58 protein-coding genes and 1 pseudogene (1 of these 59 running past the window's edge) are annotated in these 55,772 nt (G+C 61.2%); 43 read left to right on the top strand and 16 right to left on the bottom strand.

Annotated elements, in window-relative coordinates:
• A protein-coding gene (locus PO883_RS17220; protein ID WP_289310864.1) for a YdiU family protein crosses the window boundary here: on the bottom strand, positions 1-1,328 show its 5' portion. It extends 196 nt beyond the left edge of the window; 1,328 of the gene's 1,524 nt are visible here — the first part of the coding sequence; its start codon is at positions 1,326-1,328; its stop codon lies off the left edge, out of view.
• Between the two features lie 395 nt (positions 1,329-1,723).
• On the opposite strand from PO883_RS17220, the gene PO883_RS17215 reads away from it, so the two are divergent.
• From PO883_RS17215 to PO883_RS17170, 10 genes are all read left to right on the top strand, one after another.
• Entirely contained in the window at positions 1,724-2,680 is a 957-nt protein-coding gene (locus tag PO883_RS17215; protein ID WP_289310863.1) for an MYG1 family protein, read from the top strand.
• A gap of 289 nt (positions 2,681-2,969) precedes the next feature.
• The gene (locus PO883_RS17210) at positions 2,970-4,622 is read left to right on the top strand and encodes a 3-(methylthio)propionyl-CoA ligase (RefSeq protein WP_289310862.1); all 1,653 of its coding nucleotides are present in this window, start codon (positions 2,970-2,972) and stop codon (positions 4,620-4,622) included.
• 165 nt (positions 4,623-4,787) lie between these two features.
• Positions 4,788-6,026, top strand: a complete 1,239-nt coding sequence (locus tag PO883_RS17205) for a branched-chain amino acid ABC transporter substrate-binding protein (protein ID WP_289310861.1) — start codon at positions 4,788-4,790, stop codon at positions 6,024-6,026.
• A 231-nt stretch (positions 6,027-6,257) separates the two neighbouring features.
• Positions 6,258-7,202 carry a branched-chain amino acid ABC transporter permease gene (locus tag PO883_RS17200; RefSeq protein WP_167087124.1) on the top strand — a complete coding sequence of 315 codons (945 nt, stop codon included), beginning with the start codon at positions 6,258-6,260 and terminating at the stop codon, positions 7,200-7,202.
• Positions 7,199-8,476 carry a branched-chain amino acid ABC transporter permease gene (locus PO883_RS17195; RefSeq protein WP_289310860.1) on the top strand — a complete coding sequence of 426 codons (1,278 nt, stop codon included), beginning with the start codon at positions 7,199-7,201 and terminating at the stop codon, positions 8,474-8,476. The genes PO883_RS17200 and PO883_RS17195 overlap by 4 nt, the downstream gene beginning before the upstream one ends.
• A complete protein-coding gene (locus PO883_RS17190; RefSeq protein WP_167087122.1) occupies positions 8,473-9,237 on the top strand; it encodes an ABC transporter ATP-binding protein in 765 nt (254 codons plus the stop codon). The genes PO883_RS17195 and PO883_RS17190 overlap by 4 nt, the downstream gene beginning before the upstream one ends.
• Positions 9,234-9,938 (top strand): ABC transporter ATP-binding protein, encoded by a 705-nt coding sequence (locus tag PO883_RS17185; protein ID WP_289310859.1) that lies wholly within the window; start codon positions 9,234-9,236, stop codon positions 9,936-9,938. Before PO883_RS17190 ends, PO883_RS17185 begins: the two co-directional genes overlap by 4 nt.
• Before the next feature lie 81 nt (positions 9,939-10,019).
• Complete coding sequence (locus PO883_RS17180) at positions 10,020-12,107, top strand: 3-hydroxyacyl-CoA dehydrogenase NAD-binding domain-containing protein (RefSeq protein ID WP_289310858.1); 2,088 nt, start codon at positions 10,020-10,022, stop codon at positions 12,105-12,107.
• 107 nt (positions 12,108-12,214) lie between these two features.
• Complete coding sequence (locus tag PO883_RS17175; protein WP_289310857.1) at positions 12,215-12,787, top strand: XRE family transcriptional regulator; 573 nt, start codon at positions 12,215-12,217, stop codon at positions 12,785-12,787.
• A gap of 2 nt (positions 12,788-12,789) precedes the next feature.
• Positions 12,790-13,329 carry a GNAT family N-acetyltransferase gene (locus tag PO883_RS17170; protein ID WP_289310856.1) on the top strand — a complete coding sequence of 180 codons (540 nt, stop codon included), beginning with the start codon at positions 12,790-12,792 and terminating at the stop codon, positions 13,327-13,329.
• On the opposite strand, the gene PO883_RS17165 is transcribed toward PO883_RS17170, so the two are convergent.
• Positions 13,308-13,763 carry a GNAT family N-acetyltransferase gene (locus PO883_RS17165; protein ID WP_289310855.1) on the bottom strand — a complete coding sequence of 152 codons (456 nt, stop codon included), beginning with the start codon at positions 13,761-13,763 and terminating at the stop codon, positions 13,308-13,310. The two genes, PO883_RS17170 and PO883_RS17165, sit on opposite strands and share 22 nt — an antisense overlap.
• Before the next feature lie 88 nt (positions 13,764-13,851).
• Here PO883_RS17165 and PO883_RS17160 point away from each other — a divergent pair, with 88 nt between their 5' ends.
• The 5 genes from PO883_RS17160 to PO883_RS17140 all read left to right on the top strand — a co-directional run bounded on the left by PO883_RS17160 (position 13,852) and on the right by PO883_RS17140 (position 17,476).
• Entirely contained in the window at positions 13,852-14,535 is a 684-nt protein-coding gene (locus tag PO883_RS17160) for a hypothetical protein (RefSeq protein ID WP_289310854.1), read from the top strand.
• A 115-nt stretch (positions 14,536-14,650) separates the two neighbouring features.
• Positions 14,651-15,055 carry a MerR family transcriptional regulator gene (locus PO883_RS17155; RefSeq protein ID WP_289310853.1) on the top strand — a complete coding sequence of 135 codons (405 nt, stop codon included), beginning with the start codon at positions 14,651-14,653 and terminating at the stop codon, positions 15,053-15,055.
• A gap of 5 nt (positions 15,056-15,060) precedes the next feature.
• Positions 15,061-15,351 carry a hypothetical protein gene (locus PO883_RS17150; protein WP_289310852.1) on the top strand — a complete coding sequence of 97 codons (291 nt, stop codon included), beginning with the start codon at positions 15,061-15,063 and terminating at the stop codon, positions 15,349-15,351.
• 99 nt (positions 15,352-15,450) lie between these two features.
• Positions 15,451-16,821, top strand: a complete 1,371-nt coding sequence (locus PO883_RS17145) for a serine hydrolase (protein WP_289310851.1) — start codon at positions 15,451-15,453, stop codon at positions 16,819-16,821.
• A gap of 112 nt (positions 16,822-16,933) precedes the next feature.
• Positions 16,934-17,476, top strand: a complete 543-nt coding sequence (locus tag PO883_RS17140; protein WP_289310850.1) for a TetR/AcrR family transcriptional regulator — start codon at positions 16,934-16,936, stop codon at positions 17,474-17,476.
• A 9-nt stretch (positions 17,477-17,485) separates the two neighbouring features.
• Here the strand turns inward: PO883_RS17140 and PO883_RS17135 are convergent, their stop codons facing one another.
• Entirely contained in the window at positions 17,486-18,019 is a 534-nt protein-coding gene (locus PO883_RS17135) for a DUF6463 family protein (protein ID WP_289310849.1), read from the bottom strand.
• On the opposite strand from PO883_RS17135, the gene PO883_RS17130 reads away from it, so the two are divergent.
• From PO883_RS17130 to PO883_RS17115, 4 genes are read left to right on the top strand one after another with little or no spacing between them, the layout of a single operon-like run.
• Complete coding sequence (locus PO883_RS17130; protein ID WP_289310848.1) at positions 18,018-18,662, top strand: transcriptional regulator; 645 nt, start codon at positions 18,018-18,020, stop codon at positions 18,660-18,662. The two genes, PO883_RS17135 and PO883_RS17130, sit on opposite strands and share 2 nt — an antisense overlap.
• Positions 18,659-19,630: a threo-3-hydroxy-L-aspartate ammonia-lyase gene (locus PO883_RS17125; RefSeq protein ID WP_289310847.1), complete on the top strand. Its 972-nt coding sequence runs from the start codon at positions 18,659-18,661 to the stop codon at positions 19,628-19,630. The genes PO883_RS17130 and PO883_RS17125 overlap by 4 nt, the downstream gene beginning before the upstream one ends.
• A gap of 2 nt (positions 19,631-19,632) precedes the next feature.
• Complete coding sequence (locus tag PO883_RS17120; RefSeq protein ID WP_289310846.1) at positions 19,633-20,166, top strand: gamma carbonic anhydrase family protein; 534 nt, start codon at positions 19,633-19,635, stop codon at positions 20,164-20,166.
• Positions 20,167-20,182: 16 nt separating this feature from the next.
• Positions 20,183-20,638 carry a hypothetical protein gene (locus tag PO883_RS17115; RefSeq protein WP_289310845.1) on the top strand — a complete coding sequence of 152 codons (456 nt, stop codon included), beginning with the start codon at positions 20,183-20,185 and terminating at the stop codon, positions 20,636-20,638.
• 70 nt (positions 20,639-20,708) lie between these two features.
• On the opposite strand, the gene PO883_RS17110 is transcribed toward PO883_RS17115, so the two are convergent.
• Entirely contained in the window at positions 20,709-22,412 is a 1,704-nt protein-coding gene (locus PO883_RS17110; protein WP_289310844.1) for an MFS transporter, read from the bottom strand.
• A 526-nt stretch (positions 22,413-22,938) separates the two neighbouring features.
• Here PO883_RS17110 and PO883_RS35125 point away from each other — a divergent pair.
• The 5 genes and pseudogenes from PO883_RS35125 (at position 22,939) to PO883_RS17090 (ending at position 27,393) form a co-directional block, all read left to right on the top strand.
• The gene (locus tag PO883_RS35125) at positions 22,939-23,172 is read left to right on the top strand and encodes a DUF1016 N-terminal domain-containing protein (protein ID WP_373890079.1); all 234 of its coding nucleotides are present in this window, start codon (positions 22,939-22,941) and stop codon (positions 23,170-23,172) included.
• A 91-nt stretch (positions 23,173-23,263) separates the two neighbouring features.
• Entirely contained in the window at positions 23,264-24,796 is a 1,533-nt protein-coding gene (locus PO883_RS17105; RefSeq protein ID WP_289310843.1) for a DUF4157 domain-containing protein, read from the top strand.
• Between the two features lie 178 nt (positions 24,797-24,974).
• Positions 24,975-25,428: pseudogene (locus PO883_RS17100) on the top strand (PDDEXK nuclease domain-containing protein); the annotation flags it as partial.
• Positions 25,429-26,036: 608 nt separating this feature from the next.
• A complete protein-coding gene (locus PO883_RS17095; RefSeq protein WP_289310842.1) occupies positions 26,037-26,216 on the top strand; it encodes a hypothetical protein in 180 nt (59 codons plus the stop codon).
• A complete protein-coding gene (locus PO883_RS17090) occupies positions 26,209-27,393 on the top strand; it encodes a serine hydrolase (RefSeq protein WP_289310841.1) in 1,185 nt (394 codons plus the stop codon). Before PO883_RS17095 ends, PO883_RS17090 begins: the two co-directional genes overlap by 8 nt.
• Before the next feature lie 292 nt (positions 27,394-27,685).
• Here PO883_RS17090 and PO883_RS17085 read toward each other — a convergent pair whose 3' ends face one another.
• Positions 27,686-28,363 (bottom strand): DNA alkylation repair protein, encoded by a 678-nt coding sequence (locus PO883_RS17085; RefSeq protein WP_289310840.1) that lies wholly within the window; start codon positions 28,361-28,363, stop codon positions 27,686-27,688.
• 135 nt (positions 28,364-28,498) lie between these two features.
• Here PO883_RS17085 and PO883_RS17080 point away from each other — a divergent pair, with 135 nt between their 5' ends.
• From PO883_RS17080 to PO883_RS17055, 6 genes are all read left to right on the top strand, one after another.
• The gene (locus PO883_RS17080; protein WP_289310839.1) at positions 28,499-29,677 is read left to right on the top strand and encodes an acetyl-CoA C-acyltransferase; all 1,179 of its coding nucleotides are present in this window, start codon (positions 28,499-28,501) and stop codon (positions 29,675-29,677) included.
• Between the two features lie 62 nt (positions 29,678-29,739).
• On the top strand, positions 29,740-31,596 hold the full coding sequence (locus tag PO883_RS17075; protein ID WP_289310838.1) for an acyl-CoA dehydrogenase: 1,857 nt from the start codon (positions 29,740-29,742) through the stop codon (positions 31,594-31,596).
• Between the two features lie 14 nt (positions 31,597-31,610).
• A complete protein-coding gene (locus tag PO883_RS17070; protein WP_167087102.1) occupies positions 31,611-31,913 on the top strand; it encodes a Dabb family protein in 303 nt (100 codons plus the stop codon).
• Positions 31,914-31,942: 29 nt separating this feature from the next.
• Positions 31,943-32,725 carry an SDR family oxidoreductase gene (locus PO883_RS17065; protein WP_289310837.1) on the top strand — a complete coding sequence of 261 codons (783 nt, stop codon included), beginning with the start codon at positions 31,943-31,945 and terminating at the stop codon, positions 32,723-32,725.
• Positions 32,722-33,723, top strand: coding sequence for an NADP-dependent oxidoreductase (locus tag PO883_RS17060; RefSeq protein WP_289310836.1), 1,002 nt, complete (start codon positions 32,722-32,724; stop codon positions 33,721-33,723). Before PO883_RS17065 ends, PO883_RS17060 begins: the two co-directional genes overlap by 4 nt.
• Position 33,724: 1 nt before the next feature.
• On the top strand, positions 33,725-34,627 hold the full coding sequence (locus PO883_RS17055; protein WP_289310835.1) for an SDR family oxidoreductase: 903 nt from the start codon (positions 33,725-33,727) through the stop codon (positions 34,625-34,627).
• Between the two features lie 265 nt (positions 34,628-34,892).
• On the opposite strand, the gene PO883_RS17050 is transcribed toward PO883_RS17055, so the two are convergent.
• From PO883_RS17050 to PO883_RS17040, 3 genes are all read right to left on the bottom strand, one after another.
• The gene (locus tag PO883_RS17050; protein ID WP_289310834.1) at positions 34,893-35,597 is read right to left on the bottom strand and encodes a hypothetical protein; all 705 of its coding nucleotides are present in this window, start codon (positions 35,595-35,597) and stop codon (positions 34,893-34,895) included.
• Between the two features lie 120 nt (positions 35,598-35,717).
• Complete coding sequence (locus PO883_RS17045) at positions 35,718-35,978, bottom strand: hypothetical protein (protein WP_289310833.1); 261 nt, start codon at positions 35,976-35,978, stop codon at positions 35,718-35,720.
• A 115-nt stretch (positions 35,979-36,093) separates the two neighbouring features.
• A complete protein-coding gene (locus PO883_RS17040; RefSeq protein WP_289310832.1) occupies positions 36,094-36,501 on the bottom strand; it encodes an acyl-homoserine-lactone synthase in 408 nt (135 codons plus the stop codon).
• A 146-nt stretch (positions 36,502-36,647) separates the two neighbouring features.
• On the opposite strand from PO883_RS17040, the gene PO883_RS17035 reads away from it, so the two are divergent.
• Entirely contained in the window at positions 36,648-37,331 is a 684-nt protein-coding gene (locus tag PO883_RS17035) for an autoinducer binding domain-containing protein (RefSeq protein WP_289310831.1), read from the top strand.
• 180 nt (positions 37,332-37,511) lie between these two features.
• Here PO883_RS17035 and PO883_RS17030 read toward each other — a convergent pair whose 3' ends face one another.
• From PO883_RS17030 to PO883_RS17015, 4 genes are all read right to left on the bottom strand, one after another.
• Entirely contained in the window at positions 37,512-39,623 is a 2,112-nt protein-coding gene (locus tag PO883_RS17030; protein ID WP_289310830.1) for a peptidase domain-containing ABC transporter, read from the bottom strand.
• 1 nt (position 39,624) lies between these two features.
• On the bottom strand, positions 39,625-40,143 hold the full coding sequence (locus PO883_RS17025; protein WP_289310829.1) for a hypothetical protein: 519 nt from the start codon (positions 40,141-40,143) through the stop codon (positions 39,625-39,627).
• A gap of 52 nt (positions 40,144-40,195) precedes the next feature.
• Entirely contained in the window at positions 40,196-40,819 is a 624-nt protein-coding gene (locus tag PO883_RS17020; RefSeq protein WP_289310828.1) for a hypothetical protein, read from the bottom strand.
• Between the two features lie 91 nt (positions 40,820-40,910).
• Complete coding sequence (locus PO883_RS17015) at positions 40,911-42,224, bottom strand: HlyD family efflux transporter periplasmic adaptor subunit (RefSeq protein WP_167088160.1); 1,314 nt, start codon at positions 42,222-42,224, stop codon at positions 40,911-40,913.
• A gap of 225 nt (positions 42,225-42,449) precedes the next feature.
• Here PO883_RS17015 and PO883_RS17010 point away from each other — a divergent pair, with 225 nt between their 5' ends.
• Entirely contained in the window at positions 42,450-42,896 is a 447-nt protein-coding gene (locus PO883_RS17010; protein WP_289310827.1) for a hypothetical protein, read from the top strand.
• A 200-nt stretch (positions 42,897-43,096) separates the two neighbouring features.
• Here the strand turns inward: PO883_RS17010 and PO883_RS17005 are convergent, their stop codons facing one another.
• Entirely contained in the window at positions 43,097-44,230 is a 1,134-nt protein-coding gene (locus PO883_RS17005) for a sensor histidine kinase KdpD (protein ID WP_289310826.1), read from the bottom strand.
• Positions 44,231-44,928: 698 nt separating this feature from the next.
• Here PO883_RS17005 and PO883_RS17000 point away from each other — a divergent pair.
• Entirely contained in the window at positions 44,929-45,441 is a 513-nt protein-coding gene (locus tag PO883_RS17000; RefSeq protein WP_289310825.1) for a DinB family protein, read from the top strand.
• A 411-nt stretch (positions 45,442-45,852) separates the two neighbouring features.
• Positions 45,853-46,668 carry an ABC transporter substrate-binding protein gene (locus PO883_RS16995; protein WP_289310824.1) on the top strand — a complete coding sequence of 272 codons (816 nt, stop codon included), beginning with the start codon at positions 45,853-45,855 and terminating at the stop codon, positions 46,666-46,668.
• A gap of 275 nt (positions 46,669-46,943) precedes the next feature.
• Here the strand turns inward: PO883_RS16995 and PO883_RS16990 are convergent, their stop codons facing one another.
• Genes PO883_RS16990 through PO883_RS16980 form a run of 3 tightly spaced genes read right to left on the bottom strand, consistent with a single transcriptional unit; the run spans position 46,944 to position 49,018 of the window.
• Complete coding sequence (locus tag PO883_RS16990) at positions 46,944-47,681, bottom strand: NRDE family protein (protein WP_289310823.1); 738 nt, start codon at positions 47,679-47,681, stop codon at positions 46,944-46,946.
• Positions 47,672-47,962 carry a DUF4936 family protein gene (locus tag PO883_RS16985; RefSeq protein ID WP_289310822.1) on the bottom strand — a complete coding sequence of 97 codons (291 nt, stop codon included), beginning with the start codon at positions 47,960-47,962 and terminating at the stop codon, positions 47,672-47,674. The genes PO883_RS16990 and PO883_RS16985 overlap by 10 nt, the downstream gene beginning before the upstream one ends.
• 6 nt (positions 47,963-47,968) lie before the next feature.
• Complete coding sequence (locus PO883_RS16980) at positions 47,969-49,018, bottom strand: folate-binding protein YgfZ (protein WP_289310821.1); 1,050 nt, start codon at positions 49,016-49,018, stop codon at positions 47,969-47,971.
• A gap of 106 nt (positions 49,019-49,124) precedes the next feature.
• Between PO883_RS16980 and mltG the strand changes: the two genes are divergently transcribed.
• The 9 genes from mltG to PO883_RS16935 all read left to right on the top strand — a co-directional run bounded on the left by mltG (position 49,125) and on the right by PO883_RS16935 (position 55,771).
• Positions 49,125-50,105 (top strand): endolytic transglycosylase MltG, encoded by a 981-nt coding sequence (gene mltG / locus PO883_RS16975; RefSeq protein WP_289310820.1) that lies wholly within the window; start codon positions 49,125-49,127, stop codon positions 50,103-50,105.
• Between the two features lie 14 nt (positions 50,106-50,119).
• Positions 50,120-50,758, top strand: a complete 639-nt coding sequence (gene tmk, locus PO883_RS16970; protein ID WP_289310819.1) for a dTMP kinase — start codon at positions 50,120-50,122, stop codon at positions 50,756-50,758.
• 15 nt (positions 50,759-50,773) lie between these two features.
• Entirely contained in the window at positions 50,774-51,811 is a 1,038-nt protein-coding gene (locus PO883_RS16965; protein ID WP_289310818.1) for a DNA polymerase III subunit delta', read from the top strand.
• Between the two features lie 10 nt (positions 51,812-51,821).
• Positions 51,822-52,199: a PilZ domain-containing protein gene (locus PO883_RS16960; RefSeq protein WP_054262511.1), complete on the top strand. Its 378-nt coding sequence runs from the start codon at positions 51,822-51,824 to the stop codon at positions 52,197-52,199.
• A gap of 39 nt (positions 52,200-52,238) precedes the next feature.
• Positions 52,239-52,757 (top strand): GNAT family N-acetyltransferase, encoded by a 519-nt coding sequence (locus PO883_RS16955; RefSeq protein WP_289310817.1) that lies wholly within the window; start codon positions 52,239-52,241, stop codon positions 52,755-52,757.
• 16 nt (positions 52,758-52,773) lie between these two features.
• Positions 52,774-53,556, top strand: a complete 783-nt coding sequence (locus tag PO883_RS16950; protein WP_289310816.1) for a TatD family hydrolase — start codon at positions 52,774-52,776, stop codon at positions 53,554-53,556.
• Positions 53,557-53,651: 95 nt separating this feature from the next.
• Positions 53,652-54,311 (top strand): ankyrin repeat domain-containing protein, encoded by a 660-nt coding sequence (locus tag PO883_RS16945; RefSeq protein WP_289310815.1) that lies wholly within the window; start codon positions 53,652-53,654, stop codon positions 54,309-54,311.
• A 171-nt stretch (positions 54,312-54,482) separates the two neighbouring features.
• The gene (locus PO883_RS16940) at positions 54,483-55,406 is read left to right on the top strand and encodes a methyltransferase domain-containing protein (protein ID WP_289310814.1); all 924 of its coding nucleotides are present in this window, start codon (positions 54,483-54,485) and stop codon (positions 55,404-55,406) included.
• A 116-nt stretch (positions 55,407-55,522) separates the two neighbouring features.
• Complete coding sequence (locus PO883_RS16935; RefSeq protein WP_054262506.1) at positions 55,523-55,771, top strand: hypothetical protein; 249 nt, start codon at positions 55,523-55,525, stop codon at positions 55,769-55,771.
• Position 55,772 lies beyond the last annotated feature (1 nt).

The following is a 55,772-nucleotide window of genomic DNA, read 5'->3' as shown; positions in this document are numbered from 1 at the left end:
CGGTCCATTGCAAGCTTGCGCTGCGCGTCGACGCTCGCTTCGGCCCGCAGGCGGACGCGGTAGCGGGCCGCCCAGGTGTCGAAGTCCTCGCGCACATGAAACATGTCGCGCAGCGCGCTGTCCTGGGCCGGAGCGTCGACTTGCAGCGTGCCCAGCTTGCGGAAAAACTGGGTGAAGTCGGCGTGGCTGCCGCTCATCAGCGTAAACATGGCGTCGAACAACTGCGGGTCGTCCTCCTGCGCCGTGGCCAGGCCCAGCTTGGCGCGCAGCAATTCGTTGATCCTGGCGGCGAACACCGGCTGATACAGCGCCAGCGCCTCCTGCGCTTGCTCGACGCTGCCGATCAGCGGCAGCAGGGCCTGGGCCAGGGCGTAGCAGTTCCAGTGGCCCACCTCGGGCTGGTTGGTGTAGGAATAGCGCCCCTGCTGGTCGGTGTGGTTGCAGATGTGCTCCGGATCGAAGGCTTCCATGAAGCCGAACGGGCCGTAGTCGAGGGTCAGGCCCAGGATCGACATATTGTCGCTGTTCATGACGCCGTGCATGAAGCCGACCGCTTGCCAGTGCGCAATCATCTGCGCGGTGCGGCGCGTGACTTCTTGCAGCAGGGCCTGGTAAGGATTCGGTGCGCCGCTCAGTTCAGGGTAAAAGGTGGCGATGACATAATCGGCCAGGATGCGCAATTCGTCCGGCTTGTCGCGCGAGGACCAGTGCTCGAACGAGCCGAAGCGTACGAAGCTGGGCGCCATGCGCGTGACGACCGCGGCGCTTTCCACCGTTTCGCGCAGGATGCCCTGGTCGGAGCCGGTCACGACGAGGGCGCGCGTGGTCGGGATGCCGAGCGCGGCCATGGCTTCCGAGCACAGGAATTCGCGGATCGACGAGCGCAGCACGGCGCGTCCGTCGCCCATGCGCGAGTAGGGGGTTTTGCCGGCGCCCTTGAGTTGCAGCTCCATCGGGCCCTGGGGGCCTGCGAGCTGGCCGAGCAGGATGGCGCGGCCGTCGCCGAGCTGGCCGGCCCAGACACCGAACTGGTGTCCGGAATACACGGCGGCCAGCGGCTTGGCACGCGGCGGCACGTGGTTGCCGGTGAATGTAGCGACGAAGTCATCCTGCGCCAGCACGGCCGGGTCGAGTCCGGCGAGGGCGGCCGCGCGCGCGCTGGCGGCCACGAAATAGGGCGCTGGCAGCGGCGTGGGCATGAGCCGGGTGTGGAACGCGGGAGGCAATTTGGCAAAGGAATTGTCTAGTGGCAAGTCATCGACGTTAATAGCTGATCCAGTCGCAGTAGTGGGTGAAAAATAATAGCGGAATTCTACCGTACCGGCCATGTTTTTGGCCGGGCCCGCGCGCGTAGTGCCGTCGCCGTCGTCCCCGTACCCACCCGGTCGGTTCTGCCAATGGCAGAAACGGCGGGCGGGTGCCAGCGGCGACAGCACGGTGATGGCCGACAAGGGCGACCGGCGTGTGACGAGGGGGGCCTTCTGTATGGTGAGGGCGCCGCCGTTGCTGTACTCGAAGGCGACCAGTACATCGCCGTTCGCGTGGGTGGCAGGCTGGCCGGGCCGGAAAACGAATCGCGGTCGGCGCCAAAGTTAATGATCAGGTCAGCGGCGTCGGAACGCTTGTGTTTGACTTGGAGGGCGGTTGGCGATGCGATGAGTGGAACCCGGTATCATTCCGCCAGGGAGCAATAACGCACCGCGAACAAGAGATTGGATTTTTTATGGTCATAGTAACTCACAGCGGCAAGTTTCACGCCGACGACGCATGGGCCGTTGCAGTGCTGAAGATCCTGTTTCCGCAGGCGGAGGTGGTACGCACGCGCGATGCGGCACGGGTCGAGGCGGCTGACTTTGCCGTCGATGTCGGCGCTATGTGGGACCCCGCCACGGGACGCTTCGACCATCACCAGAAGGGTTTCAGCGGCGCGCGCCAGACGGGCGTGCCCTACGCAAGCGCGGGACTGGTGTGGAAGGAATACGGGGCACGCTGCGTGAGCACGCTGGCGGCGGCGCATACGGGCCATCGCTTGTCGGATGAGCAGGCGGCCGAGATGGCATATGCAATCGACGCCGATGTCGTGCAGTACCTGGACCTGTCCGACGTGGGTGCGGCCAAGAATGCGCCGGGTGGCTATGGCCTGTCGGCGGTGGTGTCCGGGTTTAATCCGAACTGGCTCGACGAACAAAGGCTGGGCTACGGCGGCGCCGATGATGCCTACAGGCTCAGTCAATTTACCCGCGCCATGGACCTGCTCACCGACGTCATGACCAATGCCGTGAAATACCGCGTCGGCGTGTTGCTCGCGCTGGAGCAGGTGAGGCAGGCGCAAGTGCTGGAGGAGGGCAGGGTACTGTTCCTGCAAAATGGCGCAGTGCCATGGGGGCAAGTGGTGCGCAAGGAAATGCCGGAACTGCTGTTTGTCATCAGTCACAATATTGCCGAGCAGCGCTACATGATCCACGCAATTCCGGTTAGCCCCGACAGCTTCAAGGCGCGCGCGGATTTGCCGGAGGCATGGGCCGGCTTGGGTGACGCGCAGCTGGCCGCGCTGACCGGGGTTGAGGATGCCGGCTTCTGCCACAATGGCCGGTTCATTGCGTCGGCCAAGTCGTATGAGGGTATACGCCGCATGGCGTCCCTGGCGCTTGAAGCGCTCAAGCAGCAGCGCGCCGTCTAGTTATTGCGCCCGGAGGTGGAGCGCTATCGCGACGTTGAAACACCGGGAGGGGATTGTGCCGGCTTGACCAATCGAAAGATACAACGCCGCTCTGGAACCGCTTACGGGTGGGTGGCGGAACGACGGGTGGATGGGGGCTCTGAAAACGTCACGCTAACGCCCACGCCATCTGGACCAACCGGTCTGGATGCGCTGCACCATCGAAAAAGATTGACTGTTTTAGCACGGTCGTACGAAACTAAGTCAACGGCTGCCATGGCGCAACCGCAATGTAATGACAGGAGTATTGATGACGCCTTACCCGATGAGCCCACTGCTGGGGCAAATGATGGACCAGCCTTTGCTTATCTCCAGCATGATCGAATTCGCGGCAAGGCACTACGGCAGCACCGAAATCGTTTCACGCCGCGTCGAGGGCGATCTTCACCGCTACACCTACCGCGACTGCCACCAGCGCGCGCGCCAGATGGCCAATGCGCTGACCGGCCTGGGCGTCAAGCTCGGCGACCGGGTCGCCACCCTGGCCTGGAACGGCTATCGCCACATGGAACTGTATTATGCGGTCTCCGGATCGGGCGCCGTGCTGCATACGATCAACCCGCGTCTGCACCCGGAACAGATCGCCTACATCACCAACCACGCCGAAGACCAGTATGTCTTCTTCGACCTGACCTTCCTGCCGCTGATCGAAGCCGTGGCTGCCCACTGCACGACCGTCAAGGCCTTCATCCTGATGGCCGGGCGCGAGCGCATGCCGGCCGACACCAGGATCCCGCAGCTGCTGTGCTATGAGGACTTGATCTCCAGCAGCTCGGACGATTACCAGTGGCCGCTGTTCGACGAGAACTCGGCGGCGTCGCTGTGCTATACGTCTGGCACCACGGGCAACCCCAAGGGCGCCCTGTACTCGCATCGTTCGACCGTGCTGCACGCGTATGGTTCGGCGATGCCGAATGCGCTCAACGTCTCCTCGGCCGACACGGTGCTGCCGGTCGTGCCGATGTTCCACGTCAACGCCTGGGGCTTGCCGTATTCGGTGCTGCTGTCGGGCGCCAAGATGGTGTATCCCGGTGCGGCGCTGGACGGCAAGTCGCTGTACGAGCTGTTCGAGGCGGAAAAAGTCACGTTCTCGGCCGGCGTGCCGACTGTCTGGCTGGGCCTGATCAACCATGCGCTCCAGAACCAGCTGCAGTTCAGCACCTTCCGGCGCACGGTGATCGGCGGCTCGGCTTGCCCACCCGCCATGATGGACACGCTGATCGACAAGTTCAATGTCGAGGTCATCCATGCCTGGGGCATGACTGAAATGTCGCCGCTGGGCACCGCGGGCGGCTTGCAGACCAAGCACCTGGCATTGCCGAAAGATGCGCAGCGCAAGATCTTGCAAAAGCAGGGCCATGCGATTTACGGCGTTGACATGAAAATCGTCGACGATGCAGGCGCCGAATTGCCGTGGGATGGCAGTACTTACGGCCATTTGCTGGTCAAAGGCCCGTGGATCATCAGCAGCTACTTCAAGAACGAGGGTGGCGACGTGCTGCAGGATGGCTGGTTCCCGACCGGCGACGTGGCCACCATCGATGCCGACGGCTACATGCAGATTACCGACCGCAGCAAGGATGTGATCAAGTCCGGCGGGGAGTGGATCGGTACCATCGACCTGGAGAACATTGCCATGTCGCATCCTGCGGTGTTGCAGGCGGCGTGCATCGGCATCGCGCATCCGAAATGGGATGAACGTCCGCTGTTATTGGTGGTCAAACGTCCAGGCATGGAAGTGACGCGCGAGGAGATGCTGGCGTTTTTTGAAGGCAAGATCGCCAAGTTCTGGATGCCGGATGATGTGGTGTTCGTCGATGCGCTGCCGATGGGCGCGACCGGCAAGATTCAAAAGAACAAGCTGCGCGACCAGTTCAAGGCGCATCAGTTGCCGGTGGTGTGATGCGCTGCAAGTGGCCGCATCGCTAGCCGACGGTCTCACAGGCTGTGGCTCTCATATCTGGCTAACATTTAACAAGAATTCAACAAGAGGTTTTCCGCACCAGATGGGCAGCACTCGCTGCAAGGGCATCAGACCCGCATAGACAATAGAGAAGGATGGAGACGCATGATCAAGACTATTCGCCCGTTGACACTGGCTGTATCGTTTGCATTGCTGTCGGCTTCGGCCCAGGCCGATACCGTGAAGATTGCCTTCATCGACCCTCTGTCCGGGCCTTTCGCGCCGGTGGGGCAAAACCAGCTGAAAAGCTTCCAGTTGATCGCCGACCTGGCCTCCCAGCAAAAGTGGGCGGGCGAGCACAAGCTCGAAGTGGTCGGCTTCGACAACAAGGCCAGCCCGCAAGAGTCGCTCACCCAGCTCAAAGCCGTGATCGACCAGGGCTACCGCTACATCACCCAGGGCAGCGGCTCCGGCGTGGGCCTGGCCCTGCTGGACGCGATCAACAAGCACAACGAGCGCAATCCCGGCAAGGAAGTCGTGTTCCTGAACTATGCGGCCATCGATCCCGACATGACCAACAGCAAGTGCAGCTTCTGGCACTTCCGCTTCGACGCCAATTCCGACATGAAAATGGAAGCGCTGACGTCCTACATGGCGCCCAACAAGGAGATCAAGAGCGTCTACATCATCGGCCAGAACTATGCGTTCGGCCAGGCCGTCAGCCGCGCCGCCAAGGAGTACCTGAAACGCAAGCGCCCGGACGTCAAGATCGCCGGCGACGACCTGCACCCGATCGCCCAGGTCAAGGATTTTTCGCCCTACATCGCCAAGATCAAGGCTTCCGGCGCCGATACCGTCATCACCGGCAACTGGGGCGCCGACCTGGCCCTCCTGATCCGCGCCGCCAAGGATGCCGACCTCAAGGCCAATTTCTACACGTACTACGGCATTACCACGGGGGTGCCGACCGCCATGGGCGCGGCCGGCGCCGAGCGCGTCAAGATCGTCGGCAACTGGATGGCCAACAACGACAAATTCCTTGGCAAGGACATCGTCGAAGCATTCAAGAAAAAATACAACGAAGATTACTACGCCGCCCAGACCCACAGCAGCATCGGCATGCTGGCCCAGGCCATCAAGACGGCCAAGACCACCGACCCGGTCAAGGTGGCGTTTGCGATGGAAGGCGCCAAGTTCAACAGCATCAACGGCGAAGTCATCATGAACAAGGCCGATCACCAGTTGCAGCAGCCGCTGTTCATCGGCACCTGGACCAAGACCAACGGCAAGGATGTCAAGTACGACCAGGAAAACACCGGCTACGGCTGGAAAATAGACAAGAAGATCGATGCTTACCTGGCGAACCAGCCGACTTCCTGCCAGATGAAGCGGCCCGGGGCGTAACGCCACGGCTGCGGGGCGCGCCGCCCGGCCACAAGCCGGCCGGCCCGTTCTTGGGCGACCCTTACCCGGGTGGCCCGGATCAGGGTGAACCTTACCCGGGTGAACCTTGCCCGGGAGGCCCTGGCCCGGCAAGACTGTAGGGTGGGCGTGTCCGCTGCGGCGCGCATGTCCACCGCCTTCGCGTTTCCGACCACGGTGGGTTCAGCACGCCCACGCAACCTGCAGACACCTATGGAATTCACACTGTTCACCCTGCTGAACGGGATCAGTTACGGACTGCTGCTGTTCATGCTCTCGTCCGGACTGACCCTCATCTTCAGCATGATGGGCGTGCTCAACTTTGCGCACGCCAGTTTCTACATGCTCGGTGCCTATATTGCCTACACCATCAGCAGTGTGCTGGGATTCTGGCCGGCGCTGGTGCTCGCGCCGGTCGCGGTCGGCCTGATCGGCGCGCTGGTCGAGCGCTACGGCCTGCGCCCGCTGCATAAATACGGCCACATTCCCGAGCTGCTGTTCACCTTCGGCCTGTCTTACCTCGTGGTCGAGCTGGTCCAGCTGGTGTGGGGCCGGGCGGCGGTGCCGTATCCGATTCCCAAGGAGCTCGACGGACCGCTGTTCACCCTGTTCTCGACCAGCTTCCCGATCTATCGCGGCTTCATGATGCTGGTCGCGCTGTCGATGCTGGCCGGTATTTACCTGGTGCTCACGCGCACCCGGGTGGGGCTGGTGATCCAGGCGGCGCTGAGCCATCCGGATGCGGTGGAAGCGCTCGGCCACAACGTGCCGCGCATCTTCATGTGGGTGTTCGGCGGCGGCTGCGCGCTGGCCGGGCTGGCGGGCGTCATCGGCGGCAATGCCTTCGTGACCGAGCCGGGCATGGCGGCCACGGTCGGCAGCATCATCTTCGTGGTGGTGGTCGTCGGCGGCATGGGCTCGCTGGCGGGCGCCTTTGTTGCCTCGATCCTGATCGGGGTGCTGCAAACCTTTGCCGTCGCGCTCGATTATTCGCTGATGACGCTGCTGAATGGCATCGGCGCCAACATCACCATGGACACACCCGGCTACGAGGTGCTGAAACTGACCATTTCGCAAAGCGCGGCCATCTTGCCATTCCTGCTGCTGGTCCTGATCCTGATTTTCCGGCCCAAGGGCTTGATGGGGACGCGCGAATGAGGCTCACCTACACCCCCATGAATCTCGGCCGCTACCTGGTCTGGGGCGGCTTTGCGCTGGTGCTGGTGCTGGCCCCGCTGGTCTTTACCAAGGGCGCGGCGCTGTCGATCCTGTCCCAGATCGGCACGGTGATGATGTTCGGCCTGTCCTACAACATGTTGCTGGGGCAAGGCGGCATGCTGTCCTTCGGCCACGCCGTCTATTCCGGACTGGGCGCTTTCTTTGCGATCCACGCGATGAACAGTAGCGGCATCGGCGCGCTTGTGCCGACCTCGCTGATTCCCCTGGTGGGTGGCGTCGCCGGGATGGGTTTCGGCGTGCTGTTCGGCTACGTGACCACCAAGAAATCCGGCACCACCTTCGCCATGATCACCCTCGGCCTGGTCGAGCTGGTGTTTGCCAGCTCACTGATGTTCCCGGGCTTTTTCGGCGGCGAGGGCGGCATCACCACCAACCGCGTGCGCGGCGCGGCCGTCATGGGCATCACCTACGGGCCGCAGGTGCAGGTGTACTACCTGATCGCCGTCTGGCTGTTCGCCAGCACGGTGGCCATGTTCGCCTTCACGCAAACGCCGCTCGGACGCATGGCCAATGCCGTGCGCGACAACCCCGAACGGGTCGAATTCATCGGCTACGACACGCAATGGGTGCGCTACCTGACCCTGATCCTGTCGGCCTTCTTCGCCGGCATTTCGGGCGGGCTGTCGGCGATCAACTTCGAGATCGTCAGCGCCGAGAATGTCAGCGCCATCCGCTCGGGCAGTATCTTGCTGTTCGTGTTCATCGGCGGGATCGGCTTTTTCTTCGGTCCCTTGCTCGGCACCATTGTCGGCATCTTCTTTTCCGTGATGCTGTCGGACTTCACGCCGGCATGGCAGCTGTATCTGGGCCTGTTCTTCATTTTGCTGGTGCGCTACGCCCCGGCCGGGCTGGCCAGCCTGATATCGATGCTGCTGCGGGTAGCGGGCGCGGGCAAGTTCGCGCGCATCTGGAAGCCGCTGCTGGCGGTGGGCGCGTGCGTGCTGGTCGCCCTCGTTGGCATGGTGATGGGCATCGAAATGCTCTACCACCTGACCCTGGACGCCGCCAACGGCAGCGTCATGACCCGTTTCGGGCAGGCGATCGACACCAGATCGGCCGCACCGTGGCTGGTGGCCGGCGCGCTGCTGGTGGCGGGCATTGTGGGCTACCGGCGCTTCCAGCCGGGATATGTCGCCGTCTGGAGTGACGTGAATGCGGAAATCGTGGCACAACAGCGTGGAGGTATCGCATGACGACGGCCGCACTTGAACTGAAAGACGTGCGCAAGAGTTTCGGCCGCTCCGAAATTATCCGTGGCGCCAGCCTGACCGTGCAAAAAGGCGAGCGCTGCGCGGTGATCGGCCCGAATGGTGCCGGGAAATCGACCTTGTTCAACCTGGTATCGGGCCGGTTCGATATCACCTCGGGCGCTATTTGCCTTAATGGGAACAGCATCAGCGGCTTGCGCCCGTTCGAGATCAACCGGCTCGGCTTATCGCGCAGCTTCCAGATCAGTAATCTGTTCGACAAACTGTCGGTGTATGAAAACCTGCGCTGCGCGGTATTGTGGTCGCTCGGGTATCAATACTCGTTCTGGCAGCGCTTGAACGGCCTGCGCGACGCCCATGAACGCGCGGAAGAGGTGTTGGAGCAGATCGGCATGCAGCGCCAGCGCAAGGTATTGGCCGGCGTGCTGACCTATGCCGAACAGCGCGCGCTGGAAATCGGCATCACCATTGCCGGCGGCGCCGACGTGATCTTGCTCGACGAGCCGACCGCCGGCATGAGCCGTTCGGAGTCGGATGCGGCGGTGGAATTGATCCGCAAGGTGACGGTGGGCAAGTCGCTGGTGATGGTGGAGCACGACATGAGCGTGGTGTTCGGGCTGGCCGACAAGATCGCGGTGCTGGTGTATGGCGAGGTGATCGCCTGCGATACGCCGGCCAATATCCGCTCGAATGCGGCGGTGCAGGCGGCCTATCTGGGCCACGGCGGCAGCGAGGAAGCCGCATGAGCGCCATTCTGGAGATCAGGAACCTGCATGCGTTTTACGGCAAGGGACATATTTTGCACGGCGTCGACCTGCAGATCGGCAAAGGCGAGATTGTCAGCCTGCTGGGCCGCAATGGGGTGGGGCGCTCGACCCTGGTCAAGACGGTGATGGGGCAGGTCAATGCCACCGGGTCGGTGCTGTTCAACGGCGCGGAGGTGCTGGGATTGAAGGCATTCCAGATCGCGCACAAGGGGCTGGCGTACGTGCCGGAAAACCGGGATATTTTTCCGACCCTGACGGTGGAACAGAACCTGATCCTGGGGCAGAAAAAGACGGGCGTGGCTGGACGCTGGTCGCTCGAGGATATGTACAACATGTTTCCGCGCCTGCTGGAACGGCGCACGGTGGCGGCCGGTTTTTTGTCGGGCGGGGAGCAGCAGATGCTGACCTTGTGCCGCAGCCTGATGGGCGATCCGGATTTGATCATGATCGACGAGCCGACCGAGGGTTTGGCGCCGAAGATCGTGGCGCTGGTGGCCCAGTATTTATTGGCGCTCAAGGAGAAGGGGATTTCGGTGCTGCTGGTGGAGCAGAAACTGGCCATTGCGCTGGAGATTTCGCAGCGGGTGTATGTGATGGGGCACGGGGCGATTGTGTTCGAGGGGACGCCGCAGGAGTTGCGGGCGGATGCGGGGGTACGCAAGGAGTGGTTGGAGGTATAGGTGAGCTCACAAAAAATAATACGACCGTTCTATTATGATGTATAGTCGAAGACTGCTGAACCCACTAACAAAGGAAGAGACATGAGCGCCGAATACCTGGTCAATGGCAGCGTTGCCGTCATCACACTGAACAATCCACCAGTCAACGGACTGGGTCTTGAGACGCGTACCGCCGCGGTCGCCGGCATTCGCCGCGCGCTGGCCGACGACGCGGTCAAGGCGATCGTCATCACCGGCGCCGGCAAGGCGTTTTCCGGTGGCGCCGACATCAAGGAATTCAATTCGCCCAAGGCCCTCACCGAACCGTCCTTGCACTCGCTGATTCAGGTCGCCGAAAGCTCGACCAAGCCCGTGGTCGCCGCCATTCACACGGTCTGCATGGGCGGCGGCCTCGAACTGGCGCTGGGCTGCAACTACCGCGTCGCCATGCCCGGCGCGCAAATCGCGCTGCCGGAAGTCAAGCTTGGCCTGCTGCCAGGCGCCGGCGGCACCCAGCGCCTGCCGCGCGTGGTCGGCCTGGAAATGGCCTTGAACATGATCGTCTCCGGCACCCCGGTGCCATCGGAAAAATTCGCCGGCACCGCGCTGTTCGACGAAGTCTTCGCTTCCGACGCCAAGCTGATCGACGCGGCCGTGGCCTTCGCCAACAAGGTCGCCGACGTGCGTCCGCTGCCGCGTGTGCGCGACCGCAAGGTGAACTACCCGAACCACGAAGCCTTCCTGCAATTTTCGCGCAACACCGTCAAGGCCATGTCCGGCGCTTTCCCTGCGCCGCTGGAATGCGTCGACACCGTGGCCGCGTCGGTCACCAAAAGGTTTGAAGACGGCATCAAGTTCGAGCGCGAGCGCTTCCTGCACCTGATCCAGACCCCGGAATCGACATCGCTGCGCCACGCTTTCTTCGCCGAACGCCTCGCCAGCAAGATTCCGGACGTGCCAGCCGACACGCCAACGCGCGAGATCAAGCAGGCCGCCATCATCGGCGCCGGCACCATGGGCGGTGGCATCGCCATGAACTTCGTCAACGCCGGCATTCCCGTCATCCTGCTCGAAACCAGGCAGGAAGCGCTCGACAAGGGCATCGCCACGATCCGCAAGAACTACGAAAACACCATGAAAAAGGGCAAGCTCACGCCCGAGAAGTTCGAACAGCGCGTTGGCCTCATCAGCGGCACGCTCAATTACGCCGACATCGCCCAGGCCGACATCGTGGTCGAAGCCGTGTTCGAAGACATGGGCGTGAAGGAATCGGTCTTCAAGCAGCTCGACGCGGTGATGAAGCCGGGCGCGATCCTGGCCTCGAACACCTCGACCCTGGACGTGAACAAGATCGCCGGCTTCACCAGCCGCCCGCAGGATGTGGTCGGTACCCACTTCTTCAGCCCGGCCAACGTGATGAAGCTGCTGGAAATCGTGCGCGGCGCCAAGACCGGCAAGGACGTGCTGGCCACCACCCTGGCGCTGTCGAAAAAGCTGCGCAAGACTGGCGTGGTATCGGGCGTCTGCGACGGCTTCATCGGCAACCGCATGATCGAGCAGTACAGCCGCCAGGCCGGTTTCCTGCTGGAAGAAGGCTGCTTGCCGGAACAGGTCGATAAAGCCGTCGAGAAATTCGGCTTTGCGATGGGTCCGTTCCGCATGGGCGACCTGGCCGGCAACGATATCGGCTGGTACATCCGCAAGCGCCGCTATGTGGAATCGCCGGAGATTACCTACTCGAAAACCGCCGACCTGCTGTGCGAAATGGGCCGCTACGGCCAGAAAACCAGCGCCGGCTGGTACGACTACAAGGCCGGCGACCGCAAGGCCTATGCCTCGAAGGATGTCAACGACATGATCGTCAAGCACTCGGCCGATATCGGCGTCGAGCGCCGCAAGATCAGCGACGAGGAAATCGTCGAACGCCTGGTGTATTCGCTGGTCAACGAAGGCGCGCGCATCCTGGAAGAGGGCATTGCGATGCGCGCTTCCGATATCGACATGGTGTACCTGACCGGCTACGGCTTCCCCGTGTTCCGCGGCGGTCCGATGTTCTATGCCGATACGGTCGGCCTGGCCAATGTGCTGATGGCAATGGAGAAATACGCCAAGGGCCGCCATGGCGACGCGTGGGCGCCGGCCCCGCTGATGGTGCGCCTGGCCGCCGAAGGCAAGGGCTTCAATAGCTAAGACAGCGGTATCGCACCTGCAAAAGGCAGCCCCGGCAATCCGGACGCTGCCTTTTTTATTGCCTGTAAAAGCTTGCCTTGCCCTGCGCTGTCCATTATATTGGATGAATGGATACAATAATAGACGATACAGGCGCTGCCATCGCCCGCCGGCTGCGCCTTGAACGCGACGCGCGCGGCTGGTCGCTGGCGGACCTGGCGACCCGTTCCGGGGTGGCCAAGGCCACCATCAGCAAGATCGAGCGCGAAGAAACCAGTCCCACGGCGGTCATCCTGGTGCGGCTGGCGGGCGCCTTCGACCTGACGCTTGCCGGCCTGCTGCTGCGCGCGGAAGGCCATGACGACGCCAGCCGCGTGATGCGCGCGGCGCAGCAGCCCGTGTGGCGCGATCCGGACAGCGGCTACCTGCGCCGGCAAGTGTATGCGCGCCCTGATCATCCCGTGGAGATCGTGCAGGTCGACATGCCGCCCGGCCAACGGGTGGTGCTGCCGGCCTCGTCGTACGCGCATATCCGCCAGGCGCTGTGGGTGACGGCGGGGCCGTTGACAGTGCTGGAGGGCGGCGAGCAACACCGCCTGGAGGCCGGCGACTGCCTTGGTTTCGGTCCGCCGTCCGAGGTGACGATTGCCAATGAGGGAACGGACAGCTGCCGTTACCTGGTTGTACTTTCAAGGAGCTGAGCATGCCCGACATCCACATTCGTCCGCTAGTCGCCACCCCGGCCCTGATCGACACGCTCGCGCGGCTACTGGCCGAGGTGGTCGCCCAGGGCGGCTCGGTCGGTTTCATGCATCCGCTGGCCGGCTCGGCGGCGCGGACCTTCTGGGAACGCGCGCTGCAAGCGGCGGTGGATGGCCAGCGCATCGTGTTCGGCGCCTTCGAGGACGATCAGCTGGTGGCCACGGTCAGCCTGCTGCTGGACTGCCCGCCCAACCAGCCGCACCGGGCGGAAATCGCCAAGATGATGACCTTGCCGCGCTGCCGGGGACGCGGGATCGCGGCGGCCCTGCTGCAGGCTGCCGAGGCCGCCGCCGTGGCACGCGGCAAGACCCTGCTGGTGCTCGATACCGCCAGCGATGGCGGCGCAGCCGGGTTATACGGGAAACACGGCTTCACCCTGGCCGGCGAGATTCCCGACTACGCGCTCAAGCCTCACGGGGGCCTGACGGGAACGCTGTTGTACTGGAAGCGGATCGGGGTTCAGGAATTGCGGGTAGGGTAAATGTAAAAGAAGTCGTCGTCGCGTTCCCAGCCTTCCGTCTCATACAGCGCTTGCGCGCTGGTATTCGTGTTCGCGGTTGACAGCGCGAGACGGATCGCCCCGGCCGACTTTGCAAACTCAATGGAAGCGGCAAGCAGCCCGGCGCCGACGCCCTTGCGCCGGCCCGCTTCATTGACAAACAAATCGTTCAGGATATAGATTCGTCCGAGGGAAACACTCGAAAAGCTCGGATACAACTGCACAAAACCGATCGGATCGGCCCCTTCATGCGCGATGAACACGACCGACTCGGCGTGTTGAATCCGGTCTGACAGAAATTTTTTCGCAGCCGGCACATCGCTTTCGCGTCCGTAGAACTGGCGGTAGCCATCAAATAAAACCGACAACGCGTCAAGATCGGCAAGTCCTGCCTGACGAATATCCATCGTGCTCATGCGCTTCTCAATCCAGGTAAGTGTGATGCAGGCTGCCCTGCGTAAATGACAAATGTATCATCAAACAGACAAGCCCGTGCCGTGGGGCTTGACCTTGACACCAGCGTCAGGCTTTAGGCTGTGCCATGAGTCGGGCAAGTCCTGCCTGAACCAACACAAGGTCGATCTGATGAACAGAGTCAAAATCCACACCGGCCGCATCGCTGCACGATGGCCGGCCTCGCTGTTGCTGCTGTCTTTGCTGAGCGTCGTGCCGGCGGCGTCACGGGCAGCGGAGCAAACACGGGCCGAGCAGCCCGCCTGCGGCACGCAGCAGGCCGACCCTGCCGCGGCCAATCCGGAAACCCTGGTCAGGGCGCTCTACGCTATCGTGTCCGCACCGGCCCATGGCACGCACGACTGGGCGCGCCTGGAGCGTCTTCACGCACCCGGCGCCATGATTACCCCGACCCAGCATCGCGCTGCGGTTGCATTCGCGGCGGCGCCGCAAGCATTGTCAACATTCGTCGAGCTCAACCAGCGCCTGTTTGCCGACCGTGGCTTTCATGAACGCGAGATTTTCCAGCGCGTCGAACGATTCGGCCACATCGCCCACGTCTGGAGCGGTTATGAAACGCGCGAGCATCCAGGCGGCCCGGTGCAGCGTCGCGGTATCAACAGTTTCCAGCTGTTGCACGATGGACAGCGCTGGTGCGTGCTGTCGGCAACGTGGGATAGCGAAACCGCCGACCACCCGATGACGGCGGGCGATGCCGTGGATGGGTTCAAATAGCCGGTCCGGATGGGCTACACTTCGGCAACTCGGACCGGCCTGTTCGTTGCAGGCGGAACCACGGTCACGTGGCGCCCGGCATGGCCGGTCTCGCATATTCAGTGGAGCAATCGTGATGTTAATTGGTGAGCTGGCGAAGAAAACCCTGTGCAGCGTGCGCGTGATCCGCCACTACGAGCAATGTGGGCTGTTATTGTCCAAACGGAGCGGGAATGGCTATCGCCTGTTCGATGAGGCGGCGGTGGAACACGTCATGCGCATTCGGGTGCTGCTTCGCAACGGCTTCACTGTCGATGAAATTCGCCCGGTCACGTCGATGCTCGATGCGCGTCCGAGGGCGCTTGTCTGCGGCGACGTGATTCGTCTTTACGAAAGCAAGGTCGACGAGATCGATCAGCGTATTGCTGAACTCACCGAGGTGCGCGACCGGGCAAAGCGGCGTTTGCACGTCATCATCGAGCAGCGCAATCAGGGCGGGCCGGACGGACCGGCACCGGCGCCAGCCAAAAAACAGGGGTAAGCAAGATGGATGAAGCGATCAAACAGGACATCGTGAGCCTGGGCCGCAAGGCGCATGATCTGACCGAAGCGGCCTACCGGACGCACCCGTCGACGCGCGGTGACGCGGCCTGGGCCGACAAGCAGAGGATCTTGCTGGCGGATATGGCCCTCCACCTGCTGCAAACGGCGCTCGCAGACGGCGCGCTTTCAGCCGACGCGCTCAAGCAAAATCTGTATGCGATCCTGACTGTGTCCGACCAATTCATCCCCGGCTGCGGTTTGAAAGCGAGTGCCGATCAATTTGATGGCCGCTGACATGCGCCATCCATTGCCACCCTGGCGCCGGATACCGCTTCCGCCACGGGCGAGCGCTGCTAGAATGTCCCTACGAAAATATTTCCAAAAGGATAATCCATGCGCAGCACGCTAGTGTTCCTGGTCGCCGCCCTGTTCAGCAGCGCTTCCGTCCATGCCGATCCGCTCGACGACGCTATCGCCGCCGAAATGAAACGCAGCCATGTGCCCGGCATCGGCATCGCGGTTGTGCGGAACGGCAAAATCATCAAGGAAATGGGCTACGGCGAAGCCGATGTCGAGAACGGCGTGCGGGTGACGCCGCGCACCGTCTTCCAGTCCGGATCGGTCGGCAAGACCTTCACCGCCGCCCTGGTGATGCTGCTCGCGGAAGACGGCAAACTGTCGCTGGACGACCCGGTCTCGCGCCATCTGGCCGGCACGCCCCCCGCATGGGAAGCGATCACGATCCGCCACTTGCTGACGCACACCTCCGGCCTGGGCGATCCCTACGCCAGGCTGGACCTGCGCAAGGATTACACGGATGAGGAACTGATCGCCCTGGAAGCGACCATCCCGACCCTGTCCGCGCCCGGCGAAAAGTGGTCATACAGCAATATGGGCTATCACTTGCTGGGGTTTATCTGCAACAAGGCCGGCGGCAAGTTTTATGGCGACCAGCTGCGCGAGCGGATTTTTGCGCCGCTGGGCATGAGCACCCGCATCATGAGCGAGAGCGATATCGTTGCGCACCGCGCGCGTGGCTACGAGCGGGTCGACGGCGCATTGAAGAACCAGGAATGGGTAGCGCCGCGCCTGAACACTACGGCCGATGGCAGCCTGTACCTGACCGCACGCGACCTGGCGCTGTGGGACCTGGCACTGTATGGCGACAAGATCCTGAACGCCCGCATCCGCGAGGCCAGCTGGACGCCGGTGCGATTGAATGATGGCAAGACCGCGCCGTACGGCTATGGCTGGCAACTCGATTCACGCAACGGCCATCGCCTCATCGGCCACGGCGGCTCGTGGCAGGGGTTCAAGGCGCAACTGAGCCGGTATGTGGATGACAAGCTCACCGTCGTCGTGCTGGCCAATTCGGCCGCCGCACGGCCGGGCAAGTTTGCCGATATCGTCGCCGCCCATTACGTGCCGGCGCTGGCGCCCAAGCCGGCCAAATCGATTCCCGACACCGAGCCGGCGCTCAGCGCCCGTGTCGGCGAGGTCCTCGAACAATTACGCCTGGGCCGCCTTCCCGCGGGACTCAATGCCAAGGCTGCGGCACTGATGACGCCGGAACGGCTGAAGATGTTCGGCTCCGAGGGCCGAGAATGGGGGCCCATGCGCTCGCTCGAACTGCTGTCGCGCGAAATCGATGGCGAAGCGCGGCGCTACCGCTACCGCGTTCATTTCGCGAATCTGGCGACCTTGGTCAGCATCGGCTTCGACAAGGCGGACCGGATCGACATCCTTTCCGTGCGCCTGGAGTGAGCGGGGAGGGCGCGCTCTCCGGGAACTGATCGCCGCCCTTCGCCATACCGAAAAGTACGGGCGGCGCCACACCAACCATTGGACTTGCCAATGCCATTCGGTATGATGGCGCATGGACGATAAAAAGAACCGACAGAGCTGGCTTAGCGCCGGCTTGCAGGCACTGGCCGAGGATGGACCCGAAGGTTTGCGCATCATGCCGATCGCGCAAAAGATGGGCGTCACCAAGGGCAGTTTTTACTGGCATTTCAAGAATCTGGAAGATTATCAATCGGCGGTGATGGAAGAGTGGGAGCAGGTTCACACGCAGCGCGTGATGGAGATTGTCGACCAGGAGAATATCGATGTCGGCAGCAAGCTGGCGAAGCTGTTCACCGGCGGGCCGCCGCACCTGTTCACCCTGGGCCGGGCAATTCGCGCGTGGTCCATGAGCAATGAACAGGTCAGGGAAGTGCAGCAGCGTGTCGATCGCAAGCGGGTCGATTACGTCGCGAAGCTGTTGACCGATATCGGCTGGCCGCCGGAGCAAGCGCCGGTGATCGCGCGCTGGAATTACTGCGCCTTCATCGGCCATGCCGCCATCGGCGCGCCGGAGATGAGCGAGGCCGAGATCCGCACGGTGGTGCAGTTGCTCAAGCCGCCGGGCAAAAACTAGGGCGTCGCGCTAGACCAGCCATCCCCGGCCGACGGCCACGAGCACGATCGACACGGCAAGCAGCCCCCACAGCGGCGATTGGGGAAAGGCGACGATCCCCGCCGCCCCGATCGCGCAGCCGTACAGCCCGATCAGCCCGAGAGTCGCGAGGTCGTTGGCTGCGGCTGCGCGCAGTGCCAGGTGGCCGCACAGGGTGAGCGGCGCTCCGAAGGCGATGAACCAGAACGCCAGCCGGCGCCCGTCATCGGTGCCGAAGCGGTTGGCCAGGCCTTCATGCCAGGCTGCGCTCAGCGTGGGATGGAAGCGTGCCAGGCCGAACAGGATGTGCAGCAGGCCCAGGGCCAGCAGGGCGCTGGCGGCAGCGTGTTTCCAGGTAATGCCCATCGGTGTATCCTTTAGCGTCAAGCGCGCGGCGGGATGCCACGCGTCACCATACTCCATGGTATGGTCGAGATGATGACAGTTGAGGCCCAGTTCGTCAATACCCTGAGGTATGGTGTAGTGGATTGACATATTGTCGATCAATGACATAATGTCAGTCATGACCATCACCGAAAATGCATTGCTCCTGCGCGAGGCAAAGAAAATCGTCGAAGCCCTGGGCCGCACCCTGGCGCCCATGGTGGAGGTGGTGCTGCACGACCTCACCCGGCCGGCGTCGTCCATCGTGGCGATCTCGAACAACCTGTCCGGCCGCGAGGTGGGCGATCCCACCACCGTCATCGGCCTGGCGCGGATCACGGACCCCGCTTTTCCCGACATCCTGCAAAATTATCCCAACCAGTTTCCGGACGGGCGTCCGGCGAAAAGCACCTCGATCGGCCTGCGCAACAGCGACGGCGACTACGTTGCCGCGCTGTGCCTGAATGTGGACGTGTCGGTGCTGACCAGTATCGCCGCCAGCCTGTCGCAGCTGGCGCAAACCCAGCCGGCGCAGACGCCGATGCGCGAATCGCTGGCCTCGCCCCGCCTGGACGAGCTGCGCGCCACCCTGGAGCGCTTTGCCGCGCAACTGAACAAGACCCCGCACGCCCTGAGCCCGGCCCAGCGGCGCGAAGCCGTGCACCAGCTCGCCCAAGCCGGCCTGATGGACCTGAAAAACGCCCAGGCCGTCGTGGCGTCCATGCTCGGCGTGGCCCGGCCTACCGTCTACTCCTATCTTCCACAGAAAGATCCATCGCCATGATCCAGCTTCCCATTTCTTTCGACGACGTTGCGCGGGCGCACGAGCGCATCGCCGGGGCGGTCCATCGCACGCCGGTGCTCACCTCCACGACCGCCAACGCCCTGAGCGGTGCGCAGATCTTCTTCAAATGCGAAAACCTGCAGCGCACCGGCGCCTTCAAGATGCGCGGCGCCTACAACGCGCTGGCCCAGTTCACGCCGGAACAGCGCGCCTGCGGCGTGGTCACGTTTTCGTCCGGCAACCACGCGCAGGCCATCGCGCTGGCGGCGAAGTCGCTCGGTATCAAGGCGGTGATCGTCATGCCGCATGATGCGCCTGCCATCAAGGTGGCGGCCACGCGCGGCTACGGCGCCGAGGTGGTGATGTACGACCGTTATACCGAAGACCGCGAGGCGATCGGCAACGCGCTGGCGCTGGAGCGCGGCCTGACCCTGATTCCGCCCTACGACCATCCGCATGTGATGGCGGGGCAGGGCACCGCGGCCAAGGAACTGATCGAGGATGCCGGCCCGCTCGACGTGCTGCTGGTGCCGCTGGGCGGCGGCGGCCTGCTGTCCGGCTGCGCGACGGCGGCCAAGGCGATGAATCCGCTCTGCCGCGTGCTTGGCGTGGAACCGGAAGCGGGCGACGATGGCAAGCGCAGTTTCCGCAGCGGCGAGATCGTCCACATTGCCACGCCCGATACCATCGCCGATGGCGCCCAGACCCAGCACCTGGGCAAGCACACGTTTGCCGTGATCCGCGAGCGCGCCGATGATATTTTGACGGTGTCCGACGCCGAACTGGTCGAGGCGATGAAGTTTTTCGCCGGGCACATGAAGATCACGGTGGAGCCGTCCGGTTGCCTGGGCGCGGCCGTCGCGCTCAATCCGCGCATGGACTTCAAGGGCAAGCGGGTCGGCGTGATTGTCTCGGGCGGCAATATCGACCTGCAGCGCATGGCACTGCTGATCCAGAAGGGAGCCTGAGCATGCCTTTGTCTTCCTATCTCGATGCCCATCCACGCCTGGGCGAGGAAACCTATATCCACGCCTCGGCGCAGGTGATCGGCGATGTGACCCTGGGCGATCATTCCTCGGTCTGGTGCAATACGGTGGTGCGCGGCGATGTGAATCACATCGTGGTCGGGCGCTGTTCGAATATCCAGGATTTCGTGATGTGCCATGTCTCGCACAAGCATCCCAACAAGCCGCTCGGTTCGCCGCTGGTCATTGGCGACTACGTCACCATCGGGCATAACACCATTTTGCACGGCTGCACCATCGGCGACGAATGCCTGATCGGCATGGGCGCCATCGTGATGGACGATGTGGTCATTTCGCCCAGGGTGATGGTCGGCGCCGGCAGCCTGGTCCCGCCCGGCAAAGTGCTGGAAAGCGGCTATCTGTATGTTGGCCGCCCGGTAAGAAAGGTGCGCGCCCTGACGGAGGCCGAACTGGCCTTCCTTAAATACTCGGCGGAGCATTATGTCCGCGTCAAAAACAATTATTTGGGCAGCGTGTGAAAGGGGCGGTGACACGATGTGCCTGGCTGGCGGCTGCAATGCCCGCCGCGCCCGCCCGCCGATGATCGCGCTCGACGAATTGCTGGCACGTGTCAATGCGGCGTTCGGCCTGCATGTTTCATCGTTCACGGCCCTGATCGAACATCAGGTAGCGGCAAGCCGTTGGCGGCGCCTGGATACGCCGGAACATATCGACGATATGGGGATCATCGGCCTGGTCGATGCAAGCGCCTTCTTGCCGGAAGCGCTGGCCGTCGTCACCGACGAATCGTACGATAAAACCGTGGGCGCTTTCGCGGTGCACCGCGACGACCTGCGCGCCTTCGCCGGGGCCTATCGTGAGCGCAATGGGGTGGCGATGTTCAATGGCGATACCCTGATTGTCGGTATCGAATCGAAGCTCATCTGGATGTTTCATCACGAAGGCGTGTGGACCCTGTTCGATGGGCGCCGCGCCGCAATGGCTGACTGACGCGGCAACCGCAAGCCGGCAAAAAAAATGCCGCTCGGGAGAGCGGCATTTTGACGACAGCACCAGCGACTCAGTCGGCGGCGTAGATGTCGTTATCCTTGGTTTCCTTGACGAACAAGCCGCCAATGACAACCGTGACCAGCGCCACGATGATCGGATACCACAGGCCGTAGTAAATATCGCCCTTGTACGCCACCAGCGCGAAGGCGGTGGTTGGCAGCAAGCCGCCGAACCAGCCGTTACCGATGTGGTAAGGCAGCGACATCGAGGTGTAGCGGATGCGGGTCGGGAACATTTCAACCAGCATGGCCGCGATCGGACCGTACACGGCCGTCACATACAGCACCAGGATGAACAGCAGCAGCACGACCATCGGCTTGTTGATCTGCTCGCTGTCAGCCTTGGCCGGATAGCCGGCCGCTTTGATCGCTGCGCCAATTTCCGTTTTCAGCGCCGCTTCCTTGGCTTTGCTGTCGGCATTGAAGTTCAGGCCGTCCGGGGTCATCGTTGCCGTGAACGAGGTGTATTCCTTGTCGCCGATGCGCACCTTGGCGACCGTGCCGGGTGGCGCATCGTCCTTGGTGTAGCTGACCGATGACGCGGTCAGCATGCCGGTGGCGATATCGCATGACGATGGGAATTTCTTGGTGCCGGTCAGGTTGAACTGGAAGTGGCAGGATTCAGGATCGGCCACGACCACGACTGGCGAACTGAGCAGCGCTGCTTCCAGGGCGGGATTGGCGAAGTGGGTGATGCCCTTGAAGATAGGGAAGTAGGTACAAGCGGCAATCGCGCAGCCCAGCAGGATGATCCATTTGCGCCCGATCTTGTCCGACAGCGTACCGAACACGATGAAGAACGGGGTGGCCAGCAGCAGCGAAATGGCGATCAGGATGTTGGCGGTGGCACCGTCGACCTTGAGCGTCTGGGTCAGGAAGAACAGGGCGTAGAACTGGCCGGTGTACCAGACGACGGCCTGGCCCATGGTCAGGCCGACCAGCGCCAGGAAGACGATCTTGGCGTTCTGCGGCTTGAGGAAGGCTTCCGACAGCGGCGCCTTGGAGGTTTTACCCTCGGCTTTCATCTTGGCAAACGCTGGCGATTCGTTCATCGACAGACGGATCCAGACCGATACGGCCAGCAGCAGCACGGACACCAGGAACGGGATACGCCAGCCCCAGGCGGCAAACTCGGTTTCGCCCATGGCGGTACGGGTACCGAGGATCACCAGCAGCGACAGGAACAGGCCCATCGTGGCGGTGGTCTGGATCCAGGAGGTGAAGAAGCCGCGCTTGCCGTGCGGCGCGTGCTCGGCGACATACGTTGCCGCACCGCCGTACTCGCCGCCCAGTGCCAGGCCCTGCAGGATGCGCAGCGACACCAGGATGATCGGGGCGGCAATACCGATACTGGCGTAACTCGGTAGCAGGCCGACCACGAAGGTCGAGGCGCCCATGATCAGGATGGTGACCAGGAAGGTGTACTTGCGGCCGATCATGTCGCCCAGGCGGCCGAACACCAGCGCGCCGAACGGACGCACGATGAAGCCGGCGGCAAACGCGAGCAGGGCAAAAATGAAGGTGGTGGTGGGGTCGCCAATGAAAAACTGCTTGGCGATGATGGGAGCGAGCGAGCCGTACAGGTAAAAGTCATACCATTCGAATACCGTGCCGAGGGAGGAGGCGAAAATGACTTTGCGTTCTTCTTTGGTGATCCCCGAGTCTGCGGTGATCCCCTTGCGCCCGTCGCCAGTGATGCCGGGTGTAATTGCCATATATGTCTCCGTGTTTAATATTATTGCGTCATCGGAATAGCCGTGTAGATCCAGCTGGATCTGAGTGTGGACTGCGAAACTTACGCGATGCTTGCTTGAAACTTACACGAAACTTACTTTTTCGATATCGAAAAATCAGGTCCTTTGTGTAAATACAATCATGTGTTGCCAAATGGATTTGACGGATATGCAAATAGGGCGAAAAGGCGACTGCGGAGGATGTAAAAAAGTGCAGTCCAAAGGAATGTTAGCGTCGGTGTAGTGTCGAATTGATGTGCTCTATTGTTCATAACGCAAGGTCACCAGACGACGTTCGTACAGATGGGCTCCAAGGCGGTCACTGGGTGGCCAACACGGGTCGACGTCGTGTCAGCCACATTGAGGACAAGCATTGGGTCGTCAAGATTCCCCAGCAATAGGCGAATTGGCACGACCGTCAACGCTGCCCTGACAAAACTCTACTGGCGTGTGGGGCGACGTATCCGCATTGAAATGCTATTAGTAGCGCGCGGACTATGCAAAATAGATCGTTGCGGTACTGGCTAAACAATTGGAAGCAGAGTACGGGCGTGGCGTTGGGGTCAAAAATCTGTACCGCGTGTTGCGCTTCTCCGTGCTGTTCGACAGTGAAGAAGTTTTCTACGCGCTGAGTAGACAATTGAGTTGGACGCATTTTCGTTGCCTGATGTACATTGACGATCTTTTTAAACGGACAAGGGGAGCGTCACGAAGAGGACTTGTCGCTTGCTGTATTCGCTAGCGAAAGAAGACGGTTTGGTCGAGTAAAGGCAAAATCAGGTTATGATTAAGGAGTCATATCGATAACGCCACTCATCGACGAAGGCCACCATATGCAAGCACCACTGCAATCAAGAGATGACTCTGATGCCGTCCAAACGAAAACTGCCAGCACGGCCACGCAGGAGCGGATGTTTGTGGACGACCGGCCAGCGGCGGTGGCGCAACGCAAACTCGCTGACATGATGAATAACAGCCCGCACGTGCTGCAGCAACGGGCGTTGGGGGCCGCCATTCAAAACAGCCCGCAGTTGGCGGCGCAGCGTCATAAAATCAATGCGCTCTTTAGTGGAACAGTTCAACGGCACGAACACGACTCAATACCCGCACAATTATCGCCTGTACAACGCGATGAAAAGTCCAACAATGGCGGTCTGCCCTACAAATTGATGTCAGGGATAGAGTCGCTCTCAGACATGAGCATGGATCATGTGAAGGTGCACTACAATTCGGACAAACCTGCACAAATGCAGGCGCATGCTTATGCCCAAGGCAGTGAGATTCATGTGGGGCCTGGGCAGGAAAGGCATTTGCCGCATGAGGCTTGGCATATTGTGCAGCAAGCTCAGGGGCGGGTCTTGCCAACTTTGCAGATGAAGGCGGGCGCGGTCAACGATGATCCTTCACTGGAGAAAGATGCCGGCATGATGGGCGAAAAAGCTGCGCAGTTCGAGAGCGACCATGGTGCACGGCCCCTATTGGCGGAGGAACGCGTAGCAGGCGGAGTCACCCAGCGTTTCGTCGGTTCCCCACAGACGGCGAATGACAGTCCCCACGTCTCGCGAAATAGATTCCTTGCAGAAATGATGTGCAACATCCCGAGGGTAGCGCAGGCAAAAACAAGTTCTGATCAGTTTCAGCGGGCTGGTATTGTCCAGCGCCGCATCCTCCTTAATAGTGAACCGCTCGCTTCTTTGAGCGACTTGGGATATTTGCCGAATACGCCGGAGCACCAGATTCTAAGTACTTGGAATGCAGCCGAAGTGGACCATGATTTTGCAGGAGACGACATATTAGACGCTGCGCAAACGTTGGCCAAGGCCATCCGTCGTGCGGGCGAGGTTGATGGCGACGAGGAAGGAAAGTACAAGGCAGAAAATCTGCGGTTTTTTACCAAAGAACCGGGGGAGGAGGGGGGCGACCGATTGCCTACATTGTATTTTAAGGAGAGCCATGGAGGATGGAGCGGTCGTATTAGACAACAACATGGCAGCGGTCCTTTAATCAAGTCGCAACTATACAAAATGGACTATTTCTTCGATACGTCCGAATTAATGCACATTTTCAAGAATGCGATGAGTAAATTGCGCCATGATCTCACAAAGGATGTGGCTGCACTTGGCGAGACCGAAGAGGATAAATTGAAGCGTGAAGACCTGGAGGAGACTTGTAGAGATAATGTATACAAGCTGAAAGCCGGAGTTAAAACAGATCCATACCAGGGTGCTGCGCATTGCGAGATAACTTATCTAAGTGGATTAATAGTTAACACGCACGCATCTGCCGGCCTGACCCATGTCGACCTGGGTGAGTACGACGACGAGAAGATTGGGGACATATACAGTGCCGTGATCGGGAGGGAGTAAAGAATTTGTGAAGCGGTTATTTGGCAGGATGGATCGCTAAAAGTTCGCCAGAGTAGTGCTGATCAATTCACCAGTTCCGGCCCGCCGTCGATGGTCTCGGACAGAGCGTTATCGGACGTTTCACTTTGCCGACACAGGATTTAGTGCGGCTTTTGCCAAGCATTCACTTGCTATGGGGAAAGATCTTGAAGCCGCCATACTGCGCGAGCTGGAATATTTTTTGCTGGAACTGGGAGTTGGGTTCAGCTTCGTCGAGCGGAAACAGCGGGTGCACATTGATCACAATGACTTCTACATCGACTTACACTTCTATAACCGCCGCCTGCTCGCTATTTAAATGAAACTGGGAGAATTCAAGGCCGCGAACAAGGGGTAAATGGAGCGCTACCCGCGCTGGCTTGCGAAGTACGAACAGAAACCAGGCCAAGCGGCGCCGCTGGGAACCATTCTTCCCACCAGCAAAAAATCACGAGCAGATCGCGTTGCTGGAACGTGGGCAAAGTGGCATTCACGTGGCCGGGTACCTTGCCGGTTTGCCTTCGCGGCAATCGCTGCGGGAAAAATTGAATGTGGCGGTTTCCTTGTCACGCACGCGACCTGGGAATCGTATGGATCCTGTTGAATCCGCCTAAGCCGGCACAGTCCTTTCAAAAGACATCATTGTAAGCGCCGGATCAACTACGCCGGCGGGCAGATCGACCATGCGGCCTGTGACGACCTGCAAAGCCACGTCGCGAAGCTATGCCGGGATTCTGGGATCAAGGGCTGCACCAGCCATTCTGGATGGCGCACGATGGCGTCCCGGTTCGTGGCGCAGGATCGCGACCTTGACACCATCCAGTTGATGCATGGGCCATGCCGATCTGGCATGCGCCGATCCATGCCTTGAAATCTCGAAAGAAAGGCTTCGGCGTGCTTTTGCAGATGCTATGATTAGTTTGATATCGCACTCGCTAATGGAAAAGCATGGACAACAGATTAGAACTGAGAAAGTGTCCGACCAGTTGTAGAAGGACGCAGCGGTGCTGCGCCTCACTCTCGGCAAGGTGCCGTACTACGTCAGTCGACGCTTTTCCATCCGCGAGCGCGACGACGGCGTGGTTGCAGCCGACCAGTTGCGCGCCGCCAGCGAGCAGCTGATCAGCGTGCAGCGCGACGCCGTGGCGCGCCTGCGCCTGTTGCGCAAGAACCGCACGGCCATCAAGTTTATGTACGACGCTTCCATGCAAGCGCCCGTGTCATGTTTCGCGACATGGCCGGTGCAGCTCCACTCACCATCCCCGTCACCGACGGACACGCATTCAAGGACCAGACTATGGGTATCTACAAGGTTGCCATCTACCGTTTTGCCGATTGGCCACGCGACGGCGTCGTGCTGACGCCCGTGAAAGCGGTCGCGCTCGGAGCCATCCATGAATAAGCGCGCCCTGTTCATCGCGGCGCTGGCCACGAGCCTGTTGGCCGCCTGCGGCGGCGGCGGCGGCGGGGGCGGTACTGCGCCGCCAGCCGGCGATGTCGTGCTGGCGCCGGTGACCACGCTGGCGGCGGGTGTCACCCAAACGGCGCAGCCCGAGGTGGACCAGTACATGCAGGGGCAACTGGTCGAGCAGCGCATTCCCGGCATGACGCTGGTGGTGGTCCGGGACGGCACCGTTGTCTACAGCAAGGGCTATGGCTACGCCGACCGGGAGGCGGCGCGCGCGGTGAAACCGGACGACCGCTTCGAAATCGGCTCGATCAGCAAGTCGTTCGCCGCCACCGCCATCATGCTGCTGGTAGAGGAGGGCAAGATATCGCTCGACGACAAGCTCGACAAATTCATCGGGGCGGTGCCGCCGCAATGGGGCGGCATCACCATTCGGCATCTGCTGAACCACACTTCCGGCCTGCCCGAATACCCGGACGATCAGACCTTTGCCGACATTTTTGCCAACAAGATCCTGGGAGAAGACGACATGCTGGCCAGGTTCAGGGCGTACTCCCTGAGCTGGGAGCCGGGCACCAAGTACCGGTACTGCAATGTCGGCTACGATATTCTTGGTATTGTCGTGCGCAGGGTCAGCGGCAAGGGCTATTTCGATTTCCTGAAAGAGCGGGTGTTCACGCCGCTGGGCATGCACAGCGCGCGTCTGGTCGCGCCGAAACCGGCGCGCGCGGACAGCGCCATCGGGTACGAGTTCAAAGACGGCAAACATATCCCGTTTGTCACTACCGACGCGATGTCGGTCTACCTGGGCATGGCAGCGAGCGGGATCGAGCTCAGTGCCATGGACATGACGAAGTGGGATGCTGCGCTGTACACCGACAAGATCCTCAAGCAATCGACCCTGGCCCTGATGTGGACCAATAACGCCCTGGTGCAGGCGGCCAATGCCGACAGTCCCGACATCTACTACGGCTTGGGCTGGCAGCTGCGGACCCAGAACGGGAAGCGCTGGGTGTACCACTCCGGCGGCATGCCCGGATACGTCACCGACTTCATGCGCTACCCGGATCAGAAGCTGACCATCATCGTGTTTACCAACCTGAGTGACCAGCATGCGAATGCCCGCAAGATCGTGCGCGCGGTCGCGCCCATGTTCGGCCAAACGCTTTAGTAGTCGCATGTGACGGTGGGCATTTACGCCCGGAGCATCAGGGCGTCAAAAGTAAACGATGGTTCTTGACATCGTTGCTAAATCTTACGTGAAGGGTAAGTTGCCCACGGCATGTCGGGATAATTTTTGGCTTGCTACGACAGCAAGGGCGTGCAGACCGAGTTCGAGGTGTGAGATGCCAGCTTTTCCATGTCCGGCTCCGTGCCGTTGAACCCGGAGGGGATTGTGCCGGCTTGAGAAATCGACAGAGACAACGCCGCTCAGGAGCCGCTTACACAAAATTTTCACGCGTTCATTTTTCTGTACAGAGATGTTTGCCCGCTTCGCGCTGGGTAAGCGCGGACAAGGTGTCGCCTTGCGCCAGCAGGAATGCGCGCACCGCGTCCGGCTCATGGCGCGCGTAGTCGCGCAAGCCCCAGCCGATGGCTTTGCGGATGAAAAAATCGGCTTCGTGCGCGAGCCTGCCGGCATACCCGAACAGCCGCACCTGATCCGTGTCGGCGCGCCAGCCCAGTTGATGCAGCATGGCCACGCGGCGCGTCCACAGATCCGCGTGGCGTACGGCCTCGTCCATGCGCAGCTGGCGCAGCGCCCGGTCCGCCCGCACGACAGTGCCGATCACGACCGCCAGCGCGTCAACCGTATCCCACCACGAGGCCTGGCGCGCCAGCCCGAGCAGCCCATCGATATGCCCGCCATCGAATTGCTTCACATGGGCGGCGAGCAGGTCGATGGCGGCGTACTGGCATTCGCGCTCGGGCTCGCGCCACAGTTCGCCGGCCGCGTCCAGCAGCACGCCGGCAGGCGCATCCTTGAGACTACGGACCAGCGGCTTGAGTGCGGCGCGCCGGGCCGGCGTGGGGATGCCGTAAAACGCGAACTGGTCGCGCATGTAGGCGCTCATGCGCGCCGCCTGGTCCGGATCGGCCAGCGGCGCCAAGGTCTTTTTCACTTGTTCGGCAAGGTTCATGGTCAGGTTTTTCAGGGCCTCGGGACAGGGTGCGCCTGGTGCGAATAATTTTGCGAACGACCGTACTAAAATGTGCTATTCTCGTAGCGATCAACACAGCGCTTTGCGCATATTAATCCAACTCAGGAGACACAAATGATAGATGCCGTCATCGTATCGACCGCCCGCACCGGCCTGGCCAAATCGTGGAAAGGTGCGTTCAACATGACGCACGGCGCCACCCTCGGCGGCCACGTGCTGCAGGCGGCCATTGCGCGGGCTCAGATCGAGCCGGGCGAGGTCGAGGATGTCATCATCGGCTGTGCCAATCCGGAAGGCGCCACGGGCGCCAACATCGCGCGCCAGATCGCCTTGCGCGGCGGCTGCCCGGTGTCCACGGGCGGCATGACGGTCAACCGTTTCTGCTCCTCGGGCCTGCAAACCATTGCGCTCGCGGCGCAGCGCATCATTGCCGGCGAGGGCGATATCTACGCCGCCGGCGGGGTCGAGTCGATTTCTTGCGTGCAGCAGGAAATGAACCAGCACATGCTGGCCGATCCATGGCTCAAGGAACACAAGCCGGAAATCTACTGGCCCATGCTGCAAACGGCCGAAACCGTCGCCAAGCGCTACAACATCGGGCGCGACCGCCAGGATGAATATGGCGTGCAGAGCCAGCAGCGCGCCGCCAATGCCCAGGCCGCCGGCCTGTTCAACGCTGAAATCGTACCGATGACCACTACCATGGGCGTGGCCGACAAGGCTTCGGGCATGCTGCTCACGCGCGAAGTGACCATCAGCGCCGATGAAGGCATCCGCGCCGACACCACCCTCGAAGCGGTGTCGAAGATCCGCAGCGCGGTGCCGGGCGGCGTGATTTCCGCCGGTAACGCCAGCCAGTTTTCGGACGGGGCATCGGTCGCCATCCTGATGAACAGCAAGCTGGCCGAGGCGCGCGGCTTGCAGCCGCTTGGCATCTTCCGTGGCTTTGCCGTGGCTGGCTGCGAGCCGGATGAAATGGGCATCGGCCCCGTGTTCGCGATTCCCAAACTGCTGCACAAGGCCGGCCTGTCGATTGCCGACATCGGCCTGTGGGAACTGAACGAAGCGTTCGCGGTCCAAGTATTGTATTGTGCCGACCGCCTCGGCATCCCGATGGACCGCGTCAACGTGAATGGCGGCGCCATTGCTGTCGGCCATCCATACGGCGTCTCTGGCGCCCGCCTGGTCGGTCACGCGCTGATCGAAGGCAAGCGCCGTGGCGTCAAGTACGTGGTCGCGACCATGTGCATCGGTGGCGGCCAGGGTGCTGCCGGCCTGTTCGAAGTCGTCTGATCCACGCCGGGGCGCGCCGCTCCGGCGCGGCCCCGCTTCCTTCGTCTACCCCGGGGCCCAAGATGCAATCCAAAATACTGTCGCGCCGCGACCTCGACTTCCTGCTGTACGAATGGCTGGACGTGGAGGCGCTGACCGCGCGCCCGCGCTTTGCCGACCACAGCCGCGAAACCTTCAACGCGGCACTCGATACCGCCGAACAGATCGCCACCGAGCTGTTCGCGCCCCATAACAAAAAGAACGATCAGCACGAGCCGCATTTTGACGGGCAAACTGTCACGATCATTCCCGAAGTAAAAACCGCGCTCGACGCCTTTTCCGCCGCCGGCCTGATGGCGGCCGGGCAAGACTACGAGTTCGACGGCATGCAATTGCCGTGCGTGCTGGAAAAAGCCGTCAGCGCCTACTTTACGGCGGCCAACGTGGCCACCTCGGCCTACATTTTCCTGACCATCGGCAATGCCAACACCTTGCTGAAAACCGCCACGCCGCAGCAGATCGCGCGCTTCGTACGGCCTTTGTACGCCGGTAAATTCTTCGGCACCATGTGCCTGTCGGAACCGCAAGCCGGTTCCAGCCTGTCCGACATCAGCACCCGCGCCGAGCCGGACCCGGTCGATGGCCCCGACGGCGAGCGCCAGTATCGCCTGGCCGGCAACAAGATGTGGATTTCCGCCGGCGAACACGACCTGGCCGGCAATATCGTGCACCTGGTGCTGGCCAAGATTCCCGGTCCGGACGGACGCCTGATTCCGGGCGTGAAGGGCATCTCCCTGTTCATCGTTCCCAAGTTCCTGGTGGGCGACGATGGCGAGCCGGGCGAACGCAACGACGTCGTGCTGGCCGGCCTGAACCACAAAATGGGCAACCGCGGCACCACCAACTGCCTGCTCAACTTCGGCGAAGGGCGCTTCAAGCCGCTCGGCAAGGCCGGCGCGGTGGGCTATCTGGTCGGCCAGCCGCACCAGGGCCTGGCGAACATGTTCCACATGATGAACGAAGCGCGCATCGGCGTCGGCCTGGGAGCGGCCGTGCTGGGCGTGACCGGCTATCTGCACGCGCTCGATTACGCGCGCAGCCGTCCGCAAGGGCGCCATCCGGCCGAAAAAGATCCGGTCAAGCCGCAGGTGGCCATCATCGAGCACACCGATGTGCGGCGCATGCTGCTCGCGCAAAAAGCCTATGCCGAAGGCGCGATGGCACTGGTGCTGTATTCGGCGCGCCTGGTCGACGAACAGCGCACCGCGCCCGACCTTGACGCGCGGACCCACGCCGGGCGCCTGCTCGACTTCCTCACGCCGATCACCAAGTCGTGGCCCTCGCAGTGGTGCGTGGAAGCGAACAGCCTGGCGATCCAGGTGCACGGCGGCTACGGCTACACGCGCGAGTACAACGTCGAACAGTTTTACCGCGACAACCGCCTCAACGCCATCCACGAGGGCACGCACGGCATCCACGGCCTCGACCTGCTGGGGCGCAAGGCGTCGATCCAGGAAGGCGCGCTGTTCAAGGCCATCGGCGGCGAGATTGCCGCGACGATTGCCAGGGTGCGCGCGGCCGATGTGTCGGTCGACCTGCATGCGAATGCCGACCTGCTCGAAGAAGAGTGGCAGCGCATCGCCAAGGTCACCCAGGCGCTGTACGCCGTGGGCGACATGAACAAGACCCTGGCCAACGCCAGCCTGTACCTGGAAGCGGTGGGGCATACGGTAATCGCCTGGATCTGGCTGGAACAGGCGCTGGTGGCCACCCATGCGCTGGCTGGCGCGCCAGCGGACGACGACAGTAACTTTTACAATGGCAAGCTGCAAGCCTGCCGCTATTTCTTCCACTGGGAGCTGCCCAAGGTCCAGCAACAGCTCGACCTGCTGGCCAGCATCGACACCACCACGCTCGACATGCAGGATGCGTGGTTCTGAGGACCGACTGAATAATGATCAAACACATCGTCATGTGGAAACTGAAAGACTTCGCCGAAGGCGCCGACCGCGCCACCAACGCGCGCAAGATGAAGGCACAGCTCGACGCCTGCGCCAATATCGTGCCGGGCATGTTCGCCTTCGAGGTGGCGCTGGCCCAGCCTGGCCTGGAAGCAACGTACGACGTGGTGCTGTATTCGGAGTTCGCCGACCAGCAAGCGTTGAAGGCTTACGGCGAGCATCCGACCCACCACGCACTCAAACCATTTTTTGGCGCCATTCGTGAAGCGCGCCAATGCATGGATTACACCATCTGATAACGACAGCTGACTGACAAGGATTTGCTATGCGCACTACGCAAGAATTATTTTCCCTCGCCGGCAAGACGGCACTGGTCACCGGCGGCTCGCGCGGGCTTGGCCTGCAAATGGCCGAAGCGCTGGGCGAGCAGGGCGCCAGGATCGTCATTTCCTCGCGCAAGCAGGCTGACCTGGACGAAGCTTGTGCCCACCTGAAAGAGCGCGGCATCGACGCCAGCGCCATCGCCGCCGACCTGGCCCAGGACGCGCAGGTCCAGCCGCTGGTGGACGAAGCCATGAAGCGCCTCGGCCACATCGATATCCTGATCAACAACGCCGGCGCCAGTTGGGGCGCGCCGGCCGAGGAATATCCGGTCGAGGCGTGGGACAAGGTGATGAACCTGAACATCCGCAGCATCTTCCTGGTGACGCAGGCGGTCGGCAAGGCGTCGATGATTCCGCGCAAATACGGCCGTATCGTGAATATCGCCTCCATCGCCGGCCTGGCGGGCAATCCGCCCGGCACCATGAAAACCATCGCCTACAACACATCGAAGGGCGCTGTGGTCAACTTTACCCGCACCCTGGCGGGCGAATGGGGCGCCTACGGCATTACCGTGAACGCCATCGCGCCGGGATTCTTCCCGTCCAAGATGACCAAGGGCGTGCTGGAAACCATCGGTGTCGAGGCACTGGCCAAGGATGCGCCGCTGGGCCGCATCGGCGACGATGAGGATTTGAAAGGGGCAACCTTGCTGTTCGCGTCGGATGCGGGCAAGCACATCACCGGCCAGATCCTGGCGGTGGACGGCGGAGTAACGGCGGTATGACGGCCTCTACCCACCAGCGCATCGTCCTGGCGTCGCGTCCGCGCGGCGAAGTCCAGCCCGACAACTTCCGCCTTGAGAGCGCGCAACTGCCCGATCTGGGCGATGGACAGGTCCTGATCCGCAATCATTACCTGTCGCTCGACCCGTACATGCGCGGCCGCATGAGCGAAGCGAAAAGCTACGCGGCGAACCAGGTGGTCGGCGAGACCATGATCGGCGGCACCGCCGGCGCGGTGCTGGCCTCGAAGCATCCCAAATTTGCCGTGGGCGACATGGTGGTCGGCATGCTCGGCTGGGCGGAGATGGGCGTGGCCGATGGCGCCACCTTGCGCCGCGTCGATACGACGCAGATTCCCCTGTCGGTCTTCCTGGGCGTGGCGGGCATGCCGGGCATGACGGCCTGGTACGGCCTGAACCACATCATGAAGCCGAAGGCGGGCGACACCATTCTGGTCTCGGCGGCCAGCGGCGCGGTCGGCAGCGTGGTCGGGCAATTGGCCAAGCTGCAAGGCTGCCGCGTGGTCGGGATCGCGGGCGGGCCGGAAAAATGCGCCTATGTCGTCAATGAACTCGGTTTCGACGCCTGCGTCGACTACAAGGCCGGCAATCTGGTGGAAGACCTTGCGGCGGCCACGCCGGACGGCATCGACGCCATTTTCGAGAACGTGGGCGGAGCCAGCTTCGACGCCGCCTTGCCACGCATGAACGCTTTCGGACGCGTTGCGCTGTGCGGCATGATTGCCGGCTACAACGGCGAGGATGTATCGATCCGCAATATGCGTCACATGCTGACCAGCCGCCTGACGATACGCGGCTTTATCGTCAGCGAGCACCTGGAACTGTGGCCGCAAGGGCTGGGCGAACTGGGCGCGCTGGTGGTCAGCGGCAAGCTCAAGTACCGCGAAACGGTGGCGCCCGGCCTCGCATCGGCGCCGGAAGCATTTATCGGCCTGCTCAAGGGCCGCAACTTCGGCAAACAACTGGTAAAGCTCATCTGACATGAAAAACTTCCAAGACAAAGTCGCCGTGATCACCGGCGGCGCGAGCGGTCTCGGCCGCGAATTCGCGAAACGCGCGGCCGGCCTGGGCATGAAGCTGGTGTTGGCCGACGTGCAGCAGGATGCCCTCGATGCGACGCAAGCCGAGCTCGAAGGCGAGGGCGCCCAGGTGCTGGCCATGATCTGCGACGTGCGCAAGGGCGAGCAAGTCCAGGCGCTGGCGGACGCCAGCATGGCGCGTTTCGGCGCCGTGCATCTGGTGTTCAACAATGCGGGCGTGGGATCGGGCGGCTTGATCTGGGAGAATTCCGAGGCCGACTGGGAGTGGGTGCTTGGCGTGAACCTGTGGGGCGTGATCCATGGCGTGCGCATCTTCACCAAATTGATGCTGGAGTGCGCGAAGGACGACCCGCAGTACGAAGGGCATATCGTCAACACGGCCTCGATGGCGGGGCTGCTGAACGCGCCGACCATGGGCGTGTACAACGTGTCCAAGCATGCGGTGGTGTCCTTGTCGGAGACCTTGTATCACGATTTGCAGCTGGTGGAGGCGCCGATCGGGGCGTCGGTACTGTGTCCGTATTTTGTTCCGACCGGCATCAGCCAGTCGCACCGCAACCGGCCGGAGGACGTGAAGATGACGGGCGGGCCGACCGCCAGCCAGAAGGCGGCGCAGGCGATGACGGTCAAGGCGGTCGAGTCGGGCAAGGTGTCGGCGGGCGATGTCGCGCAGATGACCTTCGATGCGATCCGGGATGGCCAGTTCTATATTTACTCGCATCCGGGGGCGCTGGGCAATGTGGGCGAGCGGATGGAGGAGATCGTCAAGGGGATCAATCCGGGCGATCCATACAAGGCGGCGCCGCACATCCGCGATATGTTGCGGGCGAAGATGAAGGGCTGAAGGTTGGCGTGGGCAGGGCTTGGCAGGCGCACTTGCCACCTGGATACCGCGCAGCCTGCTTGACCGACGCCAAGCGGATGTTCGCTTCGCGCAGGTGGACCACAGATTGCCCGACCATGAGCTGCTTGCCGAGGCGGCTCGCGAAGCCGGCGAGGTCGATATGGTAATGGGAAGGGAATGGATGACGATTGGCGCCTGGAAGGCGTAGGCGCCGAGACTGGAACACCAAGCAAAAGGCCGGGGAAACCCGGCTTTCTGCATAGAACTATGCGGATTGTTGCTGTTCCATCGCAAAGTGCTTCTCAATTGCGAGGTCCTGCGCAACACGCAGTTGCGCGGTGAAGACGCGAGCCCACTTATCGCCATGGGATAGCACGGCTCGCATCATGCGATCGAGGATGAAGGCCTCCTCTGCCGCGCATTGCGCGGCAATCTTATAGCCGGCCGCACGAAAAATTTCCACCATTGGCGCAGTGCGGAGGTCCATGCAGGCCAACGCTGTTTGCAGCACGGCGGTCAGGGTAGGGGGGTAGCTCAATGGTGGACCTTCAGCCGGTTCGCAAGAGTCCGAACCATGAGTCGGCTTGGACTGCGCAAACTGAATCGCACTCGCCAACACCACGCAGTGTGCTGCGTGGGGCTGGCCTTGCCTTGCGCAGCATTCGTAGCACCGATAACCTGTAGAGCGCTGCATGAGCGGATCACCGTCGATGAGCTCCGGTCCAATGGCCGCCCAGGTCCCCATCGAGACGTGGGGATGTTCGTGGCCCAAGGGGCGTATGTGCAAGGCAACGCCTCCACCAGTGATGAGCGATTCCAGTTCTTCCGCTGACGGCTTCCAGAACGACACGAGCCGCTGCCCATGTGCATCGGTCTGGTGCATCACAGGCAGTCTGGCTCGGCGTTCAACTTGAATGTCGTCCGGAGCGTTTATCGTGCTCGTGCACAGTGGATGATGAACGATATGCATGCTGATACTCCCAATCTACGTTCGTGGGTGCGACTTGTTCGGTCGCGGCGGAATTGCTGGGGTGCGGAAGGTGCAGCTTGCGAAAATGCAATCAGCAATCAGTTCGGGCAGGTAGATCATCTAAATTGTCGCCAGAAAATATTCGCAGGCAAATCCATCCAGTAGTTTCTCAGGGTCGTTACGGACGGCAAGTGATGTAGGCTGGCCTCTTTTCTTTTTGGTGCGCCAGAAAATATCGTAATCCAAAATACAGAAAAGAAGCCATTGGCATAAATACCAAGTGCTAATGATCCGCATCAGATCAGGCAGCCTCCGCACCCGAGAAAGATATCCCCAGGCATTTTTGGTCATATCATCAAGCTTGATCCAGAGTGCAAACATGGAGTGCCCGTGCAATTGCACCGCTGGACTGGCATCGGGAGGCACTCACAACGAGCCGGAAAAAGATCGCTCCATATCGTCTGCGGACACTGCAATAATGCGGCGCACGTCGTGCTCAACGCGCATTGCACGGCGGCACAACACTGCCTGCCCCAAAACGAAGAAAGTTGGCTAGTTGCCGGTGTTTGCTTGGACTGTGCAGATCGACCGCACGAAAACGCGAGAGTTTCCATACAGCAGAAGACATGGAAATCAAGGCCCCGCCCATGCGCACAAGAAACACTTCACTGAGAAAATATGGCTCCGCGGTAGGGCGCAGGCGCGCATAGCCACCTGTAGCGCTGGTATCGGGGACACAGACATCGTAGGTGGTTTGCCGATCGAATTGGTCCACCTCAAGCTCTGCGCCGGCATCGGATAGAATCCAGTTCAAGCGTTCAATAAAAACGGAGTCTCTGAAAGAGGAAATTTGATTTAAGTCAATTAACCTTAGTTGTGATGCCTTAGCGTATATGGTATTCATCGCACCTCTTTTTTTCGCAGGTAGCATCGTAGAAAATTATTTCTCCGTTTCTAATAGTTTCTATTAATGCCAATCACAGCCGCTTTTGTGTGCGTTGTCGTGAATCAAATCAAGGTAGAGGAATTATGCAAATACACGACGATGTAATGCATGAGATCTCGATATCTTCCAGCAGTGAGGCTGCCTTCAATATATTGACGAAAGAAGCGCTTCGCCTCGGTATGCAGACCGTATCCTGGGTATTTAAACCTCCCGTCGTCTTCGAAGATGCGAAGATTACGACGTTCGATAGCTATGCTCCGGAATGGCATGCGCGCTACTTCCAGAACAACTATCTCGCGTGCGATCCGACCGTCAAACACGGCTTGAACTCGATGCAACCATTTCTTTGGTCTGAGACTAAGGAACTTGCGCCGGGGTTTTGGGAGGATGCCGACTCCTTCGGGCTGCGCGTTGGATTCGCACAAAGCCTGTGGGGGCGTAATGGATGCTGCTCAATGCTTTCCTTGAGTCGTGACCGCACAGAATTCTCGCATTCTGAATTAGCGCTAAAACTACCGCAACTTTCCTGGCTTTCTCAAATCGCCCATACCGGCATGGTCAGGCACCTAATTCCGGCTGAGACGATAAATTCACCTACCGCGCTCTCCACGCGCGAAACGGAGATACTGCAATTGGTGAGCACCGGACTGACCTCTCAACAAATCGCGGATAGACTTCGCGTGACAAAAGCCACCATCGACCGACACATGGAGGCGGTCAGATCAAAACTTCGTGCTGAGAATAAGGTCGATGCTGTCGTCAAGGCGATCCGTTGGGGCCTCATTTAGGCGAGGCGAATTGTCCGGGCAGGAGTTGTGCTTTGAGGCGATCCGTCAAGCACGCGATAGCGATTTGGAGATCGGCGACGGCCGAATAATGATTGGCGACTAAAACGCCAAGTAATCGCACGGATTAAAAGCAAAGCAAGCGGAGCCGGGTAAACCCGGCTCTTTTCGTTTTTCCAAGACTCAACTAGTCGCAGGCGCCCTTTCATCATGAACAATCACTCCGGCCTGCAGCGCAATTAAGCGGCGGGCGCTGGCGATCGTCTGAGGTCGGTGCGCAACGATAATCCTCGTCATGTCGAGAGCGGCGATGGCCGTGTTAACTTCGCTTTCCAAAGCAACGTCGAGTGCACTGGTCGCCTCGTCCATTACGAGTATTTTGGGACGTTTGTACAGTGCCCTAGCCAGCAACACGCGTTGTTTCTGTCCCCCGGATAAGCTGCTGCCCATGTCAGCGATGATCGTCTCGTAACCCATTCGCATGGCTTCAATATCGGCATCTATCTGCGTAAGCTGCGCGCAGCTTTTGATGTGTTCCATGCTGGGTCGTTCGTCGTAAAAGGAAATGTTCTCTGCGAGCGAACCGGACAGCAACACATCGTCTTGCATCACGACCGCCAAGACGCGGCGGTAAGCTCGAACCCCGAGCTGTGAGATCGGTATGCCTCCATAGCGTATTTCACCGTATGTTGGTTTTAAATGTCCCAATATAAGCTTAACTAATGTCGTCTTACCGCACCCGGAAGGGCCGACGATAGCTACCGAGTCGCCCGGTTCAATGGTCAAGTTAATATTCCGAAGTACCCATGGGTCGGCATCGCTGTAACGAAAGCTGACTTGCACCAGTTCGAGTTTGGGGATCAGTTGATTGACATCGCGAGCATGCTCCACATCGGCCTCGACTGGTTCCAGGACAATGTCGGCCAGTCTTTCGCAGTGCACGGAAAGCATCTTGTAGTCGATGAATACGTTGATGAGCGCGCTCATACGCGCGGTAAACATGCCACTGTAGACCGTCAAGGCAATCAACATACCGACCGTAAAATCACCTTTCATCACTATGCCTGCACCGATACACAGTACCAGCGCCGCCGACATGGAGCCAATCATCGTGTTGATATTGCTAAACCACAGGGCCATCTTTTGCGTGCGCACGGTTCGGTTGATAGTATCAGTTTTCATCGCCAGCCACCTTGCCCGCCGATCAAGTTCGCGGCCGAATAGCTTGATAGGCCCCATCGCACGTATCGTTTCCATTAAGCAATTTTGCTCCTTGGCCGCGAGCGCAATGCCTTCGAGATTTGCATCTCGCAGAGGGCGGTACGATACTATTCGCACGATCGCGTAGAGGATGGCCGTCGCGCCAACCACCCCTGCTAGAAGGGGGCTGTAAAGGCACACTATCACCATAGTTAAAATGGCCATGATCCCATCAAGGACCGCACTGACAGCACGCGCAGTCAACAGATCCTGAATTGGCCCGACCGAACCGAAACGGGACAGAATATCAGCGAGTTGACGTTTCTCGAACCAATCCATGGGGAGGCGTACCATCTTGCCGAATACATCGCTGACCCACTGCAGGTTAAGGTGCGTGGTAAGGTAAAGGATGGTGAGACCCCGCATCTGTGACAAGGCCCCTTGTGCGAGCACTAGTAAGACCAGGCCAAACATAAGCACGTTGCGCAAACCACTGTCATTGGACAACAGCACGTCGTCGATCATAAACTGGCTGATCCTGGGGGTGACCAGCATCAGGATTTCGAGTCCAAGTGCCATGGCGAACAGCAGGACGAATGATGGCCACCAGCCATCAAGTTTTCCCATCAGCGCCTTCACCGATACCTTGTGTCGCTCATCGGCAGGGGTGAAGTCGGTTGAGGGACTTAGTTCTAGCGCGGTACCAGTGAATTCGCGGCTGACTTCTTCATAAGACAGATGACGCAGTCCCGCAGCAGGGTCGTGAATAACTACTTCCTTAGCCGTGGCACGGCTTAACACCACGAAATGATTCAGTCTCCAATGAAGAATGGCTGGAGTCTTCACTTCGGGCAGTTCCTCCAGCGACAACGATATCGCGCGGCTGGATAGCTTCAGGCGATCTGCATATTCGGTAAGAGTGAGCATGCTGACCCCGTTGAGCGAGATAGAGAAGCGCCCACGCAAGGCCGCCAAATCGGTACGCAAGCCCAGGTAGGAGGCCACCATAGCCAGACAGGCTAGACCGCACTCGGCAACTTCTGTCTGGAGAATAAGCGGCAAGTGCGCATTTCTGAAAAATGGGGCGGTAGCCATGTCACGTCTTCCGCTTGGAGCGCCAGTGCCGACGCAGTCTTTCAAGAATATACGGGGGGCCAAGCAGCTCAGCCTTGTTGTCACTATATGGCAGCAAGTCAACGTCTTCTTCCGCCCAGAAAATAAACGCTCCCGGCTTCATGCTGCGCTTCGGGCGAAAACGAATATGCTTAGCATTGGACTTGTAAGGATCGACTATGTAACCGATCTGGAGCATGAATTGCTCGACACCTTGAATGAAATGGCTTGGATTATCGTTAAGTGCAACGACCATTTTGTCAGGCAAATATCGGTAAGGCCCCATCCACATGGCGCCGATCAGCGCACCGGTAAGCGTCCACGGTAAGCTGGCAGGATCAAACCACAGCAGCACAATCGCGGTAAATGTTAGTCCACCCAATGTCAGGATGCAAAGCATCCATATCAATATATTCCAGGTTTGGAATGGCCATAAATAGCGCCATATGCCATAGGCAGGTTTGACAGATAGAACGGTACATCCGCTTTCACAATTGTTCATAATGAAGTCCTTGAAGGCAGCCGCGATTCATATCACGGCTGCAGTTGCAAGATTAGGCGACCATCTGCGCCACTTGACCGTGGGTGGTCCCCGTGAAGGTGGCTACATGCGTTTCGTTCGCCGCTGGCCCGGCTATCGGGACCATTTGCGGTACTTTACCGCCTGCTGGTCCCGTAAAGTGGCCAGTGGGATGGTCACGCTGAAGCAGGTAGTAGGTACCGAGACCGACGAATCCCCCGACAACAAGCCCAGCAGCCGCGCCCCATGGCCCAGCGGTCGAGCCGACCCCCATGCCTTCCAAGGCGGCGGTAACAAACGCAGCCGTCGCTGTCCCTGCTAGTGTTCCAGTCCGGCCAATCAGGAATCCATCTAGCGCAACATGCTCGTAGCTGAGTGGTTCTGCCTCAACCCATTGACCAAGGAACTGGCCGCCTTCCCACGGTTCCGCTATGTGGACCGGCGGCGGTGGAGCCTCAAACACTAACGACACGCCGTGAATTTCGACAACAGCTTCGCGCCCACCTTCCACACCGACCATGCCGATATCCCATACGGAGCTTTGGCCTGGCTCAGGAGGGGCGACGACCCCGCCGCCGCTACCATCACCAGCACCGCCTCCATCAACTTCTAGTCCGCCCACGAGTTGGCTTAGCAGTTTTTTATCCAGCACTTCCATGACATTCTCCATTACGTAGTTTTCACCGTACTCCGCGTGGGCACGATATGTTTTGGCGTTGGTCAGAACGCGGCGCCAATTTTCAGCTACTTCATTTACTTTGTGCCCGTCCTGCGGGTGGCGTGTGCTCCTTTGCAACGCCGATGAGGGGGTCAACCAGCCACTCGATCAGCTTCCGGCGATCATTGAAAATATCCGCTTCAAGCGTCATCCCAGGTTCAAATAGTTTCTGCTTGCCGTACATCATCATGGAATTGGTCGCCATCGTCACGGTTGCGCGATACATTGGGACGTAGGATGTATTGGGACCGTCGGGGGCACTCGCTCTATCATTGATCGGGTTGAGTTCGACCTGTTTAATCGTTCCGGCTACCAAGCCGTACTTCTGGTACGGGAAGGCATCAATGCGCATTTTTACCTGCTGTCCCGCAGCCACCGACGATTTCGCTTGCGAGGGGATCAGCAGCTTTGCCTCAAGCATGCTGCCGGTTGGAAGAACAGTGGCCAGCACTGTTCCTGGCTGCACGGACTGCCCCACGTCGTAGCCCAATGCTGTGATGGCGCCTGCGGAGGGGGCCAAGACGCGTATCATGCTTCGTCCTTCGTGCTCCGCCGCCTCTTGCTCAATTGTGGCAAGACTTTGTTCGGCTTCGGTAATGGCGATCCTTTCACGTGCGGCGAGTGATTCTGCTTCGTTTCGTATCTGGAGCAGGGCGCCGCGTGCGTTGCCGAGGTTGACCTTGAGCGCATTGCGTTTGGCCAGCTCGACATTCAGGGCGTTCTTGTACTGCGCAAGGGTGGCCGGTGACACAAAGCCCTGTTGGGCAAGGGCGTGTTGCCGGTCGTACGAGGTCTGGGCGCTCTTGACCAGTTCGTCACCGATGGTGATCGCGCCAAGATGCGTTGTTAGTTCGCCCTTGAGCAGGCGCTGCTGATCGGCCAAGGAACTGCCACGCAACGCCAGTTGCTGGAGCGTTGCGTCACGGTGCAGGGCAATCTGTTCGCGGCGCATGGCGAGTGAGGCACCGATGCGCGCATCGATGGAGCCAGCCCCGCCAATCCGCTCGGCCGACAGGTCGAATAGCACTTGCCCTGCCTTGACCACTTCGCCTTCTTTGATGTGGCGCGCGACGATGCGGCCAAACTGGGGCGCGACTGCCTTGATAGCGCCGCCTGGATAAATTAGCTGGCCAGTCACTCGCACCTTGCTGCTGTATTCGCCAAAAGCCAGCAGCAGTCCAAGTGCAAGCACGATCAGAGCCCCGCACGCGGCCGCCACCTGCATCGGCACTGGGCGGGCCAACACGATCGCGCCAGCTTTGCGGCTACGGCGGGCCTCAATTACTTCAACCCGTATCGGCACCAGATCCACATGAATCTCCCATTCACGATATTGCCAACTCATTGGATGAGCAGCATTAAAGGCGTGATCCGCGTCGCATGGCGCACACATGCCGATAAGCTTGCTCTTGAGGCACGCACTACAAGACCATCAACGTGGATATAGACGCCACGCGCTGAAGTAAAGTTCAAATTTTTTTGTCGTATGTGCGCACTTCCGCAGCTAACTCGACTGTGTGGTGTGGACCAAACCACACGGTCTAGGATCACGTGCGGCTCGGTTTGTACCATGAAGGGTATTGCCGGGACCATCGGTGCGAATCGACTTGCCGAGATGGTCATCAAAGAAGAGCAGTTGTTGGAGCGGCAGGCAGCCAACGGCACGTGGCGTGAACTGGATGAATTATGGCTGCTGGCGAAGCGGGTTAACGAGGCGGCCAAGCGGCATCTGGCGCAGCTGGCTCCGGCGGCCAATGGCGCCCCCCTCACGCCGACACTGGACATCGCGGTTCTACGTACCCGGACCGTGGAACTGCAGCAATTGCTCGCTGCCGGAGACCTGAAGGCCGACGACGCGTTCGGGCGCTTGCAGGACGCGTTCGGCACACTGATGCCGGACGAATTTGCGTTGATCGAGGAAAGCATTGACGCCTTGGATTATCTAAAAGCGAGCGAGCTGTGCAATCGGCTATTGGAGGCCACCAGTATCGCCCCAAGCGGCGACCTATCGCATTAAAATGGGCCGCAACAGCATTCCAGCCGTTTCTCGGCCAGGACCCATGCAGGGCGCCGTCGCCTATCCGCACCATGCTGCGCGCGACGATGACGGGGGAAGGGATGGCCAGGCGCTCAGGGCAAAACCGAGCCCTTCGACCTTGCCGACACACGTGAGCCCGTCGATTCTCGATCCGGCTCACGCGTGGCCAACGCCGCTTGCTAGGTCGGCATCTTGTCGCGTGGAAGACTGATCATGAATACGCAACCCTTGCAGGGAATATCGCGCACGGTCAACTGCCCGCCATTGGCGGTAATGCTCTGTTTTGCGATGGTCAAGCCCAGGCCGATGCCGCTCCTGTCGACTCCTCCCTGGTTGAACGGCAAGAACATGTTTTCCGCGACGCCCGCTCCCAGGCCGCCGCATTCGTCCTGCACGTCGATATGGATGCGATTGCCCGAAGCATAGGCCGTCAGGACGATCTCCGTGCCGGGCTTGGTGAACTTGAAGGCGTTTTGCAGCAGGTTGGCCACCGCCGCAATGAGCAAATCCCGGGTCCCGACCAGGGCGAGCGTCGCGTCAACCGGGGCCACCCGCAATGTACAGCCGTGCATTTTCGCCGACAGCGATGCGGCGTCGTCGATCTCGGTGATCAGTTCGGCCAGCGAAAACGCATCGAGAACGATATTGCGCTGCCCCAGTGTCCGGACATCTTCCAGCGAGGTGGTGATCAGCTTTTCCAGGCTGGTCAGGCTGCGTTCGAGGATGTTGCCGGTGGCGCCGCTCAGGCTCAGGTTGCCCTGCTTGGCAGCCGAAAACGCCAGGGAAGCCGTGCCCAGCAGGTTGCGCAGCTCATGCGCGAAATAGCCCATCTTTTCGCGCGTGTCCAAGGCATGCGCATCGGCGGCGACTGCATCTTTCAGGAAGCCGAATTCGGTGACCGCTTCGGCAATGGCATTGTCGAGGCAACGGTTCAATGTGCGAAATTCGTTCACTTCGATCGGCGCGTCGCATTCCACGGCAAGGTCCGTGATCGCCTGGCACAGGTCGCCGTAATCGTGGACCACCTGGTCGACGCTCAGCCCCAAGGCCAGCAGGTCCTTGCCATGCCGTGCGGCCGACACGCTCACTTCCGACAAGGCCGCGCCGCCGCCCGCCGGTCCGGACACGCGGCGGCTGTCGAACGGTGTGCTCGTCTGCTCGATGCGCAAGGTGCTGATCAATTGATCGAGGAAGAGCGGAATGCCATCTTCCAACTGCTCGTCGGTGGCGGAGCGGCCGGGCCGCTTGCCGACCTTGACCCGGCACCTGCGCGTCAATTCGTCGCGGTTGTCCGCCAAAAAATCATGCATCATAAGGAGGCCTCGCGCCTCAAGACTTGCTTGAGACAAGCATCGCAGATGTGCCGAGCAATCTTGACGATAACTTATCTTAGCACTGTCTGATCGGCGCACCGAAATACCATTGGTATCTCTTTTGCAAGTACCATGCAGGTGGGTGCGGCGCTCGGCAGTTTGCGTCGCGAGCGAGCCGATGCGGCCGGTCCACTCGCCAGCGGCGCCACGGTTGAATGCCGGGGAGCGCTCCACAGGAATCGGGCCGGAGACGGGACGACAGGGGCCGGTCCGCTTACCCGGCCTATGCGACGTGCCGCTCGCTGTCGAACAGTCCTTACAGCAGCCCCGATTCGCCGGCCAGGCCGGGTTCCACCGCGCAGGCGGTGCCGTCCACGTCAACGCGCGTCGATGCCGGCTTTGCGCCGCGCGGATTCGCGGCGACGCGGCAGTACGGGTCCCGGGTGCACAGCGCGCGTATGTCACGCGACGCAGACGCCGCTGCGCTCATCGACCACGCTGTGCAGCATCGACGTGGGCTCGCCCCTGGCGGGGGCATATAGGCGACCGGCAGTAACGGCTGTATGTTAACATGCGCGCCTATGGCCGATCTCGTATCGCACGAGCGGCTTGTTCGTGGCCAAATCGCTTGACAATTTTTTCATCGGCTAATCATTTGTTTCGATTTGCCTGGCATGACTCACGCAACCCAGCCCGCCATGAGTGCTTCAACCCTTCTTCATTCTCTGTTTAAATACAAAGCCTGGGCGAACGAGGAGCTCTTCTTTGAGCTCGAGAAACTCGACCCTGCGACCCATCAGGCAGAGTTGCATACTGCCATCCGGCTCCTCAATCACATCTACGTGGTAGATCGCATCTTCGCGGCCCATCTTTCCGGCATTGCACACAGCTACACGGCAACCAACACGCCGGAAACCCCCACGTTTGATGAATTGCGCCACGCGGTCACGGAGTCGGACCGCTGGTACGTCGCATACATTGAGAATTTGGCTCCCGACCTTCTGTCGGAAAGTGTGCCGATCAGGTTCACCGATGGTGCCAACGGCCTCATGTCCCGAGAGGAAATGCTGGCCCACGTCGCCACCCACGGTGGCTACCATCGCGGCGCCATTGGGCGCATCATGGCTCAAGTGCCGGTACCGCCGCCGCCAGACGTCTTCACTGTCTATTTGCACCGGTCCGAGCCTGAACGCCGTGCGGGATACCTCTAGCAGGCCAGGTCAGCGCGGACGTAGCGTCGATCCGAACCGGTTGTGGGACAAGCCCCGCCGCCGCCCGCTCAGTCGCCGTGATTGCCGGTTGGCGCCGCGCTTGATGCATGCATGCGCAGTCGTCTGCGCCAGAGGAACGGCGACCCGGCCTTGGCGCTCCGGCAGTGGCGTCCTGGCAAATCAACAATCACATCGCTTGCAATTAGTCTTGGCCAGAAGCACGCGGTTGGCATGCGGCGCAGGACGGCAGAATTAGCCAGCATGCCTATTTGCGGTACTTTGCCATTGCACAATCATGCTCCAGCCCATGTTAATATCACTGCAGCAAATGACATAACGGCGCGTAACGAGACAGTACTGTTGCGTTTCAAGCAACAACAAACCCGCCGCGCCTCACCCGGAGTCCGATCGATGACGCCTTGCCGACTTCCTGCTCGCCTGCTGGCATTGCCGCTGTGCTGCGTGCTGAACCTGGGCGCGCTCGCCGGCGCGGGCGGCGCCAGGGCGGCCGCTTCACCGCCCGAGATGTTGTTGGCGAGCACAGACTGGTTGCCCTACACCGGGGCACGTTTGCCCTTGGACGGCGCGGCGAGCGCGGTGGTAGCGACGGCGGCGGGGCGTTTTGGCTATACCGCGCGTTTCGCGTATTTTCCGTGGCTAAGGACCGTGCAGCTCGGCCACGACGATCCCCGCTTCGCTGGTTATTTTCCGGCCTACTACACGGAAGAACGCGCGCGCGATTGTCACTTGTCGGCGCCGATCAGCACCAGCATCGTCGGCCTGGCTTATCTGAAGAGCACGCCCTTGCATTGGCACAGCGTGGGTGACCTGGCAGGCATGAAGATCGGCGTGGTCGCGGGCTACGCCAATGGCGCCGCCTTCGACGCGATGGTCAGGAAGGGCAAGATCCGCGCCGACCTCTCGCGCGGCGACCTGCTCAATCTCAAGAAACTGCTGGCGGCGCGGGTGCCCGCGATCGTCATCGACAAGGCCGTGCTGCGTTACCTGCTGTTAAGTTCCCCTGAGTTCGCGGGTCAGCGCGAGCAGGTCGTTTTTCACGACAGGATCCTCGGTGAGATGGGGGTGCATATCTGCTTCCAGCGCACGAAAGTGGGGCTGGGCCTGCAGCAGTCGTTCAATGCGGCGCTGCGCGGCATGGATCTCGGCAAACTCGATGCGGCCTACTTCAGGGAGCTCGGAGCCGCCGAAAAACCAGGGGCGAAATAAGCTGCGGCATCGCCATTACCGGCCACGCCATAGCGCCCGCCGGGTGCCAGGTTGGACAATCGGACACGGTCTCGTCTGTAGCACGTAGAGGGTCGTCTTTGTCCACCAAACGCCGTGGTGCCAGGTATGACAATCGCCGTGGTGCCGCCGCGTGCGCTGCATGCCTGCGCTGTCGTGCGCGGCGGACCAACGATCGCATGAATACGTCCAGCCGGCAGGTCAACATAAGTGGCCGCGTCCCTGATCAAGGTGGCGCAGTGATTCCAGTAGATGGTTCACGCCAGCATGCGCTCGTGCAGTTCCGCCGGTGCGTCGTCATACAGCTTGACCACGGTCGAGGTGCGCGTGCCGTAGCCGGGAATTTCGATGCACACCGCCGACAGCCCGCGTTCCAGGTCGAGCGCGATGCCGGTATCGGGCAAGCGCATGTCGGCCGCCCGCGTGGTATCGGCCAGCATTTCGAAATACGCGTCTTCCGGTGCGCCCTGGCACAACAGACTGGCGAACTGCGCCTTGGTGCGCACGACTTTCGGCCACGGCGCGTCCAGCAGACTGTTGGAAATGCCGTAAATCCCCGGTTCCAGCGCCTGCCCGTTGCGCGCATCGCTCGCGCCGCGATTGGAGAACCAGTACATGCCGGTCCGGTCGCCCAGCACCAGGTTGAAGCCGTTGTAGGCGTCGCTGCCGCCGGCAATCTGCGCGATATAGTCGGCGGCCGTCATCGTGCCCGCCAGATAATTGGCCACCAGCGCCCCGCGCGAGGGGGCATCGGTGCGGCGTTCTTCCGGCGCGCGGATATTGGTCAGGGCCGCGAAGCGCGGGCCGTTGGCGCCATCTTGCGTGATGCCCATCCAGCTGCCGCCGAATTTGAGGTCGCGCCCGGCATAGATGTTCGGATGCTCGGGCCACACGCCGGCCGGAGCGGTCGGGCGGTCATAGAATTCGTCGCGGTTGGCCGCAGCGATCAGGGGCACGCCGGGAACGACCTGCCATGCAAAAACAATCAGGCACATGTGCTTATATCCGTAAAAACTTCCGTGTGGCGCGGGCCATCGGTGAACTGGTCCAGGCCGGCTTGCCGAAGCGCGGCCGCCAGTGCGTTGTTGAACCCGTCCGGGGTGGCGAGGTAGATTTCCATCCAGGTCTGGCGCCCATCCTGCGCGCCCGGACGGCGCTTGACCGTGCCCGCCACACCCGTTTCGGCGGCCAGTGCGCCCTGCATGGCGCGCACGCGCGGAGCAAGCTGCTGCGCGTGCTCGTCGCGCACCTTGTAGTAAATATAGAGATCGACCATGGCAGGCTACAGGTCGAGGGCGTCGAGCGCGTAGGGCATGGGCAGCAAGCGCAGGGGCCCGCCGCTGGCCGAGCCGAGGCGTACTTCGCCTTGCCCGATGGCCGCCAGTTTCATTTCCACCAGCGCATCGACACCACCGCTGCCGTTCGGCGCGCTGTTGACGATCATGCCGCAGGGCTGGTCGGGGTCGCCGACGGCAAAGACTTCCTCGCCGCTCGCGGCCAATGCGTCGATGGCGGCCAGCGCCGTACGGCGCTTGAGCTTGCCCAGATACTGGCTGCGGGCGACGATTTCCTGGCCCGGGTAGCAGCCTTTCTTGAAATTGACGCCGCCCAGCAGTTCAAAATTGACCATTTGCGGGACGAATTGTTCCTGCGTCTTGAGCGTTACCTGCGGCACGCCGGCGTGGATGTCGGCCAGGCGCCAGGCATCGGTACCGGCCGGACGCAGCGCGGCGGCCAGCGCCGGCCAGGCCGCCTGGGCCGCCTCGGGCGTGGCCAGCCACTGGTAGCGGGCACTGCCGAACGCGTCGGCCACGCGGATCAGGGTGCCGAGCGGGTGCGCGATGCGGGAATAGGGCGTTGGCGGCAGCGCGCCGAACAAGGGCGTCAGCGCATCCTGGGCGGCGGCGCCGCCGATGCCGAGCAGCACCTGGCCGGCAGCGGCATCGCTCAGCTTGGCTTTGGCGCGCAGCACGAACATGGACAGGCGCTTTTGCAGGGCCGGCTGGATCTCGCGCGCCAGCTGCAGGAAGACCGATTCGCTGGTCCGCCACATCAGGAACGTGGCTTGCAGGCGGCCTTTGGGCGTGCAGTAGCCCGCCAGGCGCGCCTCGGCCAGGCCGAGGTGTTCGACGTCGTTGGTCAGCTGATTGTGCAGGAAGCTGGCGGCGTCGTCACCCGTGACGGCGATCAGGCCCTGGTCGGTGACGGGCGCGACAAAGCCCGGCGCCAGGTCGGCCACGCCCAGGGAATTGCCGAAGTCAGGCACATGGCCGCTGCCATCTTGCGCGAGGCGGGCGCCCTGCGACGAGAGATATTCATTCCAGTTGTTCATAAATTTCAAATATTTCCCGATTTAAGCTTTATCATTACGGCCTCATTATAGAGATGTCGCGTAAATCGCGCCGGCAACGGCGAAAACCACGGAATCGAGCACGGTCTTGTTCAAAAAATTACTCATATTGGCGCTCCTGCTGTGCACCGCAGCGATGACCTACTTCTTCCACTGGGCCAAGGAGCCGATCACCACGTCCGGCGATCCGATTCCGTTCACGGTGGAGTCCGGCAGCGGCGTGGGCGCGGCTGCCCAGCAGATCGCCGACGCCGGCGCCCCGGTCAATCCCTACATGCTGTCGATGCTGGCGCGCGCCACCCAGACCGCCTCCAAGATCAAGGCCGGCACCTACGAGCTCAAACCTGGTACCTCGCCGCGCAAGCTGCTCGACCAGCTGGTGCGCGGCGAGTTCGCCCAGGAATCGCTGACCATCATCGAGGGCTGGACCTTCAGGCAGATGCGCCAGGCGGTGGCCGCCAACAAGGGGCTCAAGCACGATACGGCGAACTTGTCCGACACCGAACTGCTGGCCAAGATCACCACCGACTACAAGGCGGCGGAAGGCTTGTTCTTCCCGGACACCTACCTGTTCGCCAAGGGATCGAGCGACTTGCATATCTACAAGCAGGCGCATGCCTTGCTGATCAGCCGCCTTGGTGCCGCCTGGGAAAAGCGCGATCCGAGCTTGCCCTACGAAAATCCTTACCAGGCGCTGGTCATGGCCTCGATTGTCGAAAAGGAAACCGGCCAAAAGTCGGAGCGCGCCATGATCGCCGGCGTGTTCGTGAACCGCTTGCGGCTCGGCATGATGCTGCAGACCGACCCGACCGTGATCTATGGCATGGGCGACAAATATGCGGGCAATATCCGCAAACGCGACCTCGAAACCGACACCCCTTACAATACCTATACGCGCAGCGGCCTGCCGCCGACCCCGATCGCCTTGCCGGGCGTGCAATCGCTGGCGGCGGCGCTGGGGCCGGCCAAGACCGACGCCCTGTATTTCGTGGCGCGCAAGGATGGCACCAGCCAGTTTTCCAGCAATTTGTCCGACCATAACCGGGCAGTGAATCAATACCAACGATAGGCGTTTCCCGTTCCATGACCGACAGTACCGCCTCAAGAGGCAAGTTCATCAGCTTTGAAGGCATCGACGGCGCCGGCAAGTCCACCCACATCGCTTTCGTGGCCGCGACCCTGGAAGCGCTGGGCAAGCGCGTGGTCTCCTCGCGCGAGCCGGGCGGCACCGCGCTCGGCGAAAAGCTGCGCGACATGCTCCTGCACGACAAGATGCACCTGGAAACCGAGGCGCTGCTGATGTTCGCCAGCCGCCGCGAGCATATCGCCCAGGTCATTGCGCCCGCACTCGAACGCGGCGACTGGGTCATTTCGGACCGTTTCACCGATGCCAGCTTCGCTTACCAGGGCGGCGGGCGCGGCCTGGACCGCGCCAAGATGGAGGCGCTGGAGCACTGGGTGCATCCGCACCTGCAGCCGGACCTGACCCTGCTGTTCGACGTGCCGCTCGATGTCGCCCGCGCGCGCCTGGACGCCACCCGCACGCTGGACAAGTTCGAGCAGGAAAAAGCGGATTTTTTTGCGGCATGCCGCAATGAATACCTGCGCCGCGCCGCTCAGTTCCCCGATCGAATTGTGGTCATCGATTCCACGCAATCGATTGCGGACATCCAGGCCACGCTCGGCGGCATCCTCGAACAACTGCTGCAAGTGATTGATTAAAATAAGAATGCCGCGATGAGCAATACAATTTATCCCTGGCAGGCGGGCGCGTGGCAGCAATTGCAGCTGATGCGCGAGCGCTTGCCGCACGCGATCCTGTTCCATGGCGCCGCCGGCACCGGCAAGGCTGATTTCATCGAAGCCTTTGCCCAGTCGCTGCTGTGCGAAAACGTGCGTCCGGATGGCCACGCCTGCGGCAGCTGCGCTTCCTGCGGCTGGTTTTCGCAGCAAAACCATCCCGATTACCGGCGCGTGCGTCCGGAGGCGCTGGAAGACGAAGCGCCGGCCGAGGGCGAGGAGGGGGCCGATACCGACGGCGGCAAGAAATCCAAGTCGGCCAAGGCACCGTCGAAAGAGATCAAGATCGAGCAAATCCGCGCCCTGGCCGACTTCATGAACATCTCGACCCACCGCCAGGGCTTGCGGGTGGTGGTGGTGTATCCGGCCGAAGCGCTGAACATGCCAGCCTCGAACGCCTTGCTCAAGACCCTGGAAGAGCCGCCCCCGGGCACCGTGTTCCTGCTCTCGTCGAACAGCCTGGACCGGCTGCTGCCGACGATCTTGTCGCGCTGCCGCAAGTTTGCCCTGCCGATGCCCGACCAGGCCGCCGCACTGGCCTGGCTCAAGGAGCAGGGCCTGGCCGATGCCGACAGCTGGCTGCGCGAGCAGGGCGGCGCGCCGCTGGCCGCGCTGGCCCAATCGGACACCGGCAACCGTGAGGATCTGGAAACATTATTACAGTGCCTGGCGCATCCCAGCGTCGATGGCGCGCTGCGTACTGCCGAGAAATTGAGCAAGGCACCGCTGTCGACGTTGGTTTCTTGGATGCAGCGCTGGCTTTACGATCTGTTTTCCTACAAACTAGCGGGTAGTATCCGGTATTATCCACGTTACCAGAAGGAACTCGCCGTGCTCGCTGCCAAAGTGCACACCGCGAACCTGCTGCGCGCGATGAAAAATGCAAACGACCGGCGCGCGATCGCGGACCATCCGCTGTCGCCGAAATTGTTTGTCGAAGACTTGTTGCTTGATTACACTGCATGCTGTACCTGAAAGGATTTTAATGTCTGGCAACCCAACTGACCCTAGTGCTCCGCAAATCACGCGTCCTTCGGTCCTGTCGCTTGCCATCAAGGAAAAGGCGGCGCTGTATGCCGCGTACATGCCTTTTCTGCGCAACGGCGGCATGTTCGTGCCCACCGTGAAGCCGTACAAGATCGGCGACGAGATTTACCTGATTCTGGCGCTGATGGACGACACCAACAAGTATCCGATTGCAGGCAAGGTCGCCTGGATCACGCCCGCGGGCGCCAACAATAACAAGGCGCAGGGCATCGGCGTGCATTTTCCCGATGACGAAACCGGCCAGCGTGCCAAGTTGCGCATCGAAGAGATCCTGGGCGCCGCCCTGCGCTCGTCGCGCGCCACCCACACGCTGTAGCGCCCGCGCCCCCTTAACCTGACTGTCACCGTGCGCCGTATGCCGTCTTTCGTTCACCGCCTTGCCCGTCCCGAGGACTTGCCCGTCATCGTCGACATCTACAATTCGACCATCGCCTCGCGCGAGGTGACCGCCGATACCGAGCCGGTCTCGGTGGCCTCGCGCCAGCCATGGTTCGACGAGCATGACCCGCAGCGGCGTCCGCTGTGGGTGCTGCATGCGGCCGACGATGCCAGCGCCAGCCCGGCCGTGATCGGCTGGATGTCGTATTCCGACTTTTACGGCCGCCCAGCCTATGCGGGCACGGCCGAGCTGTCGATCTACATCGCCGAAAGCTGGCGCGGCAAGGGCATCGGGCGTTACTGCCTGGAACAAGCCATCGCGTACGCGCCGAATATTGCCGTGCACACCTTGCTCGGCTTCATTTTTGGCCATAACGTGCCAAGCCTGGCCTTGTTCAAGAAGTTCGGCTTCGCTACCTGGGCCAATCTGCCCAAGGTCGCCAAGCTGGACGGCATCGAGCGCGACCTGATCATTCTGGGCAAGCGTATCGGCTAGCGTTTACAATGGCGGGATGTATATCGACTCCCACTGCCATATCAATTTCCCCGAGCTTGCCGCGCGCATGCCCGAGATCCTCGTCAAGATGGCCGAGAACAAGGTCAGCCACGCCCTGTGCGTGTCGGTCGACCTGCCGGACTTTCCCCAGGTGCTGGCCCTGGCCGAGGAATATCCCCACATCTACGCCTCGGTCGGCGTGCACCCCGATTATGAAGACACCCCGGAACCTTCGGTCGAGCAGCTGGTCGAACTGTCGGCGCATCCGAAAATCGTCGCCATCGGCGAAACCGGTCTCGACTATTTTCGGCTCCAGGGCGACCTGGAATGGCAGCGCGAGCGTTTTCGTGTGCACATCCGCGCTTCAAGAATCACGCGTAAGCCCCTGATTATTCATACCCGCGCCGCCAGCGCGGACACCATCCGCATCATGCAGGAAGAGGGTGCGGGGACCGACAAGGGCGGCGTGGCGGGTGTCATGCATTGCTTTACAGAATCACTGGAAGTGGCCGAGGCTGCCATCGCGATGGGGTTTTACATCTCGTTTTCAGGCATCGTCACCTTCAAGAGCGCCAAGGATTTGCAAGCCGTGGCGCGCGCCGTACCGCTCGACCGCATCCTGATCGAGACCGATTCGCCTTACCTGGCGCCGGTGCCGCACCGGGGCAAGATGAACGAACCGGGCTTTGTGTGCCATGTGGCGGAATACCTGTCGGCCTTGAAAGAGGTGCCGCTGGCCACGGTGGCGCAGCAGACGACCGACAATTTTTTCAATCTTTTCAAGGTGGTACGCAGCTAAGTTCGCGTTGAACCTGGCATTGCTTCGGTAACTGCGCAATTTCCGGCGCGTGCACGGTTTTCCCAATGTTTTCAAGGCTGTAGGGAGTCAACTTCATGTTCAACCTGATGATCCGTTTTGTTCTTGCCGCCTTGCTCGCCATGGCTGGCGCGAACGCCGCAGCCGACCCGGTGCGCGACTTCGTGGTGGCCGCGCAGATGGACAACGCGTCCATGGTGAAGAAACTGCTGAAAAACGGCGCCACGCCCAACACGATCGATCCGATTACCGGCCAGACCGTGCTGATCCTCGCGCTGCGCGAGGGCGCCAATGACGTCATCGAGGTCTTGCTGGCCCAGCCCGGCATCGATCTCGAACGGGCCGCGCCGAACGGCAACCGCGCCCTGATGATGGCCGCGTTCAAGCGCAACAAGCCGGCGGTGCTGGCCTTGCTGGCCAAGGGCGCGATCGTCACCTATCCCGGCTGGACGGCGCTGCACTACGCGGCCGCCAGCGGCGACGACGAGATCGTCCGCATCCTGCTCGACCATTACGCCTACATCGACGCCGAAACGCCCAGCAAGCTGACCCCGCTGATGATCGCCGCCCGCGAAGGCCAGGAAGCGGCTGCCCGGCTGCTGATGCGGGAGGGCGCCGACGCCACCCTGAAGAACAACGAAAGCCTGACCGCCGCCCAGATCGCCGAGCGCGCCGACAAGCCGCGCATTGCCGACGCCATCAACGCCCATCTTTCCCTGGGCCGCAAGGGGCTTTGAGCGCATCCGGCAGCGCGCGCAAGCGCTGAACTGGCACGGAAAAGCGAGTTATCTCGCGGCATCGAATAGCATCCATGTTGTTGATAATGATTATGTCGTACTGATCAAGCCAGGCAAGGGCGCAGGGCATCCGGGTCAGGACGGCCTGGCTGCCAATTCAAAGGGAAAATTATGCTGAACGAACGCGAAATCGAAAGCTGCTATCTGGGGCAGTTCATTCCTGTCCACTATCACCACAATATGTTGATGGACCAAAACCGGATGCACGGTTTCAAGTCAGCGATCCATTACGCGGTTTTCCCTGGCGCCAAGGTGTTGGAACTCGGCGGCGGCACCGGCGTGCTGTCGTGGTTCGCGGCCGCCAAGGCCGAAAAAGTCTACTGCGTCGAATTCAATCCCGACATGGTCAAGGAAGCGCGCAAGATGATGTCCATGAACCCCAACGGCCACAAGGTCGAGGTGGTGCATGCGGACGCCTTCGAATACCTGCCGCCGGAACCGGTCGATATCGTGATCTGCGAAATGATTCACGTCGGCATGCTGCGCGAAAAGCAGGTGGAAGTGATCGAATCGTTCAAGCGGCGCTACCTGGCGCGCTTTGGCGGCCCGCTGCCGCGCTTCTTGCCGGAAGCGGTGATCATGGCGGTGCAGCCCTTGCAGCAGGAATACGATTTCGAAGGGTTTTACGCCCCCATCGTGCAGTTCCAGGAAACCACGGTGATTCATCCAGGCACGGTGGAACTGGCGCCGCCTTCGGTGTACAGCATCCTCGACTTCAGCCAGCCGCTCGACACCCGCATCGCGTGGGAGGGCAAGTTCCTGGTCGAGAAGAACGGTGTCGTCAACGCCATGCGTTTCATCACCAAGAACGTGCTGGCGGTCGTGAGCGAAGAAAATGCCACCATCGATTGGCTGAACCATTACATGACCTTGCCGCTGCAACAGGGCGTGCAATGCAAGGCCGGCGACGTGCTGCAGGTCGGTTTTCATTACCGCGCGGGCGGCTCGATTCCCTCGCTCGAAGCGGCGATCCGGGTCGAGGTGCTGCACGCGCTGGTGCCGGAGACTGTCGAACGGGTCCGGGTCTGCGCCTGATGGCGCGCGCCGTGGCGCGGTCTGGCCCAGGCCGCCCCGTCATCCCGGCCGATGGATTTGCCGCGCGGCGGGCGAGCCCGTAAAATGGCGGCTTCAACCGTTTATTTAAGTGCTCCATGGAAAATATTGACCAGCGTTACCTCGTCCAGCAAAACAAACTCAGTGATGATGCGCTGAAACCGCCTGTGTTCGCCAAAGTCATGCGCAGCAAGGAAGGCAAGTTCGAGGGTGTTTCCTTCATCAAGAACAAGGAAAAAGCCACCATCATGACCGTCGAGCAAGCCCAGGAAGTGATCGACTGGGCCTCGAACAAAAAGTCCAACGCCCACGAGTACGCCACCAAGATCATCTGCGTCGGCCAGTAAA

Source organism: Massilia sp. DJPM01 (genome assembly GCF_030348125.1).
Lineage (GTDB): Bacteria > Pseudomonadota > Gammaproteobacteria > Burkholderiales > Burkholderiaceae_D > Telluria_A > Telluria_A frigida.
This window is presented reverse-complemented; position numbering and strand designations above follow the sequence as displayed.

Coding starts and splice junctions, on each gene's coding strand:
- PO883_RS17215 (WP_289310863.1), top strand. CDS start 1,724: ATGGTCATAGTAACTCACAGCGGCAAGTTTCACGCCGACGACGCATGG.
- PO883_RS17210 (WP_289310862.1), top strand. CDS start 2,970: ATGACGCCTTACCCGATGAGCCCACTGCTGGGGCAAATGATGGACCAG.
- PO883_RS17205 (WP_289310861.1), top strand. CDS start 4,788: ATGATCAAGACTATTCGCCCGTTGACACTGGCTGTATCGTTTGCATTG.
- PO883_RS17200 (WP_167087124.1), top strand. CDS start 6,258: ATGGAATTCACACTGTTCACCCTGCTGAACGGGATCAGTTACGGACTG.
- PO883_RS17195 (WP_289310860.1), top strand. CDS start 7,199: ATGAGGCTCACCTACACCCCCATGAATCTCGGCCGCTACCTGGTCTGG.
- PO883_RS17190 (WP_167087122.1), top strand. CDS start 8,473: ATGACGACGGCCGCACTTGAACTGAAAGACGTGCGCAAGAGTTTCGGC.
- PO883_RS17185 (WP_289310859.1), top strand. CDS start 9,234: ATGAGCGCCATTCTGGAGATCAGGAACCTGCATGCGTTTTACGGCAAG.
- PO883_RS17180 (WP_289310858.1), top strand. CDS start 10,020: ATGAGCGCCGAATACCTGGTCAATGGCAGCGTTGCCGTCATCACACTG.
- PO883_RS17175 (WP_289310857.1), top strand. CDS start 12,215: ATGGATACAATAATAGACGATACAGGCGCTGCCATCGCCCGCCGGCTG.
- PO883_RS17170 (WP_289310856.1), top strand. CDS start 12,790: ATGCCCGACATCCACATTCGTCCGCTAGTCGCCACCCCGGCCCTGATC.
- PO883_RS17165 (WP_289310855.1), bottom strand. CDS start 13,763: ATGAGCACGATGGATATTCGTCAGGCAGGACTTGCCGATCTTGACGCG.
- PO883_RS17155 (WP_289310853.1), top strand. CDS start 14,651: ATGTTAATTGGTGAGCTGGCGAAGAAAACCCTGTGCAGCGTGCGCGTG.
- PO883_RS17150 (WP_289310852.1), top strand. CDS start 15,061: ATGGATGAAGCGATCAAACAGGACATCGTGAGCCTGGGCCGCAAGGCG.
- PO883_RS17145 (WP_289310851.1), top strand. CDS start 15,451: ATGCGCAGCACGCTAGTGTTCCTGGTCGCCGCCCTGTTCAGCAGCGCT.
- PO883_RS17140 (WP_289310850.1), top strand. CDS start 16,934: ATGGACGATAAAAAGAACCGACAGAGCTGGCTTAGCGCCGGCTTGCAG.
- PO883_RS17130 (WP_289310848.1), top strand. CDS start 18,018: ATGACCATCACCGAAAATGCATTGCTCCTGCGCGAGGCAAAGAAAATC.
- PO883_RS17135 (WP_289310849.1), bottom strand. CDS start 18,019: ATGACTGACATTATGTCATTGATCGACAATATGTCAATCCACTACACC.
- PO883_RS17125 (WP_289310847.1), top strand. CDS start 18,659: ATGATCCAGCTTCCCATTTCTTTCGACGACGTTGCGCGGGCGCACGAG.
- PO883_RS17120 (WP_289310846.1), top strand. CDS start 19,633: ATGCCTTTGTCTTCCTATCTCGATGCCCATCCACGCCTGGGCGAGGAA.
- PO883_RS17115 (WP_289310845.1), top strand. CDS start 20,183: ATGTGCCTGGCTGGCGGCTGCAATGCCCGCCGCGCCCGCCCGCCGATG.
- PO883_RS17110 (WP_289310844.1), bottom strand. CDS start 22,412: ATGGCAATTACACCCGGCATCACTGGCGACGGGCGCAAGGGGATCACC.
- PO883_RS17105 (WP_289310843.1), top strand. CDS start 23,264: ATGCAAGCACCACTGCAATCAAGAGATGACTCTGATGCCGTCCAAACG.
- PO883_RS17095 (WP_289310842.1), top strand. CDS start 26,037: ATGTTTCGCGACATGGCCGGTGCAGCTCCACTCACCATCCCCGTCACC.
- PO883_RS17090 (WP_289310841.1), top strand. CDS start 26,209: ATGAATAAGCGCGCCCTGTTCATCGCGGCGCTGGCCACGAGCCTGTTG.
- PO883_RS17085 (WP_289310840.1), bottom strand. CDS start 28,363: ATGAACCTTGCCGAACAAGTGAAAAAGACCTTGGCGCCGCTGGCCGAT.
- PO883_RS17080 (WP_289310839.1), top strand. CDS start 28,499: ATGATAGATGCCGTCATCGTATCGACCGCCCGCACCGGCCTGGCCAAA.
- PO883_RS17075 (WP_289310838.1), top strand. CDS start 29,740: ATGCAATCCAAAATACTGTCGCGCCGCGACCTCGACTTCCTGCTGTAC.
- PO883_RS17070 (WP_167087102.1), top strand. CDS start 31,611: ATGATCAAACACATCGTCATGTGGAAACTGAAAGACTTCGCCGAAGGC.
- PO883_RS17065 (WP_289310837.1), top strand. CDS start 31,943: ATGCGCACTACGCAAGAATTATTTTCCCTCGCCGGCAAGACGGCACTG.
- PO883_RS17060 (WP_289310836.1), top strand. CDS start 32,722: ATGACGGCCTCTACCCACCAGCGCATCGTCCTGGCGTCGCGTCCGCGC.
- PO883_RS17055 (WP_289310835.1), top strand. CDS start 33,725: ATGAAAAACTTCCAAGACAAAGTCGCCGTGATCACCGGCGGCGCGAGC.
- PO883_RS17050 (WP_289310834.1), bottom strand. CDS start 35,597: ATGCATATCGTTCATCATCCACTGTGCACGAGCACGATAAACGCTCCG.
- PO883_RS17045 (WP_289310833.1), bottom strand. CDS start 35,978: ATGTTTGCACTCTGGATCAAGCTTGATGATATGACCAAAAATGCCTGG.
- PO883_RS17040 (WP_289310832.1), bottom strand. CDS start 36,501: ATGAATACCATATACGCTAAGGCATCACAACTAAGGTTAATTGACTTA.
- PO883_RS17035 (WP_289310831.1), top strand. CDS start 36,648: ATGCATGAGATCTCGATATCTTCCAGCAGTGAGGCTGCCTTCAATATA.
- PO883_RS17030 (WP_289310830.1), bottom strand. CDS start 39,623: ATGGCTACCGCCCCATTTTTCAGAAATGCGCACTTGCCGCTTATTCTC.
- PO883_RS17025 (WP_289310829.1), bottom strand. CDS start 40,143: ATGAACAATTGTGAAAGCGGATGTACCGTTCTATCTGTCAAACCTGCC.
- PO883_RS17020 (WP_289310828.1), bottom strand. CDS start 40,819: ATGGAAGTGCTGGATAAAAAACTGCTAAGCCAACTCGTGGGCGGACTA.
- PO883_RS17015 (WP_167088160.1), bottom strand. CDS start 42,224: ATGAGTTGGCAATATCGTGAATGGGAGATTCATGTGGATCTGGTGCCG.
- PO883_RS17010 (WP_289310827.1), top strand. CDS start 42,450: ATGAAGGGTATTGCCGGGACCATCGGTGCGAATCGACTTGCCGAGATG.
- PO883_RS17005 (WP_289310826.1), bottom strand. CDS start 44,230: ATGATGCATGATTTTTTGGCGGACAACCGCGACGAATTGACGCGCAGG.
- PO883_RS17000 (WP_289310825.1), top strand. CDS start 44,929: ATGAGTGCTTCAACCCTTCTTCATTCTCTGTTTAAATACAAAGCCTGG.
- PO883_RS16995 (WP_289310824.1), top strand. CDS start 45,853: ATGACGCCTTGCCGACTTCCTGCTCGCCTGCTGGCATTGCCGCTGTGC.
- PO883_RS16990 (WP_289310823.1), bottom strand. CDS start 47,681: ATGTGCCTGATTGTTTTTGCATGGCAGGTCGTTCCCGGCGTGCCCCTG.
- PO883_RS16985 (WP_289310822.1), bottom strand. CDS start 47,962: ATGGTCGATCTCTATATTTACTACAAGGTGCGCGACGAGCACGCGCAG.
- PO883_RS16980 (WP_289310821.1), bottom strand. CDS start 49,018: ATGAACAACTGGAATGAATATCTCTCGTCGCAGGGCGCCCGCCTCGCG.
- tmk (WP_289310819.1), top strand. CDS start 50,120: ATGACCGACAGTACCGCCTCAAGAGGCAAGTTCATCAGCTTTGAAGGC.
- PO883_RS16965 (WP_289310818.1), top strand. CDS start 50,774: ATGAGCAATACAATTTATCCCTGGCAGGCGGGCGCGTGGCAGCAATTG.
- PO883_RS16960 (WP_054262511.1), top strand. CDS start 51,822: ATGTCTGGCAACCCAACTGACCCTAGTGCTCCGCAAATCACGCGTCCT.
- PO883_RS16955 (WP_289310817.1), top strand. CDS start 52,239: ATGCCGTCTTTCGTTCACCGCCTTGCCCGTCCCGAGGACTTGCCCGTC.
- PO883_RS16950 (WP_289310816.1), top strand. CDS start 52,774: ATGTATATCGACTCCCACTGCCATATCAATTTCCCCGAGCTTGCCGCG.
- PO883_RS16945 (WP_289310815.1), top strand. CDS start 53,652: ATGTTCAACCTGATGATCCGTTTTGTTCTTGCCGCCTTGCTCGCCATG.
- PO883_RS16940 (WP_289310814.1), top strand. CDS start 54,483: ATGCTGAACGAACGCGAAATCGAAAGCTGCTATCTGGGGCAGTTCATT.
- PO883_RS16935 (WP_054262506.1), top strand. CDS start 55,523: ATGGAAAATATTGACCAGCGTTACCTCGTCCAGCAAAACAAACTCAGT.